Here is a 57,671-nt window from a genome sequence, read left to right on the forward strand (position 1 = left end):
TGCTTGGTTAACTCCTTAGCCTCACCGGCGACAGTTAATTATATTACCAACTTTACCGCCCTTTTGCAAGTGCTTTTCATTATAAATTTTAAAAATGCCTATTACATAAATTCGTGTTAAAGTTGGTATATTAGTATTTAGAAGGGAGTTTTTTATTATTAAAAAATTTGATTTAGCTATCATAGGTGCCGGTCCAGTTGGCTTATTTACTGCCAATTTTGCACACTTACACGGCTTAAAAACTATTATATTCGACTCACTAGCAACTGTTGGTGGTCAACCCGAATTACTTTACCCATTTAAAAAAATCCTTGATATACCAGTTTTTAACACAATTACCGGTACCGAATTAATTAAACGTCTCAAAAACAATATTTTAAATAAAAGCACAATTAAATTAAATCACCGGGTCAATAAAATTGAAAAATTGGATGATGGTTTTCATATTGATAATGAATTTTTAACTAAAACTGTCATTATTGCCACAGGGACAGGTTCTTTTAAGCCAAAAAAATTTCCTCTAAAAATGAATCAGGAAATTGAAAAAAAGGTTCACTACTATATAAATGATCCAAATAAATATGCAAATCAAACAGTGGGTGTCTTTGGTGGAGGTGATTCTGCTCTCGATTGGGCAGTCGAATTAGCCAACCGAAGCCAAGTCAAATTAATTCACAGGCGAAAAGAATTTCGTGGACTAGAATCTAACGTCAATAAGTTAAAAAAATTAAAAAATGTTGAAATTTTAACTCCTTATCTTCCCAAAAAGATATCTTTATCGGATAATCAGCTTACTGTTGAACTTAAGGAAACTGGTTCATCAGAAATTAATTACCAAAAATTTGACCAAATTATAGTTGCTTATGGTTTTCGAGCTGATAATCGCTTTGTACGAAATTGGAGAGTCAATCTCAAGGGAACCCATATTACTGTCGGCCCTGAAATGAATACTAATGTCCCCGGAATTTATGCAATAGGCGATGCTATTGATTACGAAGACCGCGTTCCTTTAATTGGTTTAGGTTTTGGTGAAGCACAAATTGCAATTAATGCAATTATGCGCAAACTTTTCCCAGAAAAAACGTTAACAATCCATTCAACCAGTATTTAGGAGAAAACATGGCTATAATCGACTTCATTCTTCACATTGATGGCCACTTAGTCACAATTGTAAATCAATTTGGCAACTGGACCTACTTAATTCTCTTCGCAATCATCTTTATTGAAACAGGAATGGTTATTTTCCCATTATTGCCAGGAGATTCATTAATCTTCGTTGCTAGTGCAATGGCAGCTAATCCGCGTTACCAATTAAACATTTGGCTAATTTATCTAGTCGTTTCGATTGCCGCTATCCTTGGTGATAGTGTCAATTATGAAATCGGGGCTTGGTTTACCAGAGCGGGTGAAAAACACGCCTGGTTTAATAAACTGATTAACCAAAAGAACAGATTAGCTGCAGAAAGATTCTTTGAACGGCATGGTCCAATTACCATTGTTGTTGGAAGGTTTGTTCCTTTCATCAGGACATTTGTTCCATTTATTTCTGGAAGCAGCAAAATGCATTATGGAAAATTCATTACGTACAACATTGTCGGTGGATTACTGTGGACAGGGCTTTTCTCTATAATTGGATTTTATTTTGGTAACATCCCTCTTATAAAAGATCACTTTGCCATTATAATTGTAGCTATAATCTTTATATCAGTTGTTCCAATTGCTATTGTTGCTTTGAAAAAGCATATAGAAACTAAAAAGGAATCCCATTAATGGGATTCCTTTTTTAACGCTGTAATAATTTCTCAGCAAAATACAATTCGTAAATAATACCAGCTACTGCAAAACAGGATGCAAAAAAGCCTTCTGTCAAAACATTAATTATAGGATCAGTGTCCGGATTAAACAACCAATCGCTATTAGTAAAAAGCAAATGATGAAATACAACAAAGAAACTATCAAAATTAGTTAAAGCAAACGGTAATATTGCTATTGGTAACAGTAAAAATAGTAAAGCCCATGTTTTATCTAATTTTAATAATTTCTTATTTTTTTGTCTTTTTGCAACAAGATAAATAATAAAACAGCAAAGAAATGCAATGATAGCCAAAACAAGCAACTTTTTCACGTCAGCAAAATGTTGTGCTGCCATGCTAGAAGTTGGAAAGTTATCCATCTTCAATTTCTTTTTAAATGGCCATACCAAGTACCACATTAGCTGGTTATAATTATGCATAATTTTGGGCAATGACATGTTAACCGTTTCGTTAGTCTTCTGAACTAAAATAAATACGGCAAGCAATGGCCAACTAGCAATAATTGCACCAACTACACTACTTGTAAGTGCAAAAATAAAATGATAAATAATAGCAAAAACGTTATTTCTTTTACTCATAACTCAAATTCATCCAAATTATTAACCAAAATAGTTGGCTGCCTTTTCCCTTTTATATCCTTTGCTTTAGTTACACCAGTTAATACAAGTAGCTGATCAACCTGGCTATTAAATCCAGCCTTAATATCTGTATCATAATTATCGCCAACTAAAACTGATTTAGATTTAGTATAACCTACTTTAGCTAAAGCCATATTGACTATAATTGATTCTGGTTTACCAATATACAGCGGTTTTTGGCCACTAGCAGCGGCGATCATAACACATTGGGAACCATTACCAGGAATTAATTCATCCTCCGTTGGCAGGTTCATATCGGCATTAGTACCAATAAAAGTCGCACCATGACGAATTGCATAAGTTGCAACTCGAACCTTGTGATAAGTTAAATCTGTATCCATACCAACAATAACGTAATCTGGATTCTTTTCATTTAACTCAAACTCCGGGTGTTTTAACAGTTCACGCCATAATCCTATCTGGCCAATAATATAAATACCAATCTTCTTTTTATGAGATTTTTCAAGAATATAACTTGCTGTTGCCATACTTGGTGTATAGATATGAGCAATATCTGTATCTACACCATGGCCGTGCAATTTATCTACCACCATTTGCGGTGTTCTTGTCGTGTTATTAGTTAAAAATAAGTAATTTTTATTAGCCTTATCGAGGCGGTGAACAAACCTAACTCCAGACTCAACAGTATCTTTTCCACGATAAATAGTGCCGTCAAGGTCTATTAAAAATAAGCTGTAATCTTTCACTAATTACCGCCCTTTCTTTTCTTAATTACAAAGGAATGATGATGTCCCTGTTCTTTTTTAACTGCAACTGTCTTTTTCTTTTTAAACCTAGTTTTATGAACTTTACGCTTTTTAAAATTATTATTGTAATTGCTTTTTCTTCTAGAATATTGCCTGCGACGTCCACGTGTATGTTCACGTCCTTTACGTGTATGCGCGGTGTAATGATGTTCTGGACTAAGTAATTGCAAAACAAAATAGGCTCCACCAGGATTACAATATTCAGTTAAATAATCCGCAATTGCCTGTTCTTTGCGATCAATTGCTGTGCGCACAATATCCTTATAAAAGCCTTTTAAACGCAAGTGATCACTAGAAATATCACCTACTAAAAAATCATATTGGTCCAAGTAAGGATCATATTTTTTACGTAAAGTTTCTACATCAATTGCATCATTTTTATTAACTAAAATTTTATATAATTGGTCATTAATTTTTAATTGATCATCATCTTGGACAACTTTAGCCAATGGATGTCTAATAGGTTGCTCTTTTTGAAATCGATTTTCCTTCTTATCAGCAGAAGGTTCTTTTTTATCCTTTAAGTCTTTATTTTTAGTATTTTGTGTCATTTGATTCACTTCTTGCGTTCACCGGATACTTTTTAGCTAAGTAATTACCTACGACTTCACGTAAGAATTGCGGAAATAAAAATTTATTTTCACCCACAATTGCTAAAGTGGGGAAAAATGGTACCAAAATATAATGGTCTAATCCAGCTATCTGATATTCCCTATTAGGATCAATTTCTTTGCCATTAACATACACAATTCGTGTACGCGGATCAAATTTAATTCCTTTATAATACATCTGTCCAAATATTTTCCCTCTGAAACTCATACCTTTTAAGGGAAAATGATCTAGATAATGCCGATTTTTTTCAATTTCCATAACTAAACGCCACAGATCACTACCCTTTAAGGTAGAACGCACTACATGCATTGAATGTGGCAATGCTTTTTGCAAATCATACTTAGTCAAGATTCTTTTCTTAAAAGGTACTAAAAACAAACCTGAACTGAGCATAGCAATATCAGTCCCAGCAAAATCAGCAATTGCGTCCAAGGAAGCCTGGATTGCAGCTTCCTTATCATCCGCAAACTTCTCAGGTAAATCAGCAACTTTATGGGCTTTTAATAATTCCTTACCCTTATCACGGTAACCTTGAATGATGGCGTTATCCCCCGACTTAGCCGGCATAGAAGCCGTAGGAACAGTTGTAGGGCTAATTTTTTGTACACAGTGTTGATCATTTATTTCAAGTTTAATATCACCAACATAGTTGCCCCATTTACCTGTTTGGGTAATCCAGACGCCATTATCTTCTTCACCCTTTTTAAGCAAATCATGACTATGACCCCCGATGATTAGATCAATTCCAGGATAATTCTTAGCTAGCCAACGATCCATATTTAAACCAATATGCGTAATCATAATCAAAACATCGTATTTGCCCTTTAATTTGGGTAATAAATCATCCATTGTTTCTTTTAACATCATAATATGCCAGTGATTAGGCCCATAAGACATAGGATAAGCGGCTGTTAATCCAATTAAGGCAATTCGTGTACCCTTTTTGGTATTAATAATTTTATCCTTGATGGCCCATTTAGGCATAGAGCCATCTTCCTCACGTAAATTCGCTAAAATCACTGGAAAATTTGCGTGGTCAAATAAGTGTTCTAAAACTTCATGTGAATTAGAAATTCCTTCATTATTTCCAATCGTAACCGCATCGTAGTTAAAATTATTCATTAACTTAACATTAGCTTGGCCTTTTGTAGCATCTGTAAGCGGGTGTGAACGATCCATAAAATCACCCGCATCAAAAGTATAAACTTGATCTACAGATTTATCGGCTTGTGCTTTTTTAAGATAGCGCCCTATTTTAGGGAAATGTTCGAAATGTGAATGAAGGTCATTTGTATGTAAAATTCGAATTGTTTCCATTTATACTTTCTGCTTTCTAACCTATCCGATTGGATTTAAGAATCATGTGGTAAGCATCTAAAACTTTTCCTTTAGGTTTCTTCCATTCAACCCACTTAGGGTGTTTCCAATCATCCTCATTAGTTAGGGTTTCAAGGTCATAATTCTCATTAATATACTTTTCATACGTCAATAAAGCTTGGGTACGCGGTATATTCAATTGTAAAATTTTAACATTTTTGATCATTCCATGGTTAACCGCGAGTTCAGCAATCCCATTTTGATCAATATTAGAAATTTCAAAGTACTTACTGCCATCGTTGCGGGTAATTTCTTCAATTAAATCTAACGCTTCGTATTTATCGCTCATTAAATCACACCTAAATGAAATAAAAATTTGGAATATATAGAAAAAATGTACAACCATGCTATTGTATTATGCGATAGAGGTGTACACATGAAATTTAAAAGCCATCTTCTTTTGGCTCTTTTTTTAAGCTTAATCTTTTTAACAACTAGCGGTTTTACCGTAGTCGGCCACCGGGGCGATCCTACCAAATACCCTGAAGAAACTATTCAGAGTGACAACTCTGCTTTCGATTCCGGTGCTGATTATGTTGAACTGGATCTTCATTTATCTGAAGATGGGGTCTTAGTTATCTCACATGACGAGGACCTTTCACGAGTCACTCATACACCTGCAATTGTATCACAAAATACTTTTCAATCGCTCAATCAGCTAAAGTATGACAACGGGGAACATGTTATGTCACTCGACCAATTATTTGAACATTATAAAAATAGGCCAAATACAAAATTCGTCTTAGAAACAAAAATTGATCATAGTTTAGATCCTTCTTATGAGTTGGAAGAGAAAGATGCGGTTTACAAAGAAAAATCCTTAAGCTGTGCAGCTTAAGGGCTTCCTTTACTAAACCTTTATTCATTAATTTAGTCTTGTTTTAAATTTTCTATCACCAGCGATTGACACAGAGCCATAAAAATTAATGATTTAAAGTACTCTGCTTCTTTAACAATTCATACGGTAATTCCATATGGATATTATCGACTTTTTCACTATTCATGAGTTTAGTCAACATTCTCATTGCAACAGCCCCCATATCATACAGTGGTTGTCTAATTGCAGTTAAAGCTGGGCAAACTACGGAAGCAATTTGGGTAGCACTAGCCGTTACTATTTCTAAATCTTCTGGGATCTTCTTACCAGCATCCATCGCTGAATTTAAAATACCAACGGCAGTAATATCACGCGTTACAACGACACCATCGATTCCATCTTTCACAAGTTGTGAATAGATATTATAGCCATCTGAATGGTCCTTGATGCCAGTATAAACATGCCCAGCACCTAAATTATGTTCTTTCATGAATTGCTTGTATGCCGGAATCCTATTTTCATCGTTAACCACGGCTTTAGGATCACCGATTACTAACGCTAAGTTCTTTTTTCCATCGTTATACATTAAATTGAAAGCCTCAGTATCGGCTTTCTTATAATCAATAGTGACAGACGGGAATTCTTCTCTATTATCCTTTGTGCCAGCTAAAACGACCGGGGTATCTGTCCGCTTAAAAGCGTCTGCAGCCTCTCTAGGCAAACGGTTAGACATATAAATTACACCATCAACCTGTTTGTTAAGTAAACTCTGAATCGCTTGATCTTCTTTCATCAAACGATTTTCTATGCTGGTCATAATAATATTGTATTTATACAGAAGCGCAATATCATCAATTCCCTTTGATAATTCCGCAAAGTATAGATTAGTCAGATCAGGCACAATCAACCCTACTGTGGTAGTCCTTTTAGAAGCAAGTCCTTGTGCCACAGCATTTGGTTGGTAGTGCAAACGGTTAATGACCTTCATTACCCGATCGCGTGTTTCTTTCCGTACATTATTATTCCCATTTACAACTCGTGAAACCGTAGCCATTGAAACTTTAGCTTCACGAGCAACATCATAAATAGTTACTTCTTGTTTATGCATCTTTGATTCCCCAATTCTAAAAAATATTCAATATAAAATTTAACATGCTTTGCAATAATTTGCAAGCGCTTACAGTTATTCTTTCATTTTTTTCAGACTTAAAACATGCTATAATTTGCTTACTAAAATCTATTTATATGAAAGGATTATATATGAATCTAGATAAATTACAGCAATGGTTACAAGCTTCTAACAACGACTTAGCTTACATTTCAAATCCAACAACTATTTCTTATTTCACTGGTTATTCAATGGACCCACATGAAAGAATTTTCAGTTTAATTGTTTTCAAAGACAAGGATCCTTTCATTTTTGTACCAGCCCTTAATGTAGAAGAAGCAAAGAATTCCAAATGGGACGGCGATGTTTACGGCTATTTGGATTCAGAGAATCCATGGCAAATTATCGCCGAAAATATCCGCAAGAGAAGTAATGAGTACCAAAAATGGGCAATAGAAAAGAACAATCTATCAGTTGCACATTACCAAAATTTACATAATGAGTTCCCTGACTCTAACTTTTCTAGTGATGTCTCCCCATTTATACAAAAAATTCGACTTTATAAAACGCCAGCAGAAATAAAAGAATTAAAGGCTGCTGGAGCAGAAGCCGACTTTGCCTTTCAAATTGCATTTAATGCAATTAAAACGGGTGTAACAGAAAGAAATATTGCCGGTCAAATCGATTACCAATTAAAATTGCAAAAAGGAGTAATGCACGAAAGCTTCGAAACTATTGTCCAAGCTGGTGCCAATGCTGCTAATCCCCATCTTGGTCCAACAATGAACCAAGTTAAGCCTAACGAACTTATTTTATTCGATTTAGGCACAATGCATAACGGATATGCATCAGATTCTAGCAGAACGGTCGCATATGGTCAACTTAATGATAAGCAAAAAGAAATCTATGAAGTTGTCCGTAAAGCCCAACAAAAGGCAGTTGACGCTGCTAGACCTGGCATGACAGCGGAAGAATTAGATAGCGTAGCCCGTAATATCATCAAAAAGGCTGGATACGGAAAATACTTCATTCACCGTTTAGGGCATGGCATTGGCAAAGAAGCACATGAATTTCCGTCAATAGTGCAAGGAAATCACTTAATACTTCAAGAAGGAATGTGTTTTTCCATTGAACCGGGTATCTATATACCAGGATTTGCAGGTGTTAGAATTGAAGATTGCGGTGTTGTAACCAAAGATGGTTTTGAACCCTTTACTCATACTGATAAAAAGCTGAGAACTTTACCATTAAAAGATTAATTTAACAAGAAACAAAAATGCACCTTGAGGATTAAATCACTCAAGGTGCATTTTATTTTATTAATCTAATGCTTAGGCTTCTGAATCTGGATCAACAGAAGTATCATCATTCTTTTCAGCATTGTTTAAATCATCAACTGATTTTTGTGCATTATCATCTTTTGCAACATCATCATTCTTTGAATCATCAATAACAATGTCATCAAAGTCTTTTAACTCTGAATCATCTTCTACATTTTTAGCAGATGTAGATAATTGATTTTTAACTACTTCGGTACCATTATCATATTTTTTCTTTAAATCCTGAATGGTATCGTTATCTTTAACTTTCTTTTTTAAATCTTCAAGCTGTTCATCACTAACTAATAATGAACCGGCAACAAAACCAGCTGCAGCACCAACAACAGTACCAACTAAGAAACTTGTAAATTTACTCATAATGAAATAATCCTCCTTTATTAATCCTCACCCTTGCGACGCTTGCGTCTAGCTAATGATGATGCAGATGCCAGCATTGAAGAAATTATACCAGCATGCCTAATATGAGCACTGCTAAAGCGCTTAGCCATTTTTCTTGATGAAGTATTCACATCAGAAACACTTTCTCCAAGATCAGCTGCAGCCTTCACTACTGGATCTAATGTTTTCATTTTACCATTAACATCTGCTAACAACGTGTTAGTTTTATCTAATAAATCACCTGTTTGACCCATCAAACCATTTAGATCTTTGGATATCTTTTGAACTGATTCATTAGCAGTTTGTACCGTCTTATCGGTTTCTTTAATAACCTTTGACGTGTGTACAAGCATCGGAATTGTAAAGAGTACTAAAATTAGAAATGCAACCGCAGCAATTAAACCTGCAAGTGCACCATAAGAAATTACCATCTTTTACCTCCAATTCTACATCTAAAAAAAGTTTAGCATGAAAATACTTTTATCTCAATCTATATATAATCTTCTGATATAGTAAAATACATGTAAGAAAGGTGAATAAAATGCAACCAGCACTACATATAAATAAAAAAGCTGTCGAAATTAATTGGGATAAAATTAGCGAAAATTTATTATCAATTTTGTGGCAACTAGTTATCACTACCATAGTATTTTACCTTATTTCTCATTTTGGTAAAAAAATACTTAATCATTATCTAAAAAGCAAGAGAAGGCCGCACAGTAAAAGATCACGTACAATTACGGCGCTGATTAACAGTATCTTTCAATATACCGTTATTTTCTTTTACCTATTCGGCGTTCTCTCTATTTTAGGCATCCCCATTGGGACACTCCTGGCCAGTGCTGGGATCTTTTCCCTAGCTATAGGTATGGGAGCCCAAGGTTTTGTTAGTGACCTTGTCAACGGCTTCTTTATTCTCAGTGAGGATCAATTCGACGTGGGTGACGTTGTCCAAATCAACCAACAAATAGGTACGGTTATTCAGTTGGGGCTAAGAACTACAAGATTAAAGGGTACAGACGGATCGATTATCTACATCCCCAACCGTAATATTTCGGTTGTCCAGAATCTGGCTCACGGTGGTATTGCCCTCAATATCGACCTTGAACTAGATGCCAACAATAATTTTGAAGAGGTAAATAACCTAATCAAAAGAACAAATTCTATAATTCAACCAGAGAAGAATGCTATTGTCAGTGGACCGTCTATTACTGGCATAACAAAGCAAACCGACAAAGCAGTCACTTTTTCCGTTCACTTTCAGGTTAATCCTGGTAAAGAAGGCTCTATCCGCAATCTCTACCTCACAAGTTATATCCAAATCCTACAAGAAAATAATATTGTATTTGCTAACACAACAAACATAAACAAATTTAATGATTCTAAAATAAAAAAACTTTGAGCAAGTAGTTTGATTACTAACTCAAAGTTTTGCTTATTTTTAATTAAATTGCTTTAACCAACCAGGTAATTCTTTAATTAACTTTCGAACCGCCTTTCCACGATGAGAAATTTTATTTTTTTCATCAGTGGTCATCTGCGCAAAAGTTTTATCCTGTTCAGGAATATAAAATAATGGGTCATAGCCAAATCCATCTTCTCCACGCGGTGCAGCTAAAATCAAACCTGAACACTGACCGTTAACGATTAAATCTTTATCAAAATGGCCCGGCATTGAAACTATAATTGTTGTATTAAATTTAGCAGTTCTTTCTTTAAGTGGAACACCACCCAGTTCAGCCAAAAGCTTTGCATTATTTTTGGCATCATTATGGTCTCCTGCATAACGAGCTGAACGCACACCTGGTTCACCATTTAATTTATCAACCATCAAGCCAGAATCATCAGCGACGGTTAAAAATCCACTAAATCGGGCCATTTCATGTGCCTTCAATTCAGCATTTTTTTCAAAAGTGCGGCCATATTCAGCAACTTCAGGAGGATTATTTAAATCAGCATCGGTTTTAATATCAATGTTAATACCGGCCTGTTTGAAAGCTTCTTTTAATTCCTTCGCCTTACCACGATTGGTAGTTGCAAATAAAAGTTCCTTAACCATTATCTTTCTCCGAATCAATATGCTTAGCAATAAAAGATGGGTCATTCAAAAATGAACGTCCCAACTTATCAACCTTCTTTTCATCCCCAGTAGTGTAATAGGCATGAACAGGTTTAACAGAATCATCACTAAACAACCCGTCACGACGCATCACATTGAATGTATATTGAGCGACTTGATCAGCAGGATCAACAATTTGCACATTTTTATTAACTGTTTCAGCAAATTCTTTGCGAATAATTGGATAATGGGTACAGCCCAAAACTAAGGTATCAAAATCTTTGCCTTTTAGTGAAAGTAATGATTCTTGCACCGCTTTTAAGCAGCTTTCATAATCAGCTCCATTTTCAACTAGTGGCACTAATTTAGGTGCAGCTAATTCTGTTACCTGAATATTTGGATCACGAAATCTTATTTCTTTTTTGTATGCGTGCGAAGCAACCGTTACGTTAGTTGCAACCACAGCAACTTTCTTATTTTTAGTTGTTCTTGCTGCAGCTAAACTACCAGATTGAATCACACCAATAATTTGTGGTTTGATTTCATCCTGAATAACATCCATCGCAGCAGCTGTGGCGGTGTTACATGCAAAAATTATTAACTTAACATTTTTATTTAATAAAAACTTAACACTGCGCCGAGTTAACGCAATAACCTCTTCGTTGGTTTTATCACCATACGGGATATGTGCGTTGTCACCAATGAATACGGTCGATTCATTCGGTAATTTTTGAATAACTTTTTTGACGACCGTCAAGCCGCCAACACCGGAATCTAAAAGACCAATAGGACGATTATCCATATTAAAAGCACTTCCTAAAGAAAAAATTATTTTCTACTTCTACTAGTTTACGGTAAAATAATAAAGAATAAAAGGGATGAACAATTTTATGCAAAAGAATAATAAGCACATTAACGAACACGTATATTTTATTAACCAACTCTACCGTGATTTTCTCCTGCCAACTATTCTAGGAGACGATGACGCAACTATTCTCTATTGGGCTGGGAAAAGAATCTCTCGACACTATGACTTGTCTTCTTTCGATGACATAGTTAGTTTCTTTAATACTGCGGAATTCGGGACTTTAACAAAAGTTAAGGAGAGGAGAACATCAATCACCTTTGAATTAAGTGGGCAAACCGTAACCGACCGCCTAAACAGTGACAGCCGAGAATTTTCAATCGAAGGTGGAATGATCGCCGAAGCCGTTCAAAAAGGAATAGGCAAAGCCACTGAGAGTGAGATTACAATCTTAGACAAAGAAAAGAAAGTACAAATTGTCGCACGCTTTGACTAGGTGCCACATTTTTTGTATACTCCCACTGTTATTACTTTAAAAAGAACAGGAGAAATATGGGATGTTAAAGGAATTCAAAGAATTTATAGCACGTGGCAATGTGATTGACTTGGCCGTTGGGGTCATTATCGGTGGTGCTTTCACGTCGATTGTGAATTCTCTTGTCACCAATATTATTAACCCGCTGCTTGGTTTATTCATCGGCCAAATCGATCTTTCTAATTTAGTCGTAAAAGTCGGCAGTGCAACTTTCAAATATGGCAGTTTTATTAATGCCATCATCAACTTTTTAATTATTTCTTTCATCGTTTTCCTTATTGTCAAAGCAATCAATAAAGTCACTAAACGCGAAAAGAAAGAAAAACCGGCAGCACCAACCGCTGAAGATTACTTAAAAGAAATTCGCGATCTACTCAAAGAAAAAGATGCTTAAGACACTTAAGAAAAAAGACTTCTTGCAATTGCAAGAAGTCTTTTAATTTACCTAATTATTTACTAATCGGTATATTGATTTAAAATTTGGTCAAGTTTAGCTTTAGGTGTATAACCAGTAATGCGATCAACGATCTTACCATCTTTCTTTACCAGTAAAGTTGGAATAGCCATTATTCCTAAAGCCTTTGCTGTGTCTTGATTTTGATCAACATCCATTTTAGTAAACTTAACGTCCTGACGTTCCTTTGCAAGTTCATCCACTACGGGTGATTGCATCTTACATGGACCACACCAAGTAGCCCAAAAGTCAGTTAAGACAACGCCATTTTTTGTTTCTTCATCAAAGTTTTTATCTGTGATTGCGTCAACCATGATTTTTACCTCTCAATCAAAAATAAAAGATTTATATCTTTTTATAATTTTATAATAGCAAAGCTACTTACTTTTTACAAGTAAATAGCTTATTTTAATTGGACAATGGTTGCACCATTGCCGCCTTGGTTAGCTGGAGCATAATTAAAACTCTTAACGTGGTTGCTATTACGCAAATATTTCCAGACACCTTTTCTTATGGCACCAGTACCAATCCCGTGAATAATCGTAACTGTATCAAGTCCTGCCAAAAGAACAGAATCAATGTAACGATCAAGGTTGGTCATAGCCTCGTTATAGCGCTGGCCACGTAAATCAAGCTCACTGTGAACATTATTACGTCTTAAGGCAGTGGTAGTTCTAGCCGTTGCTTTCTGTTTACCGGCAGAACTACTTTTACTAACCTTCTCGATATCACGATCACTTACCTTAACTTTAATGATACCTAATTGTACTTCATATTCATGCTCAGATAATTTCTTTGTGACTGTGCCAGTTTGTCCATATGAGAGGACTTTTACACGATCCCCTACACTTACATGATGACGACGTTTTTCACGCTGTAAGACCTTATTATGTGCTAAATTATCGTTTTGACGTTCTAGGCTGTTTAACTTACCTTTTGCGTCAATGATTTTATTTTCTTTAGCATTGGTACCCTGCTTTTCAAGTTGATCGATAATCCGATCGGCTTGTTTACGCTTTTTAGAAACAACCTCATTGGCTCGATCTTGGGCAAATTCAAGCTGTTTTTGTACTCGTTGGTTATACCAATCTAAAGCGTGCTGTAATTTTTGTTCTAATTTTTCACTTCGATCAAGACTGGTTTCCAAATGATTACGCGCATCAGTCGCAGCCTTAGTCTGCTTGTTTAAGCGCTCGATCATTTTATTAATATCAGAATTAGAATCTGACATTAACCCTTCAGCATTCTTAACAACATCTTCACGCATCCCTAACCGACGGGCAATTGCAAATGCGTTACTGTGGCCGGGAATTCCAATCTGTAAATGATAAGTCGGGGACAAAGTCTTCAAATCAAATTCCATTGAAGCATTGGTTGTTCTTGGCCGGTTATAACCGTAAAGTTTTAATTCTGGGTAGTGCGTGGTAATCATGATCTTAGCTTTTTTCTTACGCAAAAAGTCTAGGATACTAATAGCTAAACTAGCACCTTCCTCTGGATCGGTTCCAGCACCAATTTCATCAATTAGTACTAACGTTTGGTCATCCACATTTTTCATAATGGCAATAATGTCATTAATATGTGAAGAAAAAGTACTAAGAGATTGTTCAATCGACTGTTCATCACCAATATCGGCGCAAATATCCCTAAATACACCAACTTGACTACCCTCTTCAGCGGGAATAAACAATCCTGACTGAGCCATCAATTGAATTAATCCTGCAGTTTTCAAGGTAATAGTTTTACCACCAGTATTAGGACCGGTGATCAACATCGTATCGAAACTACTGCCTAATCTGATATCATTTGGTACTACCTTTTTAGGATCAATTAATGGGTGTCGGGCTTTAAGCAAGTTAAGTGAATGATCCTTAGTTAATTTAGGCTCACTCGCATGCATTTCTTTTGCTAATTTAGCTTTCGCTTGTAAAAAGTCAAGTTCAGTTAAAGTGGAAGCAATCGAGTTTAAACTAGTTACCTCTTCACGAGCCATGTTCGACAAGTGCTTTAAGACACGACGTACCTCCTGCCGTTCTTTTGCAAGCAAATTTTGCTGCCGGTTGTTTAAGTTTAAAACTGCACCCGGTTCAACAAACAGAGTCTGACCACTGGCACTTTGGTCATGGACAACTCCACCAAATTTAGCTCGGTATTCCTGCTTAACCGGAATAACGTAACGGTCATCCCGAATAGTAACAATTTGTTCAGATAAATATTTGCTACTGTTTCCTTTAATGTAGGCATCCATCCGGTTTTTAATGTCTTCCTCATTACTCTTCATATCATGACGAAGGCGGGCTAAATTACTAGAAGCCGTATCAAGAACAGTACCATCATAATCAACAGATTTTTTTAATTCACTGAAAAGTAAATCTGGAACATCCAATTCATTTAAAATTGAATCAATTGCAGCTAAATTTAATTTTTCTTCATCAATATCATCAAGAAAATCATTAACAGAATTAGCCAAACTAAGAACCAATAACAAATTACCTAATTCTTTTGCGTTTAAATTTGCCTTTACAGATAACCTCTTAGTACTTGGGCGCACATCATTAAAATCAGTTAAAGGAAGCTGCCCCTTTATCCTAAGTAAATTGGCCAAAGCAAGAGTTTGTTGCAAGTTTAACTTTACTTGGTCAAAATTATTGCTAGGTACTAATTTTTCTGCCCTTTTTTTAGCAGGAGCAGTAATTGCTAGTTCACTTAACCTGTGGGTAATTTTCCCAAATTCTAAAGTTTTTAATATCTTATTATTCATTATTAAAAATTTTTCTCTATTAATAAAAAGAGACTGGCTTAGCCAGTCCACTTTCTTTATTTACCACTTAAACGATCATCATCCAAGAAAGTATTTAAAACTCCCTGAACCATGTTCCATTCATCATCTGAAGTAATCTCATGCAAGTCACTGCTTGTTACGTCACCTGCATCGTCTGCATCATAACTAAATGCTTGAACTTCAATTTCTTCATTATCTCCAACCGCTGACGGATAAAGAAGAACATAAGATTTATTATAATCATCAGAATGAAATGTAAATAAAACCTCGTACAATTCTTCATTACCCTTGTCATCGACTAGAGTAATTTGGCGATCCTTATCACCATTACCATGAACTTGTTCTGTCATATTAATCCTTTCGGTGTAGATCTAGATAATTCTGTAAAATCAAAACCGCAGACATTTGATCAACGACTTTTTTCCGTTTTTTACGGTCATGTATACCGGCTTCTTCAATCAATACCCGGTTTGATTCCACTGTTGTTAACCGTTCATCAGAATAATAAACCGGCAAGCCAAATTTCTTCTTCAGTCGTTCTCCATATGCTTTACTTCTGGCAACTGAAGGGCCAGAAGTTCCATTCATATTCTTAGGTAACCCTAAAACAAATCCCTCTGGATCATATTTACGGACTACCTTCTTTAGAGGACGCATGCCAAAATTATATTTTGTTTCATCAATCGGGATTGTTTCAATTTTTTGCGCGGTATAGCCTAATTCATCACTAACTGCTACACCCACAGTCTTTGATCCTACATCTAAACCTACAAGTCTCATTTATTTATCTTTACCAAGATAGCTCTTTACAAGCTCTTCAATAATTTCATCACGCTCGTGTTTAAGTATTAAATTACGGGCATCATTGTGTCTTGGGATATAAGCAGGATCGCCAGAAAGTAAGTAACCTACAATCTGGTTAATTGGATTATAGCCTTTTTCTTCAAGAGCATTATAAACATCTTGCAGAGTATCATAAACATTTTTTCCTTTATTTTGGTTAAAGTCAAAATGCATTGTCTTATCTAGCGAACTCATAATTATTCCTCCTGTCACAATTTTACTTGAAAAAAGCCTTAAACTCAATTAATTAATTTTTAGAAATTTCATCAATTAGGGTATTGATGGCTTTTTGTAAGCCTTCAGGTTTTTTACCACCGGCTTGGGCCATGTTGGGACGGCCACCGCCGCCACCACCAAAGATTGGTGCGGCCTTTTTAATCAAATCGCCAGCCTTTAAGCCTTTATCCAAGGCTTTTTTACCTAAACTGACGATCATATTAGCTTTACCATTACTCTCTGTTGCTAAAATCAGAACGTCTGATTTATTACTACTCTTCCAGTTATCAGCAAGCTCTCGTAAATCATTCATACCTTTAGCATTAACCTTTTGAGCAATGACAGTTAAATCGCCGGCTTGTTTAACATTGTTAAATAATTCACTGGCTTTTGACTGGTTAATCTTTAAGTTTAACTCATCAACTTGTTTTTGGCTATCACGTAAATCACTTTCGAGTGAATTAATTTTATCAATAATCTTTTCTGGTTTAGTTGACTTAACTTTCTCTTGAACATCATCGAGAATATTTGACCGGTTAGCCAAATATTCGTAAGCTTTCTTGGAAGTAACAGCTTCAATTCTTCGCGTACCAGCACCGACAGCCGATTCAGATATGATCTTAAATACACCTATTTGGCTAGTATTTGAACAATGAGTACCACCACAAAATTCACTTGAAAAGTCATCCATTTGAACAACTCTAACTTTATCACCGTATTTACTATTGAAAAGTGCAATGGCTCCCATTTTCTTACCAGTTTCCTGGTCAGTAACGATAGTCTTGACATCGATTGCTTCCCAAATCTTTTGGTTGACTAATTCTTCAGTTGCTTGAAGTTCACGGGTTGTCATCGGATCCATCGCTGTGAAGTCAAAACGCAAGTAATCTGGTTCTACTAAACTACCAGCCTGGTGAGTATGTTTACCTAAAACTTTTCGTAATGATGCATCAAGAAGGTGGGTAGCTGAGTGAGCATGTTCCAAACCACTGCGGCGTTTTTGATCAATCTTTAAGACATATTCCTGACCCTTTTTTAGAGGCAGAACAATATCAACAAAATGTAAATTTTGATCATTTGGGGCATGTTGAACGTCGGTTACCTTAGCAACTAATTCACCATCTTGGTTATAAATATTACCATGATCGGCAACTTGACCACCACGTTCAGCATAAAATGGTGTCTTATCAAAAATCAAGGCAGCATGTTCACCGTCAGCCGTATCCACTAATTTATCATCAACGACAATATCTAATAATTTAGCGTGCTTTTCTTCATTAACACCATATTCAAACTCTGACTTATCCTTAATATTCATTAAGGTTACATCTTGTGAACCCATTGATTGAAGGTTACCACGTGCCTTACGCGCACGATCCTTTTGAGCCTGCATTTCTGCATCGAAGCCCTTCTTATCCACCTTAAGACCGGCATCGTGGGCAGATTCAAATGTTAATTCATATGGGAATCCATAAGTATCAAATAACTTAAATGCATCCTTACCAGAAATAGTCTTCTTATTTGATTTTTTAGCCTTATCAATCAAACCATCAAGTAAAGTTAAACCAGAATCAAGTGTTAATTGGAACCTCTTCTCTTCATTTTTAATAACGTTAGAAATGAAGGATTTTTGATCAGTAACTTCTGGATAATGACTTTCCATAATTTTACCAACTACTGGCACTAATTTATACAAAAAGGCACCTTTGATACCTAAGCGTTGCCCATTTAAATCGGCCCGGCGAATCAAACGCCTTAAAACATAACCACGACCAGAGTTGGATGGAAGTGCACCATCAGCAATGGCAAAACTTACGGCACGAACATGGTCTGCAATAATTTTGAATGCGGTGGTATCCTTCTTATTTGTCCCATACTTCTTGCCCGGAGTCATCTTTTCGGTTGCATGAATGATTGGCAAAAACAGGTCGGTTTCAAAGTTAGTTGGTGCATCTTGCAAGATTGAGAGTACCCGTTCTAAGCCCATACCGGTATCAATATTCTTATGCGGTTGATCAACGTACTTGCCATTTGGTAAGTGGTTATACTGTGAGAAAACAATATTCCAAATTTCAAGGTAGCGGCCATTTTCTCCACCCGGATAATTTTCTGGATCATCTTCGGCTACATTATTGTTTTTTTGCCCACGATCATAGAAAATTTCTGAATCGGGTCCACAAGGTCCCTCACCAATATCCCAGAAGTTTTCTTCTAACTTAACGATATGGTCTTTAGGCATCCCTGCTTTTTCCCAAAGTTTTTGGGCATCGGTATCTTTAGGATAAACGGTACAGTATAACTTACTCTTATCAAAACCTAACCACTTAGGGCTGGTTAAAAATTCCCATGCCCAATTTATGGCATCTTTTTTGAAATAATCGCCAACGGAAAAGTTCCCCAACATCTCAAAGAAAGTTTGGTGACGGGCAGTTTTACCAACATTTTCGATATCATTAGTTCTAATTGATTTTTGTGAACTAGCAATCCTATGATTCTTAGGAACAACAGAACCATCAAAATACTTTTTCATAGTAGCAACACCAGAGTTAACCCAAAGAAGAGTTGGGTCATCCTGTGGAATAAGTGAGGCACTCGGTAAAATCATATGTCCATGCTCTTTAAAAAAGTCTAAAAACATTTGCCGAAACTGTGAACTAGTTAGTCTCTTCATTAATTTTCTCCTCTTTATTGCAAAATAAAAAACACCGTTGCTTTACTCAAGGACGCTACGTGCGCGGTACCACCTCAATTGCAACTGTGTTTGTTACCTCTTAATTATTATCATGTTAAAAAACTTGAAGGAGCATTTTTTGAAAAACAGTAAGCTTTTTCAGCGCTTGGCTCTCTCTTTGAACTATTAAATCAAAAAACATATCTTAAGCTGAAATAATTGTACTACATGCTGAACGTTTGTCAACGTCCACGATCGCGCCGACGCTTACGCAAACGTTTAGCTTTACGAACTTCATGCCGCTGTTCAAGTTTACGCTTCTGCATTTTATCTTCTTGAATAGCCCGCTTAATCTTCTTCTTATAGCCAGGCTTACGCTTGCGTTTTTCTTTTTTGACGTAACCATTAAGCTTAGTGTCAATCTTATGATTTTTGGCCTTGCGGTTATTGCGCCTGTGATAGTGCTTGCGCGGAACCAGTTCACCATTTTTAATTTCAACAAAATCAAAGTGAAGGCCCATCTTTTCGAGTTCTTCAATCCGGTCCATCTCTTCTTCCCGAATCAAAGTAACGGCATGACCAGATAAGCCATTTCGACCGGTTCGGCCAATTCGGTGAATAACAAATTCAAGGTCACGAGGAATTTCATAGTTAATAACTAGACTGACCCCGTTAATATCAAGACCACGAGCCGCTAAGTCCGTCGCAACTACGTATTGAAATTGTCCGTTTTCAACTTCACGCAACGTACGTTTACGTTGCCGCTCCGTGATGCCACCATGAATTTTAGCAACCTTCATGCCTTGATTTTGCAAAAATTCAGTTAACTCATCAACTTTTTGCTTAGTATTAGCAAACACTAACGCTAAATACGGTTGGCCCATCGTTAATAATTGATAAAGAATTTTCTTACGATTTTTTGAACCAATGTCAATTAAATCATTCTTAATCGTTGGTGCAATAATGGTTTTACTGCCAATCACAATTTGCTCAGGATGATCCATATACTTCCGCAAAAAATTGGATAATTTAACCGGAATTGTAGCTGAGAATGCAGCAAACAAGGTGTCTTTAGGCAGCCGTTTGGCAACGTAATCAATATTTTCCAGGAATCCCATATCTAAAGTCATGTCGGCTTCATCAATAATAAAAGCTTTTACATGATCAATCGCAAAATTTTTCTTTTGGACGAAATCATACAAACGTCCTGGTGTAGCAATTACTAGCTGTGGCTTCCGATTTTCAAGCTTTTTTAATTGCCGCTCACGGTCAGTTCCGCCTGCAAAGTGTGCAATTGAAATATTCAAACCAGAGGCATCCCGCAATTGACGTGCTACCTGATAAAGCTGCTCGGCCAATTCCCTACTTGGTGCAGTGATAATTGCTTGAACATACTCCTTTGTGGTATCAATTTCATTTAAAACTGGTACTAAATAGGCATGGGTTTTGCCCGAGCCTGTCACAGCCTGCACAACCGCATTTTTATGTGTCAGAAGCACAGGAATTACCTTTTCTTGTACCTCGGTCGGTTTAGTAAAATGAATTTTCTCTAGGCCAGCCTGAATTTCAGGCTTAATCCTAGGATCTTTAAAAATATTATTCATGATCTTTATCATACTTTTTAGTAACTTGGACTAGTTCCGCAAAAATCTGCTTAACTTCATCCATATCTTTGGCATTAGCACCACTGGCTAAATCATGGCCACCGCCATTATGTTTAGCAGCCAATTTATTGATAACCGGACCCTTTGAACGGTAGTGAACCCGAAAAGTACCATCAGGCTTTTCAACAAAGACGTTCCAAGCAATAACATCCTTAATTCTACCCGGAGTAGAAACGGTACAATCGGTTTGCTCAGAATTAACACCTAATTTTTTTAGCCTATCCTGGGTCAAGATTGCACAAGCAGCACCACTGGGATCCACCTTCATATAGTTCATAACACTGGCTTGTAACTTGGCTTGCGCAAAACTCACATCACTGATATTCCTAGCAATTTTACTGATATCAATGCCGGTTTTTGTAAGTTGAGCGACAATTTCAAAAGTATGAGCGCTGGTTGCTGGATACATAAAGCGACCCGTATCACCAACAATTCCAGCATAAAGTGGGAAGGCAACCTCTTCAGTCAGCGGTATATCCTCTTTATTGATAAAATCAGCGATAATTTGTGAAGCAGAAGAAGCATTAGGATCTACATAACTCATGTCTGCATACGGATCCACATCAGGGTGGTGGTCGATTTTAATTAAGAAATCGCCACGATCATATAACTTATTAGAGATCCGTTCAGTGTTGGCCGTATCCGTAGTAATAACCAAAGCACCTTGGTAATCATCAGCCTTAACCTGATCCATTCGGTTGATCCAAGCCAGGTCGCCTTCATCATTTTCCCCAGCACATAAAATTCGTTTCTCTGGGAATTTTTCGCTGAGTGATCTTGCTAAGCCTGCTTGAGAACCAAGTGCATCGGGATCAGGACTAGTGTGGCGGTGAACGACAATAGTTGGGTATTGTAATATTTCTTCATAAATATCATCAAAAGTGCTCATAATTTTTCTCCTTAAAAGCTAATCATTATCTATTTTAACAGAAAACATAATCAATCAGAAAATAAGTTTAAATCTACTGCTTGAAAATCCGCCTTGGAGAAATCTGTCGCCGTTACACCCAACAATCTTATGCCTTCACTAAGATACCGATTAGAAATTGGCTCAAACAAAGCACGTGCTGCTTCATATATTTCTCTTTTATTATTTATGGCGTGTTTCAATTTCTTCCGCTTGGTTACCGTTTCAAAGTCAGTGTTTCTAACCTTTAAAACTATCGTATTCGCATAGAAATTACGCTGCTGCAACTTTTCTTCCAGGCTATCACAATAATCGTGTAACTTTGATAATGCTTTTTGTTTTGAATAAATACTAGGTTCGTAAGTTCTTTCTATCCCGATCGATTTACGATTTTGTTCTGAATCAGGGACCACCCGTGAAAGATCAATTCCATTAGCATGCTCCGCTATAATATAGCCCATGCGGTGGAAGTACTTAATTAAAGCACGAACCGGCATTGCTTGCAATTCTTTACCGGTGTAAACACCCATATCATGCAACTTTCTCTGCGTTTTGGGTCCAATTCCATGAAATTTTTCAATCTTTTGCTTTGCTAAAAATGCTTTAGCTTCACTTGGCAAAATGACCGTTCGACCAAAAGGCTTAGAATATTCTGATCCCATTTTCGCTAAGAATTTATTATAAGTAGCACCAAAAGAGCAATTCAATCCTGTTTCATGGCGAATTTTTGTTTGTAATACTACGCCAATTTGTGCAATAGAAGTAGCACCAATTTTATTATTAGTTACATCTAAGTACGCTTCATCAAGCGAAATTGATTGAACCATATCAGTTATTTCGTGCATTATCCCGTGAATCTCAGCCGAAACCGCACGGTATTTTTTAAAATTAGGTTTAATAAACACTAAATTTTGCTTTGGAATCAAGCGTAACGCCTTAATTGATGGCATGGCCGAATGAACTCCATATTTTCTTGCAACGTAATTGGCCGTTGCAACAACCCCATGTCCGTGGTGCTCCCTCGGATCTTGACCAACAACCAAAGCCCTAGTTTTATATTCGGGATGATCCCGCATTTCTACTGAAGCATAAAAGGCATCCATATCCAGATGAATAATCCGGCGATGGATGTCATTTTTAGGCAACAAATTTTCTTGTTTATTATTCATAAATCCAATGTTCAGTTGGAGTTTCAAAGATATTGGAAGCTTCTTTAGGTCCCATTCTGTAAGGCAAGTATTGGGCTATCTGCGGATTACCCGTCTTATCTTCTTTTCTCCAATCGTCTTCGACAGCATCAATAAATTGCCAATAACGCTTAAGCTCGCTCCAATGAGTAAAGTTAGTTGAATCATTAACAAAAATATCGTGAAGCAGCCTCTCATACCCATCTGGAATTAATGCCTTTTCTTCTTTAGAAAAAGTATAAGCTAAGTTTTCTCGGCGAATACCGGTTTCAGTAATTTTTTTACCATTAATCGTGATAAAAATCTGCATATTAGGTTCAATTTCAATTGTAATATTATTGGAATGAGCTTGCCCATACAAATTTGATCTGTGCTTTAAAACTATATCGATGCGGCTCTTCTTTTCTTTAAATTCTTTTCCAGTTCTAAAGTAAATCGGTACCCCAGCAACCGGACCCTTTTTGAATTTAATTTCACCAGCAGCAAAGGTTTCAGTAGTAGAATTCTTATCAACATTAGGTTCTTGCTTGTAAGCAAAAGTAGAATCGCTACCTAAGTATTGACCACGGACAAAGTGCTTCTTAATTTCGTCATCATCTGGAATAATCAAGCTATCTAATAGTTCTTGCTTAGCCTTATGAATGCTTGTTGAAGAAAGATCCTTTGGCTCCGGCATTGCAAGCAAAGTGACAATTTGAAAAATATGATTTTGCACCATATCACGCATTGCACCAGAAGTTTCATAGTAACCCCCACGTGCCTCAACACCCAAACGTTCAGCTAAAGTAACTTGGATATTTTTAATTGATTTTGGATTCCAAATATTCTTAATCAGCGGATTGGTAAAGCGGAGGGGTAAAATATTCTGCACCATTTCTTTACCCAAATAATGGTCTATTCTGAAGACATCCTCTTCTTTAAATGAAGCATTGATCTGCTTATTTAACTTCTCAGCAGATTTAAGATCGTGTCCAAATGGCTTTTCAACAACAACCCGGTTGAAACCGGTGCTGGTTAAATGCTGATCATTGATATGCGTTGCAATTGTACCAAAGAAACGTGGGGACATTGCCATGTAAAAGATCCGATTTCCTTGTGCACTATAACGATCATCGAGCTCTTGAGCCAGCTTCTTAAGGGTTACGTAGTGTTCAACGTTAGTAACATCATGTGATTGATAATAAAAATGACTGGCAAAATCCTTCAAATCACTTTCATTAACTTGGGTATGTGTTTCATGAACTGCATCACTAACTTGTCCACGCAAATATTCGTGTGACCACGGACGGCGAGCAGTAGCAATTACTGCAAAATTATCATGAATCAGATTTTGTTCATACAAATTGAATAAAGCTGGATATAACTTTCGGTGGGCTAAATCACCGCTTCCACCAAAAATAATCATTACGACAGGAATATTTTTCATAAAGGACACCTTCCTTAACATTGTTTATACACAAGTTCTATTTTACAGTAAGCTTTTTTTAAGCAAAATAAAAGGCGTCTTTCGACGCTTTTTTCTAAATAATAAAAATTATTCTTTATCAGAATCATCTTTCTTTTCAGCAGTATCATCTGCTTTTGTTTCTGCAGGTTTATCTTCAGGCTTTGTCTCAGCAGTATCTGCTGGCTTATCCGTATCTTTTACAACAGGTTTATCTGTTGAAGTCGTGTTTGTTGTAGCACTTGCTTCTTTAGGAGCAGCGGTTGCAGAAGGAAGAATTTGACGAACGGCCATCCTGCTAAATGTCAGATAAATACCATCGGCATCAATCACAATAGTTTTGTCTTTACTGTTAATTGAATCAATCTTAGCGTGCAAGCCATCAACTAAGATAACCTGATCGCCCTTTTTCAATTTGTCCATCATTTGGACCCGTTTTTGTTGTTGCTTTTTTTGTGGACGAATCATCGTAAAGTACATAAGTACCATCAATCCAACAAACAAAAGAAGAATAAGCATATTATTACCGCCACCGGCAGCTGCTAAAAATAAAGTATTCAAATTTTACACCTCATCAAATCATTTAATAAATAGTCAATACATCAATTATACAAAAAATAAAGTACTTTTACACTAGTCCTCATTAGGAACAGGCAAACCAAGTTGCAAATAAGCCTTATCTGTTGCCATTCGACCACGTGGAGTAAGCAAGATAAAACCATGCTGTAAAAGGTATGGTTCATATAACGATTCAATCGTTTCTACATCTTCACTGACATTTGCAGCCAATGTACGAACACCAACTGGACCGCCACCATAGCTTTCGATCATTGTCCGCAGAATCTTGCGGTCAGTCTGATCAAGCCCAGCATCATCAACCTGTAACTGCTTTAAGGCTCGTTCAGTAGTTTCAAGTGAAATAACCTTCTCACCCTTTACCTCAGCAAAATCACGCACCCTGCGTAAAAGCCGGTTGGCAACACGTGGTGTCCCTCTGGACCTTCTTGCCAATTCATGGGCCGCTTCTGGTGCAATTTTTGTATGGAAAACCGCACTGGAACGAAGAATTATTTGTTCAAGTTCATCAACATTATAATATTGTAAATGCTCAACAATACCGAAACGATCACGTAATGGTGCTGACAACTGCCCAGCTAAGGTAGTTGCACCAACCAACGTAAACGGTGGTAACGGAACATGGACAGCGTGGGTGGTCTGTCCTTCGCCAATCACAATGTCAATATAATAATCTTCCATTGCAGAATAAAGCACTTCTTCAATTGGTTTAGCTAAGCGGTGAATCTCATCAATAAATAAAACATCACCCGGATCAAGATCCGTAAGCAAAGCTACCAGATCACCGGCTTTTTCAATTGCAGGCCCACTCGTGCTCTTTAAGTGCACACCAAGTTCATTGGCGATAACAAAGGCTAAAGTAGTTTTACCAAGACCTGGTGGCCCGTAAAGTAAAACATGATCTAAAGCCTCATCACGCTGCTTAGCAGCTTTAATATAGACAGCCATTTCTTTCTTCACACGTTTTTGGCCCAAATACTGTTTTAAAGTCCGCGGACGAAGAGAAAATTCTGCCTTTTCTTCCTTAGGACCTTCAACTTGTCCCGAATTTACCGAATCATCTTTATCTGCCACCAGTTTCACTTCCCTTTAAAAACAAATCATCTTCATTATAGCAAGAATTACTTCTTAAGTAGAAGCGCCAGCCCTTTTTTAATATATTGGTCTGCACTTTCGGCATCTGCCTTTTCTAATTCAGGTGTGATACGCTTAACTTCTTTTTTGGTATAACCCAATGCTATTAGTGCGAGAAGGGCATCATTTAAAGCTGGGGAAATTCGTTTGCTATCTACACGATCAATTTTTTGAACATAATCTCCTAACTTACCCTTTAAATCAAGCACAATTTGCGAAGCCGTCTTTTTACCAACTCCTGGGAAACGAGTTAAATACGTAACCTTTCCCTGCTGAATCGCCTCAGCTAACGAGTCGCTATCTTCAGCTGCCATAATCGCTATTGCGGATTTAGGGCCAATACCACTAACACTAAGTAGTTTTAAAAATAAGCCTTTATCATCCTCATTTTGGAAACCATAAAGCGTCACGCCCGTATCACGCACAATTTGTTCAATATAAACGCATACTTTCTGCCCTTCTTTATAGGCAAAGGGCGTAGGGCTATATACTTTATAGCCAACCCCACTTACATCAACGACGATGTAATTTGGTGCAATTTTAGTAACGGTCCCTTTCAGGTATTCATACATTATTTATTCATCCTTTTTAAACATTTTTCGTAATTCATTCTGCCTAATTCGAACTATTATCAAATTGCCTTCGGCATCGTGGTATGGATCGGAGGTCTTACGCAAATCATTTAGAATTTCACTACACTCCGCAGCTGACAACTTAGTCCGGCCACCAATTTCTCTTTTAGCCTGTTTGGCTGCAATCCGCTTAAACAAACTGGCAAAATCGCCGTGATCCAGATTTAAGTAACTGTCTAAGATCCCCCGAACTGAATCTTCAACGTCGCCCTTAATCCAGGTTGGATACGAACGCATGATAAAAGTGTTGTGGCCAAAATCATCTAGAAAAATACCAATTTTCTTAATATCATCTAATTTGGCTTTAATCTGGATAAAATCCAAATTGCCAAACTCTAACACAATCGGACTAAGTAAACCTTGCTGGGTAATCTTTTTATTAGAAATCATTTTCACGATTTTTGCAAAAGCAAGTCGTCGCCTTGCCGCAACCTGATCGACCAAAAATAGGTCACCCTTATTATCAGCCAAAATATAAGTATCTGTCTGACCAATAAAAGTCAATTCGGGTAAGTTATTGGCTAAAGTTTCATCCCCAGAAGAGATTATCTCAGCGTTAGCCTTACTATCAGAAAATGGCATGAGCTGCTCCTGCTTTACTACGTTCTCATCCCAAGTTTTAGTTAAAATATAGCGATCGTCTTCACGAGGGGTATTCAGATCAACATACTTTGTGCTGCCTTTTTTTCTTGGTTCAGCTGTACTTACTTTTTCAGCAGCAGCTTCATGAACTTCGGCATCGTCACTTGCACGTTTTGTATTAACTACATCCTTATTTAAGTTAAATTTTAGTTGATCAACTAGCGTATCCTGATTATTAGCTATATTACTAAACGCGTCAGACTGCTGCTCAATATTATTTACCAAAGCCTCGCTTACCGCACTTGTAATTAAACGGCTCAATGCTTTTTCTTTAGATAAACGGACCTCGCGCTTGGTTGGGTGCACATTAACATCCACAAGCAGCGGGTCAACGTGAATCGCAATAACCGCAACGGGATAATGCTTAGCAGCCAAGCGTGAACCATAACCATCCATTACAGCTGAAGCCAGCTTAAAATTCCTAATATAGCGGCCATTGAGTAAAATTGAAATAAAATTACGGGTTGATCTTGTCAATTCTGGTTTAGACAGTAACCCACTAACTTCAAAATCATTATCAGCCTTCTTAAACGGCAACATCTTTTCCGCAATGTGACGGCCATAAACATTGGCTACGGTTTGTTGAAGGTTACCATTTCCTGCGGTTCTGAGCAAAACTCTACCATTATTGGCTAAGGTGATTGAAATCTGTGGGTATCCCAGTGCAATTCTATTAACGATATCCACAATTTTCATAATTTCAGTTCTAGGGCTGCGCAAATACTTTAAACGAGCAGGCGTATTATAGAACAAATCTTTAACAATTACCTGTGTTCCCTTACGTGCAGAAGCTTCTTCCTGGCTCTTCTTTACACCACCACTAAAACTAGCGTGTGTACCTATATCACCCTTAGTACTGGTTAAAATATCAACATGGGCAACCGCAGCGATTGAAGCCAGGGCCTCGCCTCTGAAACCTAAAGTAGCAACATTAAACAGATCATGTTCATTATTAATCTTGCTGGTTGCATGCCTGGTAAAAGCTAAATCAATTTGATCACTGGCTATTCCAGAGCCATTATCCTGAACAATAATCTGTTTCAAGCCAGCGTCAACAAAGTCGATTCGGATTCTCGTGCTTCCAGCATCAATTGCGTTTTCAACTAATTCTTTAACAACACTGGCAGGACGTTCGATAACTTCCCCAGCCGCAATTTGGTTGGTTAAAGTTTCGGATAATTCATGAATTTGCGCCATTATTTATCTTCATCCTTTAAATCTTCTTGCCAATTTTCGACCATCTGCATTACCTGCAGCGGCGTTTTATCTGCCAAATAAAGGTTAGAAATTTCATCTACAACATCTTTTTCAGCACTCGAAACTTCTGGCTCATTATCGTCTTCATCTTGTGCTGCTTCTTGTTCGTCGTCATCATTTGAACTAGCAGAAAACAAGTCAAGCTGTTTACTCGTTGGTCCTAATTCACTACCTTGAGCCTCAAGTCGTTTAAGTAATTTAGTGGCTTCACGCAAAACCTTATTTGGCAAACCAGCTAATTGAGCTACGTGAATACCATAACTTTGGTCTGCCGGACCAGGTAAAACTTTATGTAAAAAGATCAACTTGCCATTTTCTTCGGTTGCACCAACGTGAATATTCTTCAAATGATCTAAAGTTTTATCAAGATCAGTCAATTCATGGAAGTGGGTTGCAAACAAAACTTTGGCACCAACTTCATTATTTAAATACATAACAATAGCTCCTGCTAGAGCCATCCCATCATAAGTTGCAGTACCACGGCCAATTTCATCAAACAAAACCAAACTTCTCTTAGTAGCATATTGCAAAGCATCATTAGCTTCGTTCATTTCTACCATAAAAGTACTTTGTCCAGAAATCAGGTCGTCGGCTGCACCGATTCGGGTAAAAATTTGGTCAAAGATCGGTAAATCGGCACTATCTGCTGGAACAAAAGAACCAACCTGAGCCATTATGGCAATCAGGGCTACCTGCCGCATATAAGTACTCTTACCTGACATATTGGGACCGGTAATTAGATAAATATCGGTATCAGAATCCATATGCGTATCATTTGGAATATAGGCTCCTGCCTTCATTACCTTCTCAACTACCGGGTGGCGCCCACCAACAATCTTAATATCCTGGTTATCGGTGTGGAAACTTGGACGACAATAGTTATTCTGTTCAGCCACAGTCGCAAAGCCACAATACACATCTAGTGCGGCCAATTGACTAGCCAACTTTTGTAAGGCCGGGATATACTTCTTTACTTCTTCACGTAACTTGACAAACAAGTCATATTCAAGGTCTGTCGACTTCGATTGTGCTTCCAAAATCAAATTCTCGTGTTCCTTCAATTCAGGAGTAATGTAACGCTCTGCGTTTGCTAAAGTTTGTTTACGTGTATAGCGATCTAAAGGCACCTTATCCTTATTCGAATTAGTAACTTGAATATAGTAGCCAAACACCTTGTTATAGCCAACTTTCAAAGTCTCAATTCCGGTTTTCTTACGTTCTTCAGCCTCCATCTGGGCCAACCATTTCTTACCATTATTCATTGCATCCCGGTAACGATCCAGTTGCTTATCTACGCCTGCACGAATTAAGCCACCTTCACTTGTCAAAACGGGCGGATCTTTAATTATGGTGGTAGTAATCATTTCAGCGACGCCCTTTAACGGATCAATTTTACTAGCAAAATCCTTTAAAGTTTTACTATCAGATTGGTTTAATGCGTCTAAAATAACCGGAACTGCCTGCAAGGAATGAGCAAGTTGTAATAATTCACGGGCATTAACATTGCCAAAAGCAATTCTCCCGGTTAATCGTTCCAAATCATAAACACCTTTAAGGGCATCAATTACATTTTCTCTAGTAAAATAACCATCAAGCAAAGCTTGAACCATTTCTTGCCGGTGATTAAGACGATTGGTCGATAAAAGTGGCCGGGCAAGCCATTGTTTAAGCAACCTGCCACCCATTGCAGTATGAGTTTTGTCTAAAACCCAAAAGAGGGAACCCATCTTTTTACCGTTTTTAGCAGAAGCAGTCAGTTCCAGATTATTTTGCACAGTATGCGACATCTGTAAGTATTGACTAACTTCGTAACTCTTAGCAATCTGCAGGTGGGCTAAACTGCGTTTTTGGGTCGTCAAGAGGTAGCCAACCAGCTGTTTAACTGCTTCTTTTTCTGCACCGTTGGTTAACTTTTGCTCAACGTAAGAAACTTCGGCATGTTTACCCTTAAGCTGAATGGGTTTTGAAACGGTAATATTGGTCTTGTGCATAAAATCCTTATCTTTATCAGTTAATGGGCCGTTATACACAACTTCTTTGGTTCTTAATGACAATAATTCATTAGAAACCGCAGCAAAACTCTTTAGGTGGGTAGCATAAATTTCACCGGTAGATAAATCACTATAGGCTAAGCCAAAACCGCTCTTGGTTGTTACAACCGATGTTAAATAATTAGAATCCTTAGCATCATTTGGATTGTCATTCATCATCGTTCCCGGCGTAACCAATTGAATGATGCCACGCTTAACCATGCCCTTAGCTTTTTTCGGATCTTCTAGTTGCTCACAAAGTGCAACCTTATAACCCTTTTCTACTAAAGTATTCACATAGGTTTCCACAGCTGCATGCGGCACACCAGCCATTGGAATCGGATGTTTGGTCTTGTTAGAACGGTGCGTCAAAGTTAACTCTAGAAGTTGAGCCCCTTTAACCGCATCATCTTCAAATAATTCGTAAAAATCACCGACGCGATAAAAAAGAAAGGCATCAGGATACTGCTTTTTAATTTCATAATATTGCTCCATCATCGGAGTCGTACTTGATTTAGCCATTTTTCCTCTTTTTCTTTCCTCTTTTACTGCTAACTATTATACGCTAAAGAATAGAACAAAAAAAAGATCGCTTCACGCGATCTTTTTAGAATTATTTTGATCAGTAATCTTTAATTACATCTGTTGACCAGGAGCACCTGCAGCAGAGTTCTTAGAAGACTTGTCATCAGGAATATCAGCAACAACAGCTTCAGTGGTAAGAAGAAGTGCAGCAATTGATGCAGCGTTTTGAAGGGCTGTACGAGTTACCTTGGTTGGATCAATGATACCAGCCTTAACCATGTTCTCCCACTTGCCATCAGCAGCGTTATAACCAATTTCTTTATCTTGAGTTTCAAGTTTGTTCAAGATAACCGCACCATCTTTACCAGCGTTCTTGGCAATTTGACGTACAGGTGCAGTCATTGCTCTTAAGACAATGTTAATACCAGTTTGCTCATCAGGTGTATCACCCTTAAGGTCACGTACTGCCTTTTCAACGTTTACTAAAGCAGTACCACCACCGGCAACATAACCTTCATCAACAGCGGCACGAGTTGAATTCAAAGCATCTTCAATCCGGTATCTACGTTCCTTTAATTCAGTTTCAGTAGCGGCACCAACATGAATAACAGCTACACCACCAGTTAACTTAGCAAGACGTTCTTGTAACTTCTTCTTGTCAAAGCTAGAAGTAGTTTCATCAATTTGCTTTCTGATTGAATCTTCACGATCCTTCAAAGCATCGCTTGAGCCAGCACCATCAACAATGGTAGTTGAATCTTTGGTTACAGTTACACGACGAGCCTTACCTAATTGATCAATTGTAGTATCCTTCAAGCTTAAGCCAAGGTCATCAGTAATAACAGTACCACCAGTTAAAGCAGCAATATCTTGTAATTGAGCCTTGCGACGGTCACCAAAGCCAGGAGCCTTAACAGCAACAACGTTGAAGGTACCACGGATCTTGTTCAAAACAAGTGTTGGAAGAGCTTCACCGCTAACATCGTCAGCAATGATTAACAATGACTTACCTTGTTGAACAATGCTTTGTAATAGTGGCAAGATATCTTGAATATTAGAAATCTTCTTGTCAGTGATTAAGATGTATGGGTTATCCAAATCAGCTTCCATCTTGTCATTGTCGGTAACCATGTATTGTGATAAGTATCCACGGTCAAATTGCATACCTTCAACAACAGATAATTCAGTGTTGATACCACGTGAATCTTCAATGGTAATTACACCATCATGACCAACCTTTTCCATAGCGTCAGCGATTAACTTACCAACTTCTTTAGAAGATGATGAAACTGAAGCTACTTGAGCGATTTGGTCTTTTGATGAAACCTTGTGGCTAATCTTGTGTAATTCATTAACTACGGCTGCAGTAGCTTTTTCAATACCGCGACGAACACCAACTGGGTTAGCACCAGCAGTAACGTTCTTCATACCTTCACGAACAATTGCTTGAGTTAAAACAACGGCAGTGGTCGTACCGTCACCGGCAACATCGTTGGTCTTTTGTGCGGCTTCGGCTACAAGCTTAGCACCCATGTTTTCGTAGTGATCCTTTAAATCAATTGACTTAGCAATGGTAACACCATCATTAGTGATGTTAGGGTTGCCGTAGGATTCTTCCAAAACAACGTTTCTACCTTTAGGACCAATCGTGGTCTTTACAGTATCAGCTAACTTATTAACACCCTTTACAAGGGAACGTCTTGCATTTTCTGAGAATTTAATGTCTTTTGCCATATTTAAATACGCTCCTTAATTATTTAACAATTGCTAAAATATCTTTTTCATGAAGGACTAAGTACTTCTGACCCTCGTATTTAACGTTAGTACCTGAATACTTATCGTATAAAACGACGTCGCCCTTCTTAACAGTCATAGGTATTCTTTTACCATCATCGGCATAAGCGCCTTCACCTACAGCGACAACTTCGCCTTCAGTTGGCTTTTGTTTAGCATTAGATGCAAGGACGATTCCGCCAACAGTCTTTTCTTCTTCTTCTTTAACTTTTACGATCACGCGATCACCAATTGGTTGTAACACGTTTGTCCCTCCTAAAAATATTTTTATATATCATTTATTATGATTAGCACTCCATTTGGTCAAGTGCTAACTTACAAATATTATAGTACCCCCTTTTTGAAGATAATGCAAGAGAAAATTAGCACTTTTCTACTTTAAGTGCTAATTTCTACTAAATAAAAGATCAAAAATAACTAATAATTAAGGTAGAATATTAATCATAAGAATATAAATTCTAAATGGAGAATAAATCATGAATTGGACCACAGAGAAAAGATACTTACCATATGACAAATGGCCAAAAGAAGTTTTAAAGCAGTTGCAAAAACAAGCTGCTAGATCTAAATACCAAATGCACTATCATTTGCATCCCATCTCCGGTTTGATCAATGATCCCAACGGCTTTTCTTACCTTTAACGGTAAATACCACTTATTTTGCCAATCATATCCTTTTGGACCTGTTCACGGCCTTAAATCTTGGGTACATTTTAAGTCAAAGGATTTAGTCCATTGGAAATATTTAGGCTTAGCTATCAAGCCAGATACCATGGCTGATTCACACGGTGCCTATTCAGGTTCTGCCAAAACAATTGGTAATAAACTTTTCATCATGTATACGGGTAATCACCGTGACAAAAACTGGAAAAGAGTTCCATACCAAATTGGAGCCTGGATGGATAAAAATGGTACGGTTCAAGATAAACATATTCTTTTTAAAAATCCTAGTTATATTACTGAACACTTTCGTGATCCCCAAATACTAAAAGAAAATGGACATTACTATGCCCTCGTCGGCGCTCAAGATTCTGTAAACAAACACGGACACATCGACCTTTGGCAATCTGATGATCTAAAGGATTGGCATGAATTAGGTTTCTTAAAATTTAGTAAACACAACATGGGTTACATGATTGAGTGCCCTAACTTAGTAAAATTTAACGGCAAAGTTATCTTAATTTTCTGCCCGCAAGGATTAGATAAGAAAGTCGCTGAATATGACAATATTTATCCTAATATGTATGTCATTGGCGACAAAATTGATTGGGAAAATCATAAAATTATCAATTCAGGCAAGTTAAAAAATTTAGACGACGAATTTGATGTTTATGCTAGCCAAGCTTTCAATGCTCCTGATGGCAAAGTGTATGAAATCAGCTGGGTAGGCTTGCCTGATACTACTTACCCCACTGATAGTGAAAATTGGGCAAACTGCCTAAGCCAGGTTAAGGAATTAACTATCGAAAACGGCAAATTAATGCAAAGGCCTGTACCTGCAATGAAATCACTCCACTATGACGAAGAGAAAATAAGCAGGGATTTTGTCAAAAATAATGTTAGTGGACAATATGAACTAAAAATTACCATCCCAGCAAATAAACAGGGAACTTTACACTTAGCAGCAAACGAGGATTTAAGCCAAAGCCTGCAAATAATTTTCGATACTGAAAATGGCTCATTGACCTTAGATCGATCTAAAGCTGGTAAGCCAGTTTCAGTCAAATACGGTCAAAGCAGGATCATCAAATTTGCAGAAAAGAAAGAATTAAAGCTCGACATTTTCGTCGACCATTCTTTAATAGAAATTTTTGCAAATGATGGTGAACACGTCATGACTGGCCGTTACTTTTCTAATCCTGAAGATCAAAAAATTGTTTTGGATAAAAATAGTGAATGCCAGGGCAAATTTTGGAAAATAAAATCTATTTTATAGACAAAAAAATTCTCAAAAGCCAAACACTTTTGAGACATATTATGGTTATTAAAATAAATTATTAGCGTATTACTTTGATTTATCCGTTTTATCAGACTTATCTGAATTCAAGAAGTAAATCAATGTCTGTAATTCTGTAGCCAAATCAACATTTTGAACACGAATATTTGAAGGAGCAGAAAGCCGAATTGGCGTAAAGTTCATGATTCCTTTAATTCCTGCTTCTACCATATCATCAGCTGTTTTCTGAGCAGCAGTAGATGGAACAGTTAAGATAGCAATTGAAATTTGCTGATCACTTAACTGCTTCTTTAATTCACTCATGTCATAAACTGGTACACCACTTAAAATTTTACCAGTGATATCTTTATTAATATCAAATGCACACGAAATGCGAATATTGTTGCTCCGCTTAAAATTATAATTAAGCAAAGCGTGACCCAAATTACCTACCCCAACTAAAGCAACGTTAGTTAAAGTATCTTGGTTTAGAATCTTCTTAAAAAATGTTAACAGATTTTTTACATCATAACCGTAACCACGTTTGCCTAAGGCACCGAAATAAGAAAAATCACGCCGAATTGAAGCACTATCTACTTGTACTGCTTCAGATAACTCAGTTGAAGAAACTTTTTCTTTGCCTTCATCATTTAAAATAATGAGATAACGATAATAAAGCGGCAAGCGCTTCGCTGTTGCCTTGGGAATTTTTATTTTTTCCATTGTACAATCCTCCAGTAAGTATTCCATGTTTGTGAATGAGCAATTAAGTACCACTATCTTACCTACAAAGCAACGGCATTTGCAAGTATTTTTTTCACAATCTTTGAGATTTCACTAAATCATAATATTTGGTTAATAAATTAGAAATTTGGAGTATATGATAGAATGTTTTTAGGTGAAAAATAATGATTATTGCACAAGGACACAACTTAGAAAAACAATTTGGCGCTAATACTCTATTCAGCAAAGTTAACTTTTCAATTGACTCAAATGCGCGAATCGGGTTGGTTGGCCCTAATGGTGTTGGCAAAACCACCCTGCTGAAAATTATGATGGGTGAAGAAGAACCGACCCACGGACAATTTACGGTTAACAAGGGAATTGATGTTGGCTATATCGCGCAGGAAAATGCACTAAATGAAGATAAAAGCATTTGGGATGAGATGCTTTCTGTTTTTAATCCACTCATTAAAGCGGGCAAGAAGATGCAGCAGATGCAAGAAGACATTGCTGATCATCCTGAAGACAAGAAATTACTTAAACAGTATGACCAAATGCAGTTCAACTTTGAACAACAAGGCGGGTATACCTACCAATCAGACATCAAGAGTATTTTGAATGGATTTAACTTTCCAGAAAAAACTTGGAGCAAAAAGATAGCAAGTCTTTCTGGTGGTGAGAAGACACGTTTGGCCTTTGTTAAGCTGCTTTTACGCAAACCGGCACTACTCTTACTTGATGAGCCTACCAACTACTTAGATCTTGATACGTTGGACTGGTTAGAGAATTTCCTTAAAGGTTATTCCGGTGCCATCTTATTTGTTTCCCACGACCAATATTTCTTAGACCACTTGGCAAGCCAAATCTTTGAGTTACAATTCGGCAAACTAACTGCCTTTAAAGGAAATTATTCTCAATATGTCGCCGAGCGGGAACTACGTAATCGCCAGCAGGAAGAAGCTTACGAAAAACAACAGGAAAAAATTAAGAAGGATCAAGAATTTATCCAAAAGAACCTGGTTCGGGCCACAACAACTAAGAGGGCGCAAAGTAGACGCAAACAATTAGAAAAAATTGACCGCATTAAGCCGCCTAAGCATAAGAATAAAGTAAGAATTCAATTTAAGAGTGAAAGACCATCTGGCAAAGAAGTTTTGATTTTAAATAATTTAATCATCGGTTACCCCAATAAGACGATGGTTAAAGATATTTCTTTTCAAATCAATAAAGGTGACCGCGTAGCCGTAATTGGTCCCAACGGGATCGGCAAGTCTACTTTACTTAAAACCATTATGAAGCAGCTTACCCCTAAAGGCGGATCCATTAAGTACGGTGCATCCCTCGATATTGGTTACTATGACCAAGAGTTACAGCGGTTAGATCCAAGTAAAACCGTTTTGGACACCATTTGGGATCGTCACAAAACCATGCCTGAACGCAATGTTCGCTCAATTTTGGCGAGTTTTCTTTTTACGGCGAAAGATATCGATAAAACCGTGGGGCAACTATCCGGTGGACAAAAAGCCCGGTTAACCCTAACTGTCCTCTCACTTGAACACAACAACTTCTTACTAATGGATGAACCGACCAACCATTTAGACATTGAGGCTAAAGAAGTCTTAGAAAAAGCCCTGCAAAAATTTGATGGTACCATACTATTCGTTTCTCACGACCGTTACTTCATTAATCAGTTGGCAAACAAGGTCGTCTCGATTAACCACCAACGCGCCAAGATTTATAATGGCGATTATTCATACTATTTGGATGAAAAAGCTAAACAGGCTGCGGCAACCCAGAAAGATGCCGACACGCAAGATACCCAACCGGTTAAGAAAGTTAACAAACAGAAACTTTCTTATCAAGAGCAAAAGCAACATGAATCACAGAAACGAAAATTAAAGAGAAAAGTTGACCAGGTTGAAAAACAAATTGAGCAACTAGAACAAAAACAGAAAGAGATTCAAAAGCAAATGGCGAATCCTGAGATTGCCACTAATTTTAATAAATTAGGTCCTCTCCAAGAAAAATTATCTACTGTTAAAAAGCAAATAGATAGTGCAAATGATGATTGGGGACAGGCAATTGACGAATTAGATAAATTTGAATAACAAAAATGGCTTAAGAGAATGATTCCTTCTTAAGCCATTTTTTATGCTTTTAAATTGCTATTTACTTTAACATGCTGTCTGCATACGGTAATTCCAACGATGGATCGGCATTCAAAGTTAAGTCTGAAAACTTGCCAGCATTATATAAATTATACGCAGCTGCTCCGATCATAGCCGCGTTATCACCACATAATTTGATGTCTGGTAAGATAACCTTAGGCTGAATTGACTTGGGTAGACGAGCAATTTCCTTGCTCATACGCTCACGCAAACCATGGTTTGCGGCAACCCCACCGCCCATGATAAAGGTCTTGGGACGATACTGCTTAATTGCCCTAATAGTCTTATGTGCAAGCACATCAATTACTGAAGCCTGGAAACTTGCAGCCAGATCATATTTATTTAACTTTTTGTGAATTTGATCAGCGTGGTGGCAGGTATTAATAAAGGCACTCTTTAAGCCAGAAAATGAAAAATCATAATCATTATCTTCCATCATAGCTCTTGGAAAATGAAAAGTATCTTTACCCTTATGAGCCCAATTATCAACGGTTTTACCAGCTGGATATTTTACACCCATAACCCGGCCGATTTTGTCATAAGCCTCGCCAGCCGCATCGTCACGGATATCACCAATAATCTCAAAATGAATTGGATCCTTTAACAAGACAATCTCAGTATGTCCACCGGAAACCTGTAAGGCCAAGGCAGGATACTCGATCTCATCCTTTAATTGGGCAGCCATAATATGTCCCATAATATGGTCAACCCCAATTAACGGAATACCCGTTGCCATCGATGCTGCCTTAGCAGCACTGACACCAATTAAGAGCGCACCAACAAGGCCTGGACCATAGGTAACCGCAATTGCGTCAATATCTTTCCACCCAACTTTTGCCTCATCTAATGCTTCTTTGGTAATTTGGCTAATCACCTCAATGTGGTGACGGCTGGCTACTTCAGGAACAACCCCACCGAAACGTTGGTGGCTTTTTATCTGGGTTGCCACAATTAAGCTTTCAACCTCACGGCCATTTTTAACCACGGCGGTCGAAGTTTCATCACATGAACTTTCATAAGCTAATATGCGAATATCCTTTTTATTATTCAAAACTTAAGCTTCTTCCTTTTGTTAACCTGATGAGGTTTTAGCCATAAAACCATATTTAACGCATCAGTAGCAATATCCTGATAATAATTTTTCCTTATAAATGTGGCTTCAAAACCCAACAACTGATAAAATTTCTGTGCTAATTCATTATCAACGCGAACCTCTAAGCTCACACATTCACTGCCATTCTGCCTTGCACGCTCGATCATCAATTGCATTAAAAATGTCCCGACATGCTGATGCTGAAACTCAGGTGCAACCGCAATATTAGTAATATGAGCCTCACGAGAACGGAAACGCACACCGATAAAGGCAATTAACGTTGAAACGTGATAAACAACCAGGTAAAGAGTATTCTTCTTTTTATTTAATTCCGTTCGAAAAGAAAGCTCATCCCACGGCATATAACCAGAATACACTTTCTGCTCCAACATCAATAAATTAGGAATATCATCGTCACTGGCCTGCATTACTTGCAGAACCTGTTTATCAATCGTCACGACAAATGGTGAAAAAGTCAGGTTAACCTTATTTTGCGCCAAATGAAAAAATTGATTTAATCCTTTAAACTTCTTCAACATAATTACTATCCGGTCCAAATGGTTTACCGGTCTTCTTGTGCCAATCGACCTCTGCTTGGGTTCTGCGCAAGTAACGCGGCAATAATTTATCCGGATCAACTGCTTTCTCATCTAGAGCCAATTTCCCAATTATTCCGGCATGAACGACATTTTGATCAGCAGTTCCGTAAGTAAACGGCACGTGTAAATCCTTAATTAATTTTTCCTGTTTATTAAAACCAGAACCAATAAAAATCAGCTTTGCATACTTGCTCTGCTCTAAATAATCATGAACGGCATTCAATAATGTATCAATATGGTAATGTCCGTCAGGAATCACATTAACCAGTTTACCGGCACTATCAATAATATAAGCTCCGGCAAAGTAATTATCATTTCTGGCATCAATCCCAGCCACAATCAAACTCTTTTGATCGCTACAGCTAGCAGCCAAAGCTTTTAAGGTTGAAATCCCAACTACATCTTTTTTCAAGATGCTAGCAAACATTTTAACGGTCGTAATACCAATTCTTAAGCCGGTATATGAACCAGGCCCGATTGCAACCGCAAAGCGATCAATATCCTTCAGCTTTAAATTATTATTAACTAAAATTTCATTGATTAACGGATCAAGGTGTTCACTGTGATTGCGCTCATCATGTTCGTTCTTCTCAACAATTATTTTCTTATCTTCATTTAAAGCAACACTTAAATGATTGGTAGCCGTTGATACACTTAAAATTTTCATGTCTAATTATTTTCCCTTTTTATTAAAACTACTTTTTTATTTTAACACGAGAAATAGCCTGCAAAACAAAGTAATCGATAAACATTTGAATCCAAGGAACAATCAACTCCTTAGGCGCGCGTTGAATTAATGCCGCCTTAAGGTTCATGCCATAAAGAAAGTGCACCCATAACGTATTCATACCAATATTTACAATCAGAGTAACTAATAAGGTAGCCACGATAATTCGCCAAATTTTAACTGGTTTTTGGTAGAAAAAAAGACCATAAATAAAAGGTCCGGCCATTGCAGTTAAAGTAAAGCCAATAAAGAAGCCACCCTGATTACCAAAGAGGGCAGATGAAACCAGATCACTAATGCAGCCACCAACGGCACCCCAAATTGGGCCAAAAAGATAACCTAACATAACACTACCAATGAAACCTAATCCGACCTTAACTATTGCTGGTCCAAAAGAAAAGCGTCCTAATATGATTTTCATAGCAATAACTATACCTAACATGACCAATCCTTGTAAGTCGATCTTTAATAACTTTTTTATAGTCATTCTAACCACTCCCTCAAAAAAAGCATGACTAACTGTCATGCCTTTATTAAATCATATTTTGCGCCATGTTAGCTCACATACTGCTTGGTCTTTTCCCTTTTCATCCTCAATTGCGTGATAAGATTTGTATTGATTATCCTCTTTTTTTAAGGTCATACATGAATATGGCATCTGTGCATAGCGCACTTCTTTATTGAATTTGATGTCGATTGCTTGGACCATAAATTTTTTCATAAAATCACGGTCTAGCATATCAATAAACCAGTTAAAGTAGTGACTATTGGTTAAATGGTGGTTAGTATCGAGGTCATCATATCGTACCCGGTATTGCCGTTTATGGTCATAACTTTTCAGCGCACGAAGACGGGGAAAACGTGGCAATTTCTTTAAAAGCGGTACTTCCAAATTTGCCATTAATTTTTCGTCAGTTGGCAACATCTTGCGTTTCTGCAAATCAAACAATACCCATTCACTACGAACCGTAACTAAACGATTGCCGTCTTTATCGTCAAACATAAAATCACGGTATTCAAAGAAGCGGTTATACCCACTCGCCTCCGTAATTAGGTTTATTTCATCCCCTGGCTTAGGCAAATTCTCAATATCAAAGTGGTACTGGGTCACAACCCAGCCTTCACCATGTTTAACTAAAGTATTTGTACCTATACCGCGCTTGTCAAGTTGGTGTTCAGACACCTGCATCATCAGGTCTACCAGAGACGGTAACTTCAAATGCTCATTTTCGTCACATTCGTAAAATTCAACTTGGTGCTTCTCACTATATTTCATTTTTTAATCCTTTAATCCACTTATTTTTGGTGGTATTTATCATAAAGCTCATTTTTAGAAACATGATAGTTTTTGGCTATCTGTTTAATAGCGTCTTTTTTACTTTTACCTTGCTTTACCACATTATTAACCAATTGAATCAATTCCGGCCACGCCAATTGCTTTGGCTTTTCAGTATTCGCTGAAACTAAAATTACAAATTCACCACGCGGCTTTGTTTTAGCAAAATAACTATTTAATTCGGCAACTGTCCCACGAATAAATTCTTCGTGAATTTTAGTTAGCTCGCGTGCCGCCACAATTTTCCTGTCTGCCGGAAAAACTTGAGCCATATTCTTCAATGTTTTAACTAACCGGTGTGGCGCTTCATAAAAAATCGAAGTTGCTTTGGCTTTATTCATTTCTTCAAAGTATGGTTTTTGTTCAGACTGCTTTCGCGGCAAAAAGCCATAGTAAGTAAAAGGCTGTGCATCAAAGCCTGACCCGATAAGAGCCGTGGCAAAAGCAGACGGTCCCGGAAGAGGAACGACTGGAATATCATGCTTAATGCAGTCTTCCACTAAAATGTAACCAGGATCTGAGATAACCGGCATCCCAGCGTCACTAATTTCAGCGATTGTCACTCCATCCTGCATTAATTTAATCAACTCAGGAGCACGTTCTTTAGAATTATATTTATGAAAAGATAACATGCGATTATGCACGCCAATCTTTTCTAGCAAGATCCCACTGGTACGGGTATCCTCAGCCGCAATATAATCTGCATTTGTTAAAACTTTTTTTGCACGAATCGTAATATCATCTAGGTTACCAATCGGGGTTGGGACTAAGTACAGCTTCCCACTATCCTTGGCATAACTACTCTGTCTCTGCATCTTATTTATCCTTCTTAATATTCTTTTTTTCACCAAAATTATCAAGAATATCTAAACAAAACATGCAATCTGAACTTGGATCTCGGTGTGAACCATAATACATGTTACAAATATGGTAACCCGACTTATAGATTTGTCTTAAAGATTCAAGTCCACTCTGAGTCTTAACTGCAGGTTCACTATGACTACTATTTAATTTATCCAGTTTCTCCCGCAAAAGTTTATTTTCTACTTTTAACTCAGTATTTTCTTTGAGCGTATCCAAAATATTATTTTCTAAACTTTCAACTGTTTTAGTCATATTTGCCATTGCATCATGCAATTGTTGCAACTTTGAATAAGGATCCACTATAAACACCTACCGTTTCCACTGCAAAGCAAGGTAATCTAACAGATTACGGAAGTTGACGTTACTGTAACGCATTTTATCAACCTCTATTAAACATTTTAACATCCTTGCCCCGGCTTGCCGTTTAAGCTCATCATTTACATCTTTCTGCGCCATGAGTTTTAAATTAATTAAAACATAGCGCTGCTGGGTTACTCCCCTAGCTTCATCGGCCAAACGGTGTGCACTAACTAAAGCCAATGAATTTTTCTCTAACATTTCTTGATAAAAGTACTTAATCATTTGGTCTAAATTGTTGGTATCACCCAATTCAGTAATTTCATCTTGTGAAAAGCCATTTTTAATTAAGATAGCCGTTTTACCCTCGATTTTCTTCCCATCATCAAAATTAACAATCTGAGTACGAGAACGAACGGTTGGAAGAATCTGGTCGCTATTATTGGTTATCAGTATTGAAACCACTGGCGCAATCGGTTCTTCAAGTAAATTAAGAAGTGCATTGGCTGCAGGTAAAGTCAGCCTCTCCGCTTCGTTAATAAAGAAAAAGCGACGAGTACTTTCAACCGGGCTTTTTGCTAATTCTTCTTTTAATGGCCGAATCTGGTCAATTCCTAAAGTCTGCTTTCCCTCTGGTTCAACCAACAACACATCGGGATGGTTACCCGAAATAATCTGCCGACAATTTTGACATTTACCATCAGGCTTATTTTGACCGGTACAATTAAATAAACATGCAAGCCAATAAGCTGTATTAAGTGCCTCTTCTTCATCACTATCTACAAATAGATAACTTTGGGCTAATTGTTTATTATTATAAGCTCTATATAAAAAATTGGCTTGGGCTTTACCAATTTTATTAATATTTACCATCAGAAGCGTTTAAACTCTTCAACAGGTAAGACGAAACAAGTTGCACCGCCAACGGTAATTTTCACGGGCTGGCTGCCCATATCGAAGCCGGTCGTAACCATATTAGGATTCATATACTCTTCACGTGCTTTAGATTCACCTTTGATAACTTTTAGAACCTTATCAACGGATTCGTCTGCGGTTCCAACCATAAAGGTGGTGTTACCTTGACTCAAAAAGCCACCGGTTGTCGACAGCTTAGTTGCTCGGATATTATTCTTAACAAAAGCACGTTGTAATTTATTCGAATCTTCTTTTTGTACAATAGCGATTATTAATTTCATAAGATCAGTCCTTTAAAAATTTCTCTGGTAAACGATTTTCAATAATTTTAATACAATCAGCTACTACTTGACCAAATGGCTGGTTAGCATTCACAATTTTTATCCGATCAGGATAAAGTTGTTTGATCTTCTGATAGCCGCCATAAACTCTTTTATGAAAAGCTAATTTTTCTTGTTCCAACCGATCTTCACCATTAGGCCGCTGTTTCTGAATCCGCGCCAAACCAACTGCTGGATCAATATCTAAAAAAATCGTTAAATTTGGTTCAATCCCGCTCGTCGCAAAATCGTTGATTTGTTTAATTTCTTTAATTCCTAAGTTCCGGCCAGCACCCTGATAAGCTAAAGAACTATCAACAAAACGATCGGAAACCACTAATTTTCCTGCTTTCAGCGCTGGTATAATCACCTCGGCCATGTGCTGACTGCGTGAAGCTGCATAAAGCAAGGCCTCCGTTTTAGCGGCCATCTTAGAATTATTAGGATCCAAAATGATTTTACGAATCTTCTCTGCAATCACTGAACCACCTGGCTCACGTGTCACAAGATATTGTGTTTGCAACTTAGGGGTTATTTGCGCCATTACCTGCTTGAGAACAGTACTTTTGCCTGCCCCATCTGGGCCTTCAAAACTAATAAAAAAACTCTTCATAAAACTCTCCATGTGTCTATTCTACAGAAATTTCTGTTACTTTAACAGTGCAAAATATTTTAAACTTAGCCAAAATAAAAAGCCTATTCACTGATGTGAACGGGCTTTTTTTACTGCGTAATTGCATTAGTCAAACCACTAAATCTTGTATGCCGGTAACGAGCCTCATCATACAAAAATGAATACTTAGCACGTAAAATTTTACCTGCTACTACGTTATCTTCTGACATATCCAAAGTAGTTTGGTCAAGGTCTTTTTGAAGAGCAATTTCATCTTGCAATTTTTCGATCAGTGCTATCAGCTTTTGATCGCCTTGCTCTTTTATCTTATTTCTCTTTGCCATTATAATGAGGTTCTCCCTTGTACTGCTCGTTTTAGAGTAATGGAATTAGCGTATTCAATATCACTACCAACAGCAAGACCAGCCGCCAAGTGCGTAACTTTAATACCAGATGGCTTAATCAACTTACTGATATACATAGCCGTTGATTCACCTTCAGGTGTGGAATTAAGCGCTAGAATAACCTCTTTAACTTTATCCTGCTTTTGCAAACGGGTAATCAAGGATTTAATGTTAATTTCTTCTGGTCCAATTCCATCCATTGGCGACAAGACACCATGCAAAACATGGTAAAGGCCATCATATTCGCCCATTTCCTCAAATGCCATCACATCTTTGGGCTGTTCAACAACCATAATGGTAGTTTGATCTCGTTCAGGGTTAGAACAAATATCACACGGATCTTTTTCTGTAACATTGCCACAAATTGAACAACGACGCAGTTTTTGCTTCACTTCTTTAAGCGATTTAGCAAAATCTTGAACATCGTCTTCAGGCATATCTAACGTATAAAATGCTAGCCTTGTCGCAGTTTTTTCACCAATTCCAGGTAACTTCATATAAGAATCAATTAAATGAGCAATTGGTAATGGATATTGCAATTATCTCATACCTTTCGTGTACTTGCCTAAACTTTCTTGTGTTGCCTTATCAATCTCTGCAAGTCCTTTATTGACCGCATCAATGACTAAATCCTGCAACATATCAGGATCGTCTGGATCGATAGCTTCTTTATTAATTGCTAAATCTTTTAATTTTCTATCACCAGTAAAGGTAGCAACCACAAGATCATCAGCAGATTTGCCCACAAATTCCTTAGCAGTAATATTTTCCTGCTCTTCAGTCATTTGTTGTTGCAATTTTTTGGCTTGCTTCATCATTTGTTGCATGTTTACGCCACCCATACCACCAAAATTAGGTCTTCCACTCATATTTTATCTCCTTTAAAAAAATATATCTTATATTTTACTGCAATTAATCTTTAATATTAACCGTATCACCAAAAAGTTCCTTAGCCTTATCAATCACCTTAGAATCATCTTTAGGTTCTTTCTTTTCTTCCGGTTCTTCTTGAACTATATCTGATACTTTTTGCTTTTTCTTAGCCAAAAATTCTTTTTTATGGCTTTCAATAAATTCTTTCCTAACGGCTAACCAATCATCATCCGGCACTAATACAATATCATATTTATGCTTAGCAAACTTCTCAATCTCACTGGTTAACTTATTCATTAAATCGCTATCAGAACTGGCATTTTCAAACCAGAGGGTGTATTTACACTTCATGACCACTTGATCATGACTGGCAGCGACAGGCTCAAGTACATCTAACAAGGCGCGTTCAGAAACAGCTAGGCCTGATTGTAAGTCAGGCCAAACATTTTTAATCGTTTCAAGGTCTTTTTTAGTTGCGTTCGCAAGAACATGATAAACCTGTTTCCGATTTTGTTCATTAGTATGCTTGGTTCGCTTAACAACTTTCTTAGGTTTAACCTCGTTTTCTGCTTTTTCAGCACGAGTTTTCTTGTTTTTACTTGACTTAGCTGTATCCAAATGAAAGACCTGATTGCTTGAATTTGAGGGTGGCTCATTAGCAACATTAGCAACTTGCTGGGTTAAATCAACCACTTGCTTCTTTAACGCGGCAATTTCAGCCTGTAAATCAGAATCAGAGTTTACAGAAGTAGTTTTAACAGTTTCTTGCTTCACTGGCTTTTCATTAGAACTCGCTTCCACTAAAAATACTTCTAGGGGTATTTGCTGCTGGTTAGTGTAGCGCAAATCATTTAACGCATTATTTGCTAAAGTAATCAAATGAAAATAGCGCGTACTAGGAATATCCTTTATTTTTTGAACAAGTTCATCACTTATAAAACCACTTTCATCACTACCACCTGCTTTACTAATCATTAGAGCATTGGTAGCCATATCAATTAATTCATCTAAAATATTCTTAGAACTCGCGCCAGACCGCAGTTCCTTTTGTGTCTCTTTAAGAGCATTACCTGCATCTTTATTAAGCAAAGCAAGCAAGATTTTTTCAATATTTTCTTTAGCTGCAAAACCAGTTATTTGTAAGGCATCGTTATAATTAACGCTACCCTTTTCATAACTCAATAATTGATCCAGGATACTTAAGGCATCCCTCATCCCGCCATCAGCTACTTGAGCAATAACCGCAAGCGCCTTATCGTCATATTTGATTTTTTCTTGATCAAGAATATACTTCATTCTTTTTTCAAGATCAGCCTTGGAAATACGCTTAAAGTTATAACGTTGCGTCCTCGAAATAATCGTAGCGGGGACTTTTTGCAACTCCGTGGTCGCCAAAATAAAGACAACATGCTCTGGTGGTTCCTCTAAAGTTTTAAGTAAAGCATTGAAAGCACCAATCGATAGCATGTGGACTTCATCGATAATATAAACTTTGTACTTACCCTGAGTAGGAGCATATTTTGCCTTGTCTCGGATATCACGAATTTCATCAACGCCGTTATTAGAAGCGGCATCAATTTCGATAATATCAGGCATTGAGCCATTATCAGCAGCACGACAGTTTGCACACTTATTACATGGTTCACCATCTTGCAGATTAGTACAGTTTAAGGCTTTGGCAAAAATCTTTGCACACGAAGTTTTCCCTGTACCGCGTGGACCAGCAAATAAAAAGGCATGCGAAATAGTACCGCGTTTAATAGCATTCTTTAAGGTATCTGTAATATCTTTCTGACCAACAACACTATCAAAAGTACGTGGCCGCCATTTACGATATAACGCTTGATAAGCCATGAATTATCTTCCCTAGTAAAAAAACTCCTAACTCTTGGAAAGAGTTAAGAGTTTGTAAATGTCTAATAAAAGGCACATGCCTGGGCAACCTTAGTGCTGCTACCTTCCGGTCCTGACACAATTTGGAAGCCAAACATTGCCCACAAAACATAATAACGTATTTTACTCATTTTTACCACTATTTTGCCGCATTTGCTTAGCTAATTTTTGCTTTTTACGAATTGATTGGAAAAAGGTTTTTAGCATTTTGCTAGATTCATCCCGATATATTCCCCTAATCACATGAACATGGTGATTGAATTTCTTCACTGCAAATAAATCAACTACACTTCCAGCAGCTCCAGCCTTAGGATCAAGGGCACCATAATAGAGGTTAGCTATACGAGAATTAATAATTGCACCCGCACACATAGGGCATGGCTCTAAAGTTACAAATAAACTGCAATCAATTAACCGCCATGTGCCTAATTTTTTACATGCCTGGCGAATTGCGATCATTTCAGCATGCTGGCTTACATCTTGATCAAGTTCCCTACGATTATACCCTTTACCGATAATTTGACCTTGAGGATCAATCAATATCGCACCTATTGGCACTTCTCCTTGCTTCTGAGCTTTTTTTGCTTCTGCAAAGGCTAATTGCATGTATTTCTTTTTATCTTCACTAGATAAAGCCATGTATTCCTCTTACAAAATTACTTCTTTATTGCCTTTAAAATATAATATCCCTTATCCCGTTTGAGAATTGCACAATTCCCATAAGTTGACTTTAAAAGCTTGCGTGCACTAGGTTCACCCTACTTTTTCTGAATAACTGTTAACAATACCCCATTATTTACAAGGAAATTTTTAGCGTTAGCCAAAAATTGACTAACAACTTTTTTACCAGCCCGAATTGGTGGATTAGTTATAATTAAACCAAACTTTTTGTCTTCGTCTATTTTTGAATAAATATCTGAACTATAAATATGTACATTATCAACGTGATTTAACTCAGCATTTTCTCTAGCGAGTTGTAATCCCCTTTCGTTGACATCAACCATATCAACCATTTGCTTAGGCCAAAACTTAGCCGCAAATAAACCAATTGGGCCATAACCAGTGCCAACGTCAAGAATATTATTGGCAGGGAAAGTAACATCAGACATCGTTTTAATTAATACACCTGAACCATAATCTACCCGTAATTTAGAAAATACACCGGCGTCAGTATTAAATTTTAAATCAATTCCATTAACGTGATAATCAATGACGTGCTCATCATGTTCACTATCAGGATTACTTGCAAAGTACATTTGATTTTTTTCGACAGACATTAGTTCTCGCTTCTAAAAAATTATTTGATTATTTTTTACTTAAACTATCTTAAAGCTTATATATTAATGTTAACAAAATAAGAAAGGAAAAGACGAGCATTTGCAATTGCAAACACTCGCCTTTTTAAATAACTTGCCCAGTTGGGCTGTAACTACTTAAGGGTTACAGTAGCACCAACGTCTTCAAGCTTAGACTTAATGTCGTTAGCTTCGTCTTCTGAAACGCCTTCCTTGACGTTCTTAGGAGCAGCATCAACAAGGTCCTTTGAGTCCTTAAGGCCAAGGCCAGTGATATCACGAACAGCCTTAATAACCTTAACTTTTTCTTGACCTGATTCAGTCAATTCAACATCGAACGTTGACTTTTGAGCAGCTTGATCACCAGCACCTGCAGCAGCAACTGGGGCAGCAGCTGAAACGTCAAATTCATCTTCAATAGCCTTTACAAGGTCGTTTAATTCAAGAATTGAAGCACCTTTTAAGTCTTCAATGATCTTATCTTTATCTAAAGCCATTTAAGTATCCTCCGAAAAATTAGAATTTAGATATTAATTACAATATTTATTTTGTTGCATCCTTAGAATCTGAATCATCAGATTTTGAATCAGCAACAGCTTTAACAGCGTATGCAAAGTCACGAATAGGTGCTTGCAATACAGAAACAAGCATTGAAAGCAATCCATCGCGTCCCGGAATAGAAGCAAGTTCTTTGATTTCATCTTTAGAAGTCAACTTGCCTTCAAGCATACCACCTTTAATTTCCATGACATCGTAGTCATCTTCGTATTTAGAAACAATACGAGCAGGCTCAGTAATGTCATCGGCATCATCAGTGTAAACAACAGCGGTTGGACCAACGAAAGTATCGTCAAGGCCTTTAACGCCAGCTTTAGCAGCAGCACGCTTTAAGAAAGTATTCTTGATAACTCTCATCTTAACGTTGTTATCACGAAGTTCATCACGCATCTTGGTGACTTCCTCAACGGATAAGCCTAAGTAGTTAATCACTAAGATAGCCTTAGCATCCTTAAGTTCATCAGCAAATGCATCAACAAGCTTCTCTTTTTCAGCAATAGCAGTTTTACTCAATCGAATTCACCTCCATAATCAATTACATTGATAAATTCTATAAGGCCTAATAAAAAAGCTCCATGCCATAAGACATGGAGTTATAAAATCTTCATTATCTTCTGGCCTCGGCGGGATTTTGAGGTGTTATACCACCCGAGTCTTAGGTAGAATTTACTTTAACTAGTGTAACAGGCTATTTAACCTTATGCAAGTATCATTTTTTACAAAGCATCATTTGGATCAATTAATTCTGTTAATTTACCCGTAGTTTTATAAATTACCCAACTAGCAATGTTAACAATATGATCGGAAATTCTTTCTAGCAACCTGATAACCACGAAGTAACTAGAGGCAGCAACTGCAGTATCTGGATTCTTTTCTACTCCTTTAACGATTAACTTCCTAGCTTTAATGTAGTCAGAATAAATGCCGTTATGATTATTATCTACATCCCTAGCCATTTTTTTATCATCCTGAACGTAAGCTGTCAAAACTTTAATCAGCATGTGCCGAACATTATGAGTCATTTCAGAAATAGTATCTTCTACAGGTTCGATTCTAGCATTTCCTTTAACCCTAATAGTTTCTAGAGCAATACTTAAGGCATTTTCGCCAATTCGTTCAAGGTCAGTTACCGCCTTCAAAATACTAATAACAATCCTAAAATCAGTTGCTACTGGCTGCTGTAAGGCCATTAATTCCAGAGCTTTTTTTTGAATTCGTAACGATTCCTTGGGAACCTTTTCTTGGTCATCAACCATTGATTGGGCAGCTTTCTTATCATGATCAACAAAGGCTCTTGTAGCCTGATCAATTTGATCATTTACGTAAACACCCATCTCCATAAATTCTTCGTTTAATTTTTTTAATTCATCTAAAAATATTTCGTGCATTTTTTTACCTCAAACAACTTAACCAAAACGACCATTAAGATAATTACTAGTAACTTTATTCTTAGGTGAAATAAACATTTTTTCAGTTGGTCCCGTCTCAATCAAGTTACCATTCATCAAAAAAGCCACCTGATCCGCAACTCGGCTAGCCTGCTGCAAATTGTGTGTCACCATAATAAAAGTATATTTATGTTTTAAGCTCATTAGTGTTTTTTCAATTTCCATGCTAGAAATTGGATCGAGCGCACTAGTCGGCTCATCAAGCAAGACAACTTCTGGACGAATAGCTAAAGTTCGAGCGATACAAATTCTTTGCTGCTGACCACCAGAGAAAGCCTGTGCATTCCGTTTTAAATTATCTTTAGTTTCATCCCAAATTGCTGCTTGCTTAAGACTCTCTTCAACCCTTTGTTCAATCAACTTTTTATCTTTGACACCGGCAATTCGAAGACCATACGCAACGTTATCATAAACAGAAAAAGGAAACGGTGTTGGCTGCTGAAATACCATTCCTACATGTTTACGAAGTGCGACTAAATCCATTTTTGGACTGTAAATATCTTTCCCATTAAAACGAATATCACCAGAAATTTTTACACCAGTAATATCATCATTCATCCGGTTAAGACAACGTAAAAAAGTCGATTTACCACAGCCTGATGGTCCAATAAGAGCCGTTAATCTTTTCTCGGGAAAATCTAAGTCAATACCATGAAGCGCTTCAAAATTTCCGTAACTAAGTTTAACGTTTTTAGCCGTCATAATTTCTTTCATAAATATTTCCTTTAACCAAAACTACCTTGAATGTACTTTTCAGTAATTCTTCCTTTAGGATTAGTAAAGACATTACTTGTAACGTCATATTCTAATACATGTCCTAAATGGAAAAAGGCCGTATACTCACTAATTCTTGAAGCCTGCTGCATATTATGAGTAACCATCACCATTGTGTACCTACTACGTAACTGCTTTAATGTATCTTCCAATTTAGCAGTAGAAACAGGATCCAAAGCACTTGCTGGCTCATCTAAGAGCAATATCTCTGGCTTCAATGCAATTGCCCGTGCAATACAAAGACGCTGCTGCTGACCACCAGACAATGCAAGAGCACTTTTATCAAGTTTATCCTTTACTTCATCCCATAATGCGGCCGCACGCAAACTCTCTTCTACAATCTGATCTAGTTTTTGTTTATCTTTTTGTCCATCAGCTTTTAAAGTGTAAGTAATATTTTCTCGAATTGACTTTGGAAATGGATTAGGTTTTTGAAACACCATCCCAATATTTTTACGCAACTCATAAACATTGATGTTGGGCTTATTTACATCCAAGCCATGGAAAATAATATTGCCCTTAACCGTAGCTACCTTGTCATTCATTCTGTTTAAAGAACGCAGAAAAGTGGATTTCCCTGATCCCGAAGCACCAATTAAAGCCGTAATTGCATTCTTTTTAAAACCTAAACTAACATTAAAGAGCTTTTGAATTGTACCACCATACAAGACACTCAAATTTTTAGTTGAAAGTGCAAGCTCATCTGACGAGAAAGTCTTAATATAAGTCGGTTCTTTTTTTAAATCATCCATTATAGAATACCTTTATTTCGTATTTGAAGCTGTTAACTTGCGATAAAGCATATTGCCTAAAGCACGTGCACCAAAATTAAATATGATCACAACTATCACTAACAGGGCTGACGTAGCCGCTGAAACTATGGTTGCATCCGGTATAATACCTTCCGTATTTACTTTCCAAATATGAACAGCAAGGGTTTCAGCAGGACGCATTACGTTCAAAAAGCTAGTTGGGCTAAACGCGTTCCAGTTAGAATAATCAATTGTTGAACCACTTTGTCCTGCAGTATAAATAAGGGCAGCTGCTTCACCAAAAACTCTCCCGGCACTCAGTACAATACCAGTCAGAATACCTGGTAAGGCAGCAGGTAAAACAATTCCACGAATTGTCTTCCAGTTAGAAAGGCCCAATGCCTGACCAGCCTCACGTTGTGATTGCGGAACCCCCTCAAGGGCTTGCTCAATATTACTAGTAAGGATCGGCAAGTTGAAAAAAGTTAAGGCTAAGGCACCTGAGATAATCGAGAAGCCAAGATTAAACTGAATAACAAACAGCAAATAGCCAAACAAGCCCACCACAATTGAAGGCAATGAACTTAAGATTTCAATTGAAGTTCTAATTGTATTCGTAATCCAATTATCTTTAGCATATTCAGATAAATAAATTGCCGCTCCCAAGGCAATCGGTAAGGAAATTGCAATTGTTAGGATCAGTAAATAAACGGAATTAAAGAGCTGATCACGGACACCACCACCGGCTTGAAAAGAAGAGGCAGATGATGATAAAAAATGCCACGAAAGGTGAGGCAATCCTGTGATCAGGATCTCACCTAAAATTCCAGCTAAAATACAAATAACAATCGCTACAAAAATATAAATAAAAACAGTGGCAATTTTATCATTTCTTTTTGCATGCATTTTATTTCTTTCCTTTCTTTCCAATCAAATGTACTAAGAAGTTAAAGAGTAGTGACATTAGTAAAAGAAGCAAAGCCAATGACCACAAAGCGTTATTAGGCAAAGTCCCCATAACTGTGTTCCCCATTTGACTAGTTAATTGACTGGTTAAAGTTGCCGACGGACTAACCAAGTTATATGGCATAAGAACGGCATTACCAATCACCATTTGAACGGCTAGTGCCTCACCAAAGGCTCGAGCCATTCCAAAAATAATTGCTGTTAATATTCTTGATGTCGATGCACGTAAAATTACGTGGTAAATCGTTTGCCAGCGTGTTGCTCCCAATGCCGCTGAAGAATTTCTTAATTCAGTTGGCACAGCTTTCAAGGCATCAACGGTTAGCGAGGTAATGGTTGGCAAAACCATTACAAAGAGCACTAACGTTGCAGCTAAAATACCAAAGCCAGTACCACCAAAAACATTTCTAATAGTCGGAACAATAATTGTTAAGCCTAAGAAGCCATAAACAACAGAAGGAATACCTACCAACAATTCGGTTACTGATTGTAAAAACTTTGCACTTCTTTTGGATGAATATTCGGTCATAAATAGGGCAACTGCAATAGCAAAAGGTGCAGCAATCAACGCAGAAATTAAAGTAACCAAGAAAGAAGTTACAATCATGGCTAACGCGCCAACATGATTTTCGCCTTGAGTTGGATCCCAGTTAGTTGATGTTAAGAAATGAATAATATTAACATGGTCACTGAAGAAAGTCGCTAACCCATGCTCACCGACAAAGCCAATAATCGAAACAACTAACAAAATAATTAAAATAATTGCTAAAAAGGTTAAGCCTTTCCCCCAATATTCTTGGTGTGTTTCTTTTGAAGGCTTGGTCAACTTATCAATATCGACCGTGCTGGGCTTCATCTTATCTAATTTTACATGGGGAACTTTTTGCTCAGCTAGCGCCTGATTAACTACCTTTTTTAAATCATCATTTTTCTCACTCATAACTTATTTACCCAATTTCGTAACTTTATTATGACTATCACGTTTAACATGCATCTGGTTAACACTAAGATATCCTGTTTTTGGTATTAAGCCGGTTTGAATCTTTTTACTTAACATGTATTTAAGAAAAGAAGCTGTAGCCTTATTCGGTTTGCCTTTAGTGTACATATGCTCATAAGACCATAATTTCCATTTATTATCAGGGATATTTTTATTAGTTGGGTATACGTGATCAATACTTAACTTTTGAATATTGTTATCCGTAGCGTATGGAAAAGAAATGTAAGAAATTGTTCCTGGGGTCGAATTAACAATTTTCTTAACGGTACCGTTAGAATCTTGCTCTTGCGACTTAACTGCTTGTTTACCCCTTAAAACTAAATCTTCAAAAGTAGCTCTGGTACCACTACCTTTAGAACGATTAATTACGATGATGGCACCTTTTTTACCACCAACTTGTTGCCAATTAGTAATTTTACCGGTGAAAATTTCTTGTAACTGTTTAATAGACAAATTTTTCACACCGACACCTTTATTAACAATAGGAACTACCCCAACTACTGCAACCAAATAATCTTTAAGCAGGTGGGCGTTAATGCCTTTTTGTGTATCTGCGAAAACATCGGAAGAGCCAATTTGAACCGCACCAGCTTGTATCTGACTCAGGCCAGTACCGGAACCGCCTCCTTGGACAACTATATTACTACCAGAATGAGACAGTCGATAATCATTCCCCGCTTGTTCTGCCAAGGGTTGAAGTGCACTAGAACCTACAATTGTAATTTTAGAACTATTATTATTGGCACATCCCGTTAAAAAAGTCACTATAAACAAAAACAGAATGGTCAATTTTTCTAACAGATGTTTATGCATAATCGTTCCCCTTTAGCTATTATTAAATTATCAAACTAATTTCATTACCAAATTAAGCCTTTTCATTTTGAAATTAATTAATTATACCATCAAAAAAAGCACCTTGCTATACGCAAAGTGCTTTTTTACATTTAATTAATTTTAAACTACTTTAAGTTTAGTGGATCCAACTTAATCCCAGGACCAAAAGTTGCAGCAACTGCAACACTTTCAATATATTGGCCCTTAGCTGATGCAGGACGCGCACGTAAGATGACGTCACGTAAAGCATCAAAATTTTGTACCAATTGCTCATCAGTAAAGGATACCTTACCGATAGCGGCATGAATAGCTGCTTGACGATCAACCCGGTATTCAACTTGACCGGCCTTAACGTTCTTAACAGCCTTTTCAATATCCATAGTTACAGTACCAGTCTTAGGGTTTGGCATCAAACCTTTAGGCCCAAGAATACGACCTAAACGACCAACCTTAGCCATCATCATTGGTGTAGCAATAACAACGTCAAAGTCCAAATAACCATTTTGAATCTTTTGTACTAAGTCATCTGAACCAACTTCGTCAGCACCAGCTGCTTTGGCTTGATCAGCTTGAGCACCTTCAGCAAAGACAATAACCTTTTGGGTCTTACCTGTACCGTTTGGTAAAACAAGTGAACCACGAATTTGTTGGTCAGCTTGCTTGGGGTCAACACTCAAATTATATGAAACTTCAACTGAAGCATCAAAGTTTGCATATGAAGTTTCCTTAACAAGTTTCATAGCATCTGCTACAGAGTACAATTTCTTTGGATCTACTTTTTTAGCAGCTTCTAAATATTTCTTACCATGCTTTGGCATGTGATTTCCTCCTTAATATGTGGTCAAACGAGCTTCTCTATAGCTCTCCCACCTAAATTGTTATAAATAACAGGATTAGTCTTCGACTTCGATACCCATGCTTCTAGCAGTACCTTCAACCATACGCATAGCTCCGTCGACATCGGCAGCATTAAGATCCTTCATTTTAGTTTGGGCAATTTCCTTAACTTGGTCCTTGGTAACCTTACCAACTTTCTTGGTATTAGGTTCACCAGAAGCCTTCTTGATCTTAGCAGCTTTCTTTAAAAGAACTGGAGCTGGTGGAGTCTTAGTAACGAAATCGAACGAACGATCTTCATATACTGTAATGACTACAGGAATAATCATGCCTTTTTGATCAGCGGTTCTAGCATTGAAGTCTTTAGTAAAGCCTACAATGTTAATACCAGCTTGACCCAAAGCAGGACCAACTGGGGGTGCAGGTGTTGCAGCACCGGCTGGAATTTGTAATTTGACTACGTTAATAACTTTCTTTGCCACGGTCAAAACCTCCTTGATTCCGTGATGTGGTTAAAATGGAGAGGTAACTTACTTCTCCTCCCACACTAATAAAAGTACTGTTGTATCTTATCATCGTTTGATGATAATTTCAATATTTACTTATTCGTATTTTTAATTTATTTTCTTTACCTGATCATAATCAAGTTCTGTTGTAGTAGCTCTACCAAACATGTCAACAGAAACAAATAACTTGTATTTATCTGGTTGAACTTCGGTAACTTTGCCTACAACACCATTAAAGGCGCCATCAATAATGGTAACCTGTTCACCAACTTTAAAGCTAGTGGTCGGCCGCTTAGCTGGTTCACCCTGTTGACGTAAAAGTCGATTAATCTCTTCGTCGAGAAGTGGGGCTGGTTTAGAACCACCGCCATGAGAACCAACAAAGCCGGTAACGTTAGGCGTATTACGAGCGACAAACCAACTTTCATCGGTCATTACCATTTCAACTAAAACATAACCGGGGAAGATTTTCTCCTCAACGTCTTGTTTCTTACCACGAACTTTTTCAACCTTTTCTTGTTCAGGTACCATGACACGAAAGATGTAATCTTGCATCCCCATACTTTGCGCACGTGATAATAAATCTGATTTAACCTTATCTTCATAACCGGAATAAGTGTGTAAAACGTACCATTTCTTTTTAGTTGTTTCGACCATTTTTCAAATATATCTCCTTAAATTTTGGCAAACAAAAAAGCCTCCATGCAGAGGTCTTTTATGATCATTTAAATTATACCACGTAAAAATAATTATTTCTATTACATAACCATTTGGGTCAAGCTGGTAAATACCCAGTCAAGTGCACCCAAATATACGGCAAACAAGATTGAAGTTACGATAACTGTTATCGTATCACGACGATTTTGTTTAGGAGTTGGCCATGTTACTAATTTCATTTCATGAACAACACTTTTGAAAAACTTAATCATTTAC

The 57,671-nt window shown here is 37.3% G+C and carries 62 protein-coding genes, 1 other RNA gene, 3 pseudogenes and 1 other annotated feature; of the genes and pseudogenes, 9 read left to right on the forward strand and 57 right to left on the reverse strand.

Annotated elements, in window-relative coordinates; all coding sequences use genetic code 11:
- Positions 1-127: 127 nt before the first annotated feature.
- Entirely contained in the window at positions 128-1,111 is a 984-nt protein-coding gene (locus tag FC77_RS00005; RefSeq protein WP_082621099.1) for an NAD(P)/FAD-dependent oxidoreductase, read from the forward strand.
- An 8-nt stretch (positions 1,112-1,119) separates the two neighbouring features.
- Positions 1,120-1,770 carry a VTT domain-containing protein gene (locus FC77_RS00010; RefSeq protein ID WP_054681126.1) on the forward strand — a complete coding sequence of 217 codons (651 nt, stop codon included), beginning with the start codon at positions 1,120-1,122 and terminating at the stop codon, positions 1,768-1,770.
- A 13-nt stretch (positions 1,771-1,783) separates the two neighbouring features.
- Here FC77_RS00010 and FC77_RS00015 read toward each other — a convergent pair whose 3' ends face one another.
- From FC77_RS00015 to FC77_RS00035, 5 genes are read right to left on the reverse strand one after another with little or no spacing between them, the layout of a single operon-like run.
- Positions 1,784-2,392 carry a TIGR01906 family membrane protein gene (locus tag FC77_RS00015; protein ID WP_056969386.1) on the reverse strand — a complete coding sequence of 203 codons (609 nt, stop codon included), beginning with the start codon at positions 2,390-2,392 and terminating at the stop codon, positions 1,784-1,786.
- Positions 2,389-3,159, reverse strand: coding sequence for a TIGR01457 family HAD-type hydrolase (locus tag FC77_RS00020; RefSeq protein ID WP_054681128.1), 771 nt, complete (start codon positions 3,157-3,159; stop codon positions 2,389-2,391). Before FC77_RS00020 ends, FC77_RS00015 begins: the two co-directional genes overlap by 4 nt.
- Positions 3,159-3,770: a YutD family protein gene (locus FC77_RS00025; protein ID WP_056969388.1), complete on the reverse strand. Its 612-nt coding sequence runs from the start codon at positions 3,768-3,770 to the stop codon at positions 3,159-3,161. The genes FC77_RS00020 and FC77_RS00025 overlap by 1 nt, the downstream gene beginning before the upstream one ends.
- Positions 3,754-5,148, reverse strand: a complete 1,395-nt coding sequence (locus tag FC77_RS00030) for a bifunctional metallophosphatase/5'-nucleotidase (RefSeq protein WP_056969390.1) — start codon at positions 5,146-5,148, stop codon at positions 3,754-3,756. Before FC77_RS00030 ends, FC77_RS00025 begins: the two co-directional genes overlap by 17 nt.
- 16 nt (positions 5,149-5,164) lie before the next feature.
- Complete coding sequence (locus tag FC77_RS00035; RefSeq protein WP_054681131.1) at positions 5,165-5,497, reverse strand: hypothetical protein; 333 nt, start codon at positions 5,495-5,497, stop codon at positions 5,165-5,167.
- Between the two features lie 87 nt (positions 5,498-5,584).
- On the opposite strand from FC77_RS00035, the pseudogene FC77_RS00040 reads away from it, so the two are divergent.
- A pseudogene (locus FC77_RS00040) lies at positions 5,585-6,025 on the forward strand (glycerophosphodiester phosphodiesterase); the annotation flags it as partial.
- A gap of 106 nt (positions 6,026-6,131) precedes the next feature.
- Here the strand turns inward: FC77_RS00040 and FC77_RS00045 are convergent.
- Positions 6,132-7,133, reverse strand: coding sequence for a substrate-binding domain-containing protein (locus FC77_RS00045; protein WP_056969395.1), 1,002 nt, complete (start codon positions 7,131-7,133; stop codon positions 6,132-6,134).
- A gap of 152 nt (positions 7,134-7,285) precedes the next feature.
- On the opposite strand from FC77_RS00045, the gene FC77_RS00050 reads away from it, so the two are divergent.
- A complete protein-coding gene (locus tag FC77_RS00050; protein ID WP_054681132.1) occupies positions 7,286-8,392 on the forward strand; it encodes a M24 family metallopeptidase in 1,107 nt (368 codons plus the stop codon).
- Between the two features lie 72 nt (positions 8,393-8,464).
- Here the strand turns inward: FC77_RS00050 and FC77_RS00055 are convergent, their stop codons facing one another.
- Entirely contained in the window at positions 8,465-8,830 is a 366-nt protein-coding gene (locus FC77_RS00055) for a hypothetical protein (RefSeq protein WP_056969397.1), read from the reverse strand.
- 20 nt (positions 8,831-8,850) lie between these two features.
- Positions 8,851-9,282, reverse strand: a complete 432-nt coding sequence (locus FC77_RS00060; RefSeq protein WP_054681134.1) for a DUF948 domain-containing protein — start codon at positions 9,280-9,282, stop codon at positions 8,851-8,853.
- Positions 9,283-9,392: 110 nt separating this feature from the next.
- Here FC77_RS00060 and FC77_RS00065 point away from each other — a divergent pair, with 110 nt between their 5' ends.
- Positions 9,393-10,253 (forward strand): mechanosensitive ion channel family protein, encoded by an 861-nt coding sequence (locus tag FC77_RS00065; RefSeq protein ID WP_056969399.1) that lies wholly within the window; start codon positions 9,393-9,395, stop codon positions 10,251-10,253.
- 39 nt (positions 10,254-10,292) lie between these two features.
- On the opposite strand, the gene FC77_RS00070 is transcribed toward FC77_RS00065, so the two are convergent.
- Entirely contained in the window at positions 10,293-10,910 is a 618-nt protein-coding gene (locus tag FC77_RS00070) for an XTP/dITP diphosphatase (protein ID WP_056969401.1), read from the reverse strand.
- Entirely contained in the window at positions 10,903-11,712 is an 810-nt protein-coding gene (gene murI / locus FC77_RS00075; RefSeq protein WP_056969403.1) for a glutamate racemase, read from the reverse strand. The genes FC77_RS00070 and murI overlap by 8 nt, the downstream gene beginning before the upstream one ends.
- A 76-nt stretch (positions 11,713-11,788) precedes the next feature.
- Here murI and FC77_RS00080 point away from each other — a divergent pair, with 76 nt between their 5' ends.
- Both FC77_RS00080 and mscL read left to right on the forward strand, forming a co-directional pair.
- Complete coding sequence (locus tag FC77_RS00080; protein WP_151443575.1) at positions 11,789-12,211, forward strand: YslB family protein; 423 nt, start codon at positions 11,789-11,791, stop codon at positions 12,209-12,211.
- Between the two features lie 61 nt (positions 12,212-12,272).
- Complete coding sequence (gene mscL / locus FC77_RS00085; protein ID WP_054681140.1) at positions 12,273-12,644, forward strand: large-conductance mechanosensitive channel protein MscL; 372 nt, start codon at positions 12,273-12,275, stop codon at positions 12,642-12,644.
- Positions 12,645-12,706: 62 nt separating this feature from the next.
- Here the strand turns inward: mscL and trxA are convergent, their stop codons facing one another.
- From trxA to groES, 17 genes are all read right to left on the reverse strand, one after another.
- Positions 12,707-13,018: a thioredoxin gene (gene trxA / locus FC77_RS00090; RefSeq protein ID WP_056969405.1), complete on the reverse strand. Its 312-nt coding sequence runs from the start codon at positions 13,016-13,018 to the stop codon at positions 12,707-12,709.
- A gap of 89 nt (positions 13,019-13,107) precedes the next feature.
- Positions 13,108-15,465, reverse strand: coding sequence for an endonuclease MutS2 (locus FC77_RS00095; protein WP_056969407.1), 2,358 nt, complete (start codon positions 15,463-15,465; stop codon positions 13,108-13,110).
- 56 nt (positions 15,466-15,521) lie between these two features.
- Positions 15,522-15,836, reverse strand: coding sequence for a DUF1292 domain-containing protein (locus FC77_RS00100; protein WP_054681142.1), 315 nt, complete (start codon positions 15,834-15,836; stop codon positions 15,522-15,524).
- Between the two features lies 1 nt (position 15,837).
- Complete coding sequence (gene ruvX / locus FC77_RS00105) at positions 15,838-16,266, reverse strand: Holliday junction resolvase RuvX (RefSeq protein ID WP_056969409.1); 429 nt, start codon at positions 16,264-16,266, stop codon at positions 15,838-15,840.
- Positions 16,267-16,524, reverse strand: coding sequence for an IreB family regulatory phosphoprotein (locus FC77_RS00110; RefSeq protein WP_004045418.1), 258 nt, complete (start codon positions 16,522-16,524; stop codon positions 16,267-16,269).
- Between the two features lie 52 nt (positions 16,525-16,576).
- On the reverse strand, positions 16,577-19,216 hold the full coding sequence (gene alaS / locus FC77_RS00115; RefSeq protein ID WP_056969411.1) for an alanine--tRNA ligase: 2,640 nt from the start codon (positions 19,214-19,216) through the stop codon (positions 16,577-16,579).
- Between the two features lie 242 nt (positions 19,217-19,458).
- Complete coding sequence (locus FC77_RS00120) at positions 19,459-20,820, reverse strand: DEAD/DEAH box helicase (RefSeq protein WP_056969413.1); 1,362 nt, start codon at positions 20,818-20,820, stop codon at positions 19,459-19,461.
- Positions 20,813-21,769: a DHH family phosphoesterase gene (locus tag FC77_RS00125; RefSeq protein WP_056969415.1), complete on the reverse strand. Its 957-nt coding sequence runs from the start codon at positions 21,767-21,769 to the stop codon at positions 20,813-20,815. Before FC77_RS00125 ends, FC77_RS00120 begins: the two co-directional genes overlap by 8 nt.
- Positions 21,770-21,819: 50 nt before the next feature.
- Positions 21,820-22,956 carry a DNA polymerase IV gene (gene dinB / locus FC77_RS00130; protein WP_056969535.1) on the reverse strand — a complete coding sequence of 379 codons (1,137 nt, stop codon included), beginning with the start codon at positions 22,954-22,956 and terminating at the stop codon, positions 21,820-21,822.
- A complete protein-coding gene (zwf, locus tag FC77_RS00135) occupies positions 22,949-24,400 on the reverse strand; it encodes a glucose-6-phosphate dehydrogenase (RefSeq protein ID WP_056969417.1) in 1,452 nt (483 codons plus the stop codon). The genes dinB and zwf overlap by 8 nt, the downstream gene beginning before the upstream one ends.
- 108 nt (positions 24,401-24,508) lie before the next feature.
- The gene (gene yajC / locus FC77_RS00140; protein WP_056969419.1) at positions 24,509-24,979 is read right to left on the reverse strand and encodes a preprotein translocase subunit YajC; all 471 of its coding nucleotides are present in this window, start codon (positions 24,977-24,979) and stop codon (positions 24,509-24,511) included.
- A 72-nt stretch (positions 24,980-25,051) separates the two neighbouring features.
- Positions 25,052-26,077: a Holliday junction branch migration DNA helicase RuvB gene (gene ruvB / locus FC77_RS00145; RefSeq protein WP_373290557.1), complete on the reverse strand. Its 1,026-nt coding sequence runs from the start codon at positions 26,075-26,077 to the stop codon at positions 25,052-25,054.
- A gap of 38 nt (positions 26,078-26,115) precedes the next feature.
- A complete protein-coding gene (ruvA, locus tag FC77_RS00150; RefSeq protein ID WP_056969420.1) occupies positions 26,116-26,700 on the reverse strand; it encodes a Holliday junction branch migration protein RuvA in 585 nt (194 codons plus the stop codon).
- Between the two features lie 3 nt (positions 26,701-26,703).
- Complete coding sequence (gene mutL, locus FC77_RS00155; protein ID WP_056969423.1) at positions 26,704-28,599, reverse strand: DNA mismatch repair endonuclease MutL; 1,896 nt, start codon at positions 28,597-28,599, stop codon at positions 26,704-26,706.
- Complete coding sequence (gene mutS, locus FC77_RS00160) at positions 28,599-31,187, reverse strand: DNA mismatch repair protein MutS (protein ID WP_151443682.1); 2,589 nt, start codon at positions 31,185-31,187, stop codon at positions 28,599-28,601. Before mutS ends, mutL begins: the two co-directional genes overlap by 1 nt.
- Before the next feature lie 138 nt (positions 31,188-31,325).
- Positions 31,326-32,948 carry a chaperonin GroEL gene (groL, locus tag FC77_RS00165; RefSeq protein WP_054681146.1) on the reverse strand — a complete coding sequence of 541 codons (1,623 nt, stop codon included), beginning with the start codon at positions 32,946-32,948 and terminating at the stop codon, positions 31,326-31,328.
- A gap of 19 nt (positions 32,949-32,967) precedes the next feature.
- A complete protein-coding gene (groES, locus tag FC77_RS00170) occupies positions 32,968-33,252 on the reverse strand; it encodes a co-chaperone GroES (protein WP_054681148.1) in 285 nt (94 codons plus the stop codon).
- A 232-nt stretch (positions 33,253-33,484) separates the two neighbouring features.
- Here groES and FC77_RS00175 point away from each other — a divergent pair.
- Positions 33,485-34,943: pseudogene (locus tag FC77_RS00175) on the forward strand (sucrose-6-phosphate hydrolase).
- 69 nt (positions 34,944-35,012) lie between these two features.
- On the opposite strand, the gene FC77_RS00180 reads toward FC77_RS00175, so the two are convergent.
- Positions 35,013-35,666, reverse strand: a complete 654-nt coding sequence (locus FC77_RS00180) for a redox-sensing transcriptional repressor Rex (protein WP_056969427.1) — start codon at positions 35,664-35,666, stop codon at positions 35,013-35,015.
- Positions 35,667-35,851: 185 nt separating this feature from the next.
- On the opposite strand from FC77_RS00180, the gene FC77_RS00185 reads away from it, so the two are divergent.
- On the forward strand, positions 35,852-37,774 hold the full coding sequence (locus tag FC77_RS00185; protein WP_056969429.1) for an ABC-F family ATP-binding cassette domain-containing protein: 1,923 nt from the start codon (positions 35,852-35,854) through the stop codon (positions 37,772-37,774).
- Between the two features lie 61 nt (positions 37,775-37,835).
- Here the strand turns inward: FC77_RS00185 and tsaD are convergent, their stop codons facing one another.
- The 29 genes and pseudogenes from tsaD to secE form a co-directional block, all read right to left on the reverse strand.
- Entirely contained in the window at positions 37,836-38,885 is a 1,050-nt protein-coding gene (gene tsaD, locus FC77_RS00190) for a tRNA (adenosine(37)-N6)-threonylcarbamoyltransferase complex transferase subunit TsaD (RefSeq protein ID WP_056969431.1), read from the reverse strand.
- A complete protein-coding gene (gene rimI / locus FC77_RS00195) occupies positions 38,882-39,466 on the reverse strand; it encodes a ribosomal protein S18-alanine N-acetyltransferase (RefSeq protein WP_056969433.1) in 585 nt (194 codons plus the stop codon). Before rimI ends, tsaD begins: the two co-directional genes overlap by 4 nt.
- Positions 39,450-40,193: a tRNA (adenosine(37)-N6)-threonylcarbamoyltransferase complex dimerization subunit type 1 TsaB gene (gene tsaB, locus FC77_RS00200; RefSeq protein ID WP_056969435.1), complete on the reverse strand. Its 744-nt coding sequence runs from the start codon at positions 40,191-40,193 to the stop codon at positions 39,450-39,452. The genes rimI and tsaB overlap by 17 nt, the downstream gene beginning before the upstream one ends.
- A gap of 28 nt (positions 40,194-40,221) precedes the next feature.
- On the reverse strand, positions 40,222-40,740 hold the full coding sequence (locus tag FC77_RS00205; RefSeq protein WP_056969436.1) for a folate family ECF transporter S component: 519 nt from the start codon (positions 40,738-40,740) through the stop codon (positions 40,222-40,224).
- 51 nt (positions 40,741-40,791) lie between these two features.
- On the reverse strand, positions 40,792-41,529 hold the full coding sequence (locus FC77_RS00210; RefSeq protein ID WP_056969439.1) for an acyl-[acyl-carrier-protein] thioesterase: 738 nt from the start codon (positions 41,527-41,529) through the stop codon (positions 40,792-40,794).
- Positions 41,530-41,549: 20 nt separating this feature from the next.
- Positions 41,550-42,404, reverse strand: coding sequence for a 16S rRNA (cytidine(1402)-2'-O)-methyltransferase (gene rsmI, locus FC77_RS00215; protein WP_056969441.1), 855 nt, complete (start codon positions 42,402-42,404; stop codon positions 41,550-41,552).
- Position 42,405: 1 nt separating this feature from the next.
- Positions 42,406-42,753: a DNA replication initiation control protein YabA gene (gene yabA, locus FC77_RS00220; RefSeq protein WP_056969443.1), complete on the reverse strand. Its 348-nt coding sequence runs from the start codon at positions 42,751-42,753 to the stop codon at positions 42,406-42,408.
- Positions 42,754-42,762: 9 nt separating this feature from the next.
- Positions 42,763-43,623: a DNA polymerase III subunit delta gene (locus tag FC77_RS00225; RefSeq protein ID WP_054681159.1), complete on the reverse strand. Its 861-nt coding sequence runs from the start codon at positions 43,621-43,623 to the stop codon at positions 42,763-42,765.
- On the reverse strand, positions 43,623-43,946 hold the full coding sequence (locus tag FC77_RS00230) for a cyclic-di-AMP receptor (protein ID WP_054681162.1): 324 nt from the start codon (positions 43,944-43,946) through the stop codon (positions 43,623-43,625). The genes FC77_RS00225 and FC77_RS00230 overlap by 1 nt, the downstream gene beginning before the upstream one ends.
- Before the next feature lie 4 nt (positions 43,947-43,950).
- Complete coding sequence (gene tmk / locus FC77_RS00235) at positions 43,951-44,598, reverse strand: dTMP kinase (RefSeq protein ID WP_056969445.1); 648 nt, start codon at positions 44,596-44,598, stop codon at positions 43,951-43,953.
- Between the two features lie 110 nt (positions 44,599-44,708).
- Positions 44,709-44,942, reverse strand: a complete 234-nt coding sequence (locus FC77_RS00240) for a YaaL family protein (protein ID WP_054681164.1) — start codon at positions 44,940-44,942, stop codon at positions 44,709-44,711.
- The gene (recR, locus tag FC77_RS00245; RefSeq protein ID WP_056969447.1) at positions 44,942-45,541 is read right to left on the reverse strand and encodes a recombination mediator RecR; all 600 of its coding nucleotides are present in this window, start codon (positions 45,539-45,541) and stop codon (positions 44,942-44,944) included. The genes FC77_RS00240 and recR overlap by 1 nt, the downstream gene beginning before the upstream one ends.
- Positions 45,542-45,871, reverse strand: coding sequence for a YbaB/EbfC family nucleoid-associated protein (locus FC77_RS00250; RefSeq protein WP_056969449.1), 330 nt, complete (start codon positions 45,869-45,871; stop codon positions 45,542-45,544). It abuts the gene before it with no gap.
- A 43-nt stretch (positions 45,872-45,914) separates the two neighbouring features.
- Entirely contained in the window at positions 45,915-47,729 is a 1,815-nt protein-coding gene (dnaX, locus tag FC77_RS00255; RefSeq protein ID WP_056969450.1) for a DNA polymerase III subunit gamma/tau, read from the reverse strand.
- A 53-nt stretch (positions 47,730-47,782) separates the two neighbouring features.
- An RNA gene (gene ffs, locus FC77_RS07820) (signal recognition particle sRNA small type) lies at positions 47,783-47,882 on the reverse strand.
- Between the two features lie 9 nt (positions 47,883-47,891).
- Positions 47,892-48,407 carry a tRNA adenosine(34) deaminase TadA gene (gene tadA, locus FC77_RS00260; RefSeq protein WP_056969452.1) on the reverse strand — a complete coding sequence of 172 codons (516 nt, stop codon included), beginning with the start codon at positions 48,405-48,407 and terminating at the stop codon, positions 47,892-47,894.
- Between the two features lie 17 nt (positions 48,408-48,424).
- Positions 48,425-49,045: pseudogene (locus tag FC77_RS00265) on the reverse strand (class I SAM-dependent methyltransferase).
- A 152-nt stretch (positions 49,046-49,197) separates the two neighbouring features.
- A complete protein-coding gene (gene rplL / locus FC77_RS00270) occupies positions 49,198-49,560 on the reverse strand; it encodes a 50S ribosomal protein L7/L12 (protein WP_054681166.1) in 363 nt (120 codons plus the stop codon).
- 46 nt (positions 49,561-49,606) lie between these two features.
- Positions 49,607-50,134 carry a 50S ribosomal protein L10 gene (gene rplJ, locus FC77_RS00275; RefSeq protein WP_054681167.1) on the reverse strand — a complete coding sequence of 176 codons (528 nt, stop codon included), beginning with the start codon at positions 50,132-50,134 and terminating at the stop codon, positions 49,607-49,609.
- A 42-nt stretch (positions 50,135-50,176) separates the two neighbouring features.
- Positions 50,177-50,299 (reverse strand) — a sequence feature (ribosomal protein L10 leader region).
- Between the two features lie 38 nt (positions 50,300-50,337).
- Complete coding sequence (gene phoU, locus FC77_RS00280; RefSeq protein ID WP_056969454.1) at positions 50,338-51,009, reverse strand: phosphate signaling complex protein PhoU; 672 nt, start codon at positions 51,007-51,009, stop codon at positions 50,338-50,340.
- Positions 51,010-51,027: 18 nt separating this feature from the next.
- Positions 51,028-51,783, reverse strand: a complete 756-nt coding sequence (gene pstB, locus FC77_RS00285) for a phosphate ABC transporter ATP-binding protein PstB (RefSeq protein WP_056969456.1) — start codon at positions 51,781-51,783, stop codon at positions 51,028-51,030.
- An 11-nt stretch (positions 51,784-51,794) separates the two neighbouring features.
- Entirely contained in the window at positions 51,795-52,595 is an 801-nt protein-coding gene (gene pstB / locus FC77_RS00290) for a phosphate ABC transporter ATP-binding protein PstB (RefSeq protein WP_056969458.1), read from the reverse strand.
- Positions 52,596-52,607: 12 nt separating this feature from the next.
- Positions 52,608-53,501, reverse strand: a complete 894-nt coding sequence (gene pstA / locus FC77_RS00295) for a phosphate ABC transporter permease PstA (protein ID WP_056969459.1) — start codon at positions 53,499-53,501, stop codon at positions 52,608-52,610.
- A gap of 1 nt (position 53,502) precedes the next feature.
- Positions 53,503-54,501 (reverse strand): phosphate ABC transporter permease subunit PstC, encoded by a 999-nt coding sequence (gene pstC, locus FC77_RS00300; RefSeq protein ID WP_056969461.1) that lies wholly within the window; start codon positions 54,499-54,501, stop codon positions 53,503-53,505.
- Between the two features lie 3 nt (positions 54,502-54,504).
- Positions 54,505-55,374, reverse strand: a complete 870-nt coding sequence (locus FC77_RS00305) for a phosphate ABC transporter substrate-binding protein (RefSeq protein ID WP_056969463.1) — start codon at positions 55,372-55,374, stop codon at positions 54,505-54,507.
- Between the two features lie 146 nt (positions 55,375-55,520).
- Positions 55,521-56,213, reverse strand: coding sequence for a 50S ribosomal protein L1 (gene rplA / locus FC77_RS00310; protein WP_056969465.1), 693 nt, complete (start codon positions 56,211-56,213; stop codon positions 55,521-55,523).
- 75 nt (positions 56,214-56,288) lie between these two features.
- Positions 56,289-56,714, reverse strand: coding sequence for a 50S ribosomal protein L11 (gene rplK / locus FC77_RS00315; RefSeq protein ID WP_054681171.1), 426 nt, complete (start codon positions 56,712-56,714; stop codon positions 56,289-56,291).
- Between the two features lie 132 nt (positions 56,715-56,846).
- Entirely contained in the window at positions 56,847-57,395 is a 549-nt protein-coding gene (gene nusG, locus FC77_RS00320; RefSeq protein WP_054681173.1) for a transcription termination/antitermination protein NusG, read from the reverse strand.
- A gap of 101 nt (positions 57,396-57,496) precedes the next feature.
- Positions 57,497-57,667: a preprotein translocase subunit SecE gene (gene secE / locus FC77_RS00325; protein ID WP_054681174.1), complete on the reverse strand. Its 171-nt coding sequence runs from the start codon at positions 57,665-57,667 to the stop codon at positions 57,497-57,499.
- Positions 57,668-57,671 lie beyond the last annotated feature (4 nt).

Origin of the sequence: Lactobacillus acetotolerans DSM 20749 = JCM 3825 (assembly GCF_001436775.1) — a bacterium.
Lineage (GTDB): Bacteria > Bacillota > Bacilli > Lactobacillales > Lactobacillaceae > Lactobacillus > Lactobacillus acetotolerans.

What these genes read in the sequence shown, in the direction of transcription:
- FC77_RS00010 (WP_054681126.1), top strand. Translation starts at nt 1,120, where the DNA reads ATGGCTATAATCGACTTCATTCTTCACATTGATGGCCACTTAGTCACA.
- FC77_RS00015 (WP_056969386.1), bottom strand. Translation starts at nt 2,392, where the DNA reads ATGAGTAAAAGAAATAACGTTTTTGCTATTATTTATCATTTTATTTTT.
- FC77_RS00025 (WP_056969388.1), bottom strand. Translation starts at nt 3,770, where the DNA reads ATGACACAAAATACTAAAAATAAAGACTTAAAGGATAAAAAAGAACCT.
- FC77_RS00030 (WP_056969390.1), bottom strand. Translation starts at nt 5,148, where the DNA reads ATGGAAACAATTCGAATTTTACATACAAATGACCTTCATTCACATTTC.
- FC77_RS00035 (WP_054681131.1), bottom strand. Translation starts at nt 5,497, where the DNA reads ATGAGCGATAAATACGAAGCGTTAGATTTAATTGAAGAAATTACCCGC.
- FC77_RS00045 (WP_056969395.1), bottom strand. Translation starts at nt 7,133, where the DNA reads ATGCATAAACAAGAAGTAACTATTTATGATGTTGCTCGTGAAGCTAAA.
- FC77_RS00050 (WP_054681132.1), top strand. Translation starts at nt 7,286, where the DNA reads ATGAATCTAGATAAATTACAGCAATGGTTACAAGCTTCTAACAACGAC.
- FC77_RS00055 (WP_056969397.1), bottom strand. Translation starts at nt 8,830, where the DNA reads ATGAGTAAATTTACAAGTTTCTTAGTTGGTACTGTTGTTGGTGCTGCA.
- FC77_RS00060 (WP_054681134.1), bottom strand. Translation starts at nt 9,282, where the DNA reads ATGGTAATTTCTTATGGTGCACTTGCAGGTTTAATTGCTGCGGTTGCA.
- FC77_RS00065 (WP_056969399.1), top strand. Translation starts at nt 9,393, where the DNA reads ATGCAACCAGCACTACATATAAATAAAAAAGCTGTCGAAATTAATTGG.
- FC77_RS00070 (WP_056969401.1), bottom strand. Translation starts at nt 10,910, where the DNA reads ATGGTTAAGGAACTTTTATTTGCAACTACCAATCGTGGTAAGGCGAAG.
- murI (WP_056969403.1), bottom strand. Translation starts at nt 11,712, where the DNA reads ATGGATAATCGTCCTATTGGTCTTTTAGATTCCGGTGTTGGCGGCTTG.
- FC77_RS00080 (WP_151443575.1), top strand. Translation starts at nt 11,789, where the DNA reads ATGAACAATTTTATGCAAAAGAATAATAAGCACATTAACGAACACGTA.
- mscL (WP_054681140.1), top strand. Translation starts at nt 12,273, where the DNA reads ATGTTAAAGGAATTCAAAGAATTTATAGCACGTGGCAATGTGATTGAC.
- trxA (WP_056969405.1), bottom strand. Translation starts at nt 13,018, where the DNA reads ATGGTTGACGCAATCACAGATAAAAACTTTGATGAAGAAACAAAAAAT.
- FC77_RS00095 (WP_056969407.1), bottom strand. Translation starts at nt 15,465, where the DNA reads ATGAATAATAAGATATTAAAAACTTTAGAATTTGGGAAAATTACCCAC.
- FC77_RS00100 (WP_054681142.1), bottom strand. Translation starts at nt 15,836, where the DNA reads ATGACAGAACAAGTTCATGGTAATGGTGATAAGGATCGCCAAATTACT.
- ruvX (WP_056969409.1), bottom strand. Translation starts at nt 16,266, where the DNA reads ATGAGACTTGTAGGTTTAGATGTAGGATCAAAGACTGTGGGTGTAGCA.
- FC77_RS00110 (WP_004045418.1), bottom strand. Translation starts at nt 16,524, where the DNA reads ATGAGTTCGCTAGATAAGACAATGCATTTTGACTTTAACCAAAATAAA.
- alaS (WP_056969411.1), bottom strand. Translation starts at nt 19,216, where the DNA reads ATGAAGAGACTAACTAGTTCACAGTTTCGGCAAATGTTTTTAGACTTT.
- FC77_RS00120 (WP_056969413.1), bottom strand. Translation starts at nt 20,820, where the DNA reads ATGAATAATATTTTTAAAGATCCTAGGATTAAGCCTGAAATTCAGGCT.
- FC77_RS00125 (WP_056969415.1), bottom strand. Translation starts at nt 21,769, where the DNA reads ATGAGCACTTTTGATGATATTTATGAAGAAATATTACAATACCCAACT.
- dinB (WP_056969535.1), bottom strand. Translation starts at nt 22,956, where the DNA reads ATGAATAATAAACAAGAAAATTTGTTGCCTAAAAATGACATCCATCGC.
- zwf (WP_056969417.1), bottom strand. Translation starts at nt 24,400, where the DNA reads ATGAAAAATATTCCTGTCGTAATGATTATTTTTGGTGGAAGCGGTGAT.
- ruvA (WP_056969420.1), bottom strand. Translation starts at nt 26,700, where the DNA reads ATGTATGAATACCTGAAAGGGACCGTTACTAAAATTGCACCAAATTAC.
- mutL (WP_056969423.1), bottom strand. Translation starts at nt 28,599, where the DNA reads ATGGCGCAAATTCATGAATTATCCGAAACTTTAACCAACCAAATTGCG.
- mutS (WP_151443682.1), bottom strand. Translation starts at nt 31,187, where the DNA reads ATGATGGAGCAATATTATGAAATTAAAAAGCAGTATCCTGATGCCTTT.
- groL (WP_054681146.1), bottom strand. Translation starts at nt 32,948, where the DNA reads ATGGCAAAAGACATTAAATTCTCAGAAAATGCAAGACGTTCCCTTGTA.
- FC77_RS00180 (WP_056969427.1), bottom strand. Translation starts at nt 35,666, where the DNA reads ATGGAAAAAATAAAAATTCCCAAGGCAACAGCGAAGCGCTTGCCGCTT.
- FC77_RS00185 (WP_056969429.1), top strand. Translation starts at nt 35,852, where the DNA reads ATGATTATTGCACAAGGACACAACTTAGAAAAACAATTTGGCGCTAAT.
- rimI (WP_056969433.1), bottom strand. Translation starts at nt 39,466, where the DNA reads ATGTTGAAGAAGTTTAAAGGATTAAATCAATTTTTTCATTTGGCGCAA.
- tsaB (WP_056969435.1), bottom strand. Translation starts at nt 40,193, where the DNA reads ATGAAAATTTTAAGTGTATCAACGGCTACCAATCATTTAAGTGTTGCT.
- FC77_RS00205 (WP_056969436.1), bottom strand. Translation starts at nt 40,740, where the DNA reads ATGACTATAAAAAAGTTATTAAAGATCGACTTACAAGGATTGGTCATG.
- FC77_RS00210 (WP_056969439.1), bottom strand. Translation starts at nt 41,529, where the DNA reads ATGAAATATAGTGAGAAGCACCAAGTTGAATTTTACGAATGTGACGAA.
- rsmI (WP_056969441.1), bottom strand. Translation starts at nt 42,404, where the DNA reads ATGCAGAGACAGAGTAGTTATGCCAAGGATAGTGGGAAGCTGTACTTA.
- FC77_RS00225 (WP_054681159.1), bottom strand. Translation starts at nt 43,623, where the DNA reads ATGGTAAATATTAATAAAATTGGTAAAGCCCAAGCCAATTTTTTATAT.
- FC77_RS00230 (WP_054681162.1), bottom strand. Translation starts at nt 43,946, where the DNA reads ATGAAATTAATAATCGCTATTGTACAAAAAGAAGATTCGAATAAATTA.
- tmk (WP_056969445.1), bottom strand. Translation starts at nt 44,598, where the DNA reads ATGAAGAGTTTTTTTATTAGTTTTGAAGGCCCAGATGGGGCAGGCAAA.
- FC77_RS00240 (WP_054681164.1), bottom strand. Translation starts at nt 44,942, where the DNA reads ATGGCAAAGAGAAATAAGATAAAAGAGCAAGGCGATCAAAAGCTGATA.
- FC77_RS00250 (WP_056969449.1), bottom strand. Translation starts at nt 45,871, where the DNA reads ATGAGTGGAAGACCTAATTTTGGTGGTATGGGTGGCGTAAACATGCAA.
- dnaX (WP_056969450.1), bottom strand. Translation starts at nt 47,729, where the DNA reads ATGGCTTATCAAGCGTTATATCGTAAATGGCGGCCACGTACTTTTGAT.
- tadA (WP_056969452.1), bottom strand. Translation starts at nt 48,407, where the DNA reads ATGGCTTTATCTAGTGAAGATAAAAAGAAATACATGCAATTAGCCTTT.
- rplL (WP_054681166.1), bottom strand. Translation starts at nt 49,560, where the DNA reads ATGGCTTTAGATAAAGATAAGATCATTGAAGACTTAAAAGGTGCTTCA.
- phoU (WP_056969454.1), bottom strand. Translation starts at nt 51,009, where the DNA reads ATGCACGAAATATTTTTAGATGAATTAAAAAAATTAAACGAAGAATTT.
- pstB (WP_056969456.1), bottom strand. Translation starts at nt 51,783, where the DNA reads ATGAAAGAAATTATGACGGCTAAAAACGTTAAACTTAGTTACGGAAAT.
- pstB (WP_056969458.1), bottom strand. Translation starts at nt 52,595, where the DNA reads ATGGATGATTTAAAAAAAGAACCGACTTATATTAAGACTTTCTCGTCA.
- pstA (WP_056969459.1), bottom strand. Translation starts at nt 53,501, where the DNA reads ATGCATGCAAAAAGAAATGATAAAATTGCCACTGTTTTTATTTATATT.
- pstC (WP_056969461.1), bottom strand. Translation starts at nt 54,501, where the DNA reads ATGAGTGAGAAAAATGATGATTTAAAAAAGGTAGTTAATCAGGCGCTA.
- FC77_RS00305 (WP_056969463.1), bottom strand. Translation starts at nt 55,374, where the DNA reads ATGCATAAACATCTGTTAGAAAAATTGACCATTCTGTTTTTGTTTATA.
- rplA (WP_056969465.1), bottom strand. Translation starts at nt 56,213, where the DNA reads ATGCCAAAGCATGGTAAGAAATATTTAGAAGCTGCTAAAAAAGTAGAT.
- nusG (WP_054681173.1), bottom strand. Translation starts at nt 57,395, where the DNA reads ATGGTCGAAACAACTAAAAAGAAATGGTACGTTTTACACACTTATTCC.
- secE (WP_054681174.1), bottom strand. Translation starts at nt 57,667, where the DNA reads ATGATTAAGTTTTTCAAAAGTGTTGTTCATGAAATGAAATTAGTAACA.